Origin of the sequence: Amycolatopsis eburnea, from assembly GCF_003937945.1 — a bacterium.
GTDB classification, from domain to species: domain Bacteria; phylum Actinomycetota; class Actinomycetes; order Mycobacteriales; family Pseudonocardiaceae; genus Amycolatopsis; species Amycolatopsis eburnea.
Genome location: NZ_RSEC01000063.1, coordinates 57,672 through 114,123, shown reverse-complemented (window position 1 = coordinate 114,123; position 56,452 = coordinate 57,672). Strand labels below are relative to the sequence as shown.

47 protein-coding genes and 2 pseudogenes (2 of these 49 only partly in view) are annotated in these 56,452 nt (G+C 73.3%); 18 read left to right on the top strand and 31 right to left on the bottom strand.

Annotation, left to right across the window (positions count from 1 at the left end; genetic code table 11):
• Nucleotides 1-460: the 3' portion of a polysaccharide lyase family 7 protein gene (locus EIY87_RS44310; protein WP_125316086.1), read on the top strand. The gene continues 305 nt to the left of window position 1, outside the view; only the last 460 of its 765 coding nucleotides appear in the window; its start codon lies off the left edge, out of view; it ends in the stop codon at nt 458-460.
• A gap of 37 nt (nt 461-497) precedes the next feature.
• Here EIY87_RS44310 and EIY87_RS44305 read toward each other — a convergent pair whose 3' ends face one another.
• Complete coding sequence (locus tag EIY87_RS44305; RefSeq protein ID WP_125316085.1) at nt 498-1,520, bottom strand: LLM class flavin-dependent oxidoreductase; 1,023 nt, start codon at nt 1,518-1,520, stop codon at nt 498-500.
• Nucleotides 1,521-1,650: 130 nt separating this feature from the next.
• On the opposite strand from EIY87_RS44305, the gene EIY87_RS44300 reads away from it, so the two are divergent.
• Nucleotides 1,651-2,109 carry a hypothetical protein gene (locus EIY87_RS44300; protein WP_125316084.1) on the top strand — a complete coding sequence of 153 codons (459 nt, stop codon included), beginning with the start codon at nt 1,651-1,653 and terminating at the stop codon, nt 2,107-2,109.
• Between the two features lie 94 nt (nt 2,110-2,203).
• Complete coding sequence (locus tag EIY87_RS44295; RefSeq protein ID WP_225440410.1) at nt 2,204-3,892, top strand: alpha/beta fold hydrolase; 1,689 nt, start codon at nt 2,204-2,206, stop codon at nt 3,890-3,892.
• On the opposite strand, the gene EIY87_RS44290 is transcribed toward EIY87_RS44295, so the two are convergent.
• The 3 genes from EIY87_RS44290 to EIY87_RS44280 all read right to left on the bottom strand — a co-directional run bounded on the left by EIY87_RS44290 (nt 3,876) and on the right by EIY87_RS44280 (nt 6,431).
• Nucleotides 3,876-5,222, bottom strand: coding sequence for an alpha/beta hydrolase (locus EIY87_RS44290; RefSeq protein WP_225440409.1), 1,347 nt, complete (start codon nt 5,220-5,222; stop codon nt 3,876-3,878). The genes EIY87_RS44295 and EIY87_RS44290 overlap by 17 nt on opposite strands.
• Nucleotides 5,223-5,273: 51 nt before the next feature.
• On the bottom strand, nt 5,274-5,726 hold the full coding sequence (locus EIY87_RS44285; protein WP_225440408.1) for a MarR family winged helix-turn-helix transcriptional regulator: 453 nt from the start codon (nt 5,724-5,726) through the stop codon (nt 5,274-5,276).
• A 159-nt stretch (nt 5,727-5,885) separates the two neighbouring features.
• The gene (locus tag EIY87_RS44280; protein WP_125316083.1) at nt 5,886-6,431 is read right to left on the bottom strand and encodes a TetR/AcrR family transcriptional regulator; all 546 of its coding nucleotides are present in this window, start codon (nt 6,429-6,431) and stop codon (nt 5,886-5,888) included.
• A gap of 128 nt (nt 6,432-6,559) precedes the next feature.
• Between EIY87_RS44280 and EIY87_RS44275 the strand changes: the two genes are divergently transcribed.
• Nucleotides 6,560-8,125: a cytochrome c biogenesis protein DipZ gene (locus EIY87_RS44275; RefSeq protein WP_125316082.1), complete on the top strand. Its 1,566-nt coding sequence runs from the start codon at nt 6,560-6,562 to the stop codon at nt 8,123-8,125.
• Between the two features lie 4 nt (nt 8,126-8,129).
• On the opposite strand, the gene EIY87_RS44270 is transcribed toward EIY87_RS44275, so the two are convergent.
• On the bottom strand, nt 8,130-8,684 hold the full coding sequence (locus EIY87_RS44270; RefSeq protein WP_125316081.1) for a TetR/AcrR family transcriptional regulator: 555 nt from the start codon (nt 8,682-8,684) through the stop codon (nt 8,130-8,132).
• A gap of 85 nt (nt 8,685-8,769) precedes the next feature.
• Here EIY87_RS44270 and EIY87_RS44265 point away from each other — a divergent pair, with 85 nt between their 5' ends.
• From EIY87_RS44265 to EIY87_RS44255, 3 genes are all read left to right on the top strand, one after another.
• Entirely contained in the window at nt 8,770-9,501 is a 732-nt protein-coding gene (locus EIY87_RS44265) for an SDR family NAD(P)-dependent oxidoreductase (RefSeq protein ID WP_125316080.1), read from the top strand.
• Nucleotides 9,502-9,585: 84 nt separating this feature from the next.
• On the top strand, nt 9,586-11,046 hold the full coding sequence (locus EIY87_RS44260) for an aldehyde dehydrogenase (RefSeq protein ID WP_125316079.1): 1,461 nt from the start codon (nt 9,586-9,588) through the stop codon (nt 11,044-11,046).
• Nucleotides 11,043-12,425, top strand: a complete 1,383-nt coding sequence (locus EIY87_RS44255; RefSeq protein WP_125316078.1) for an MDR family MFS transporter — start codon at nt 11,043-11,045, stop codon at nt 12,423-12,425. The genes EIY87_RS44260 and EIY87_RS44255 overlap by 4 nt, the downstream gene beginning before the upstream one ends.
• Here the strand turns inward: EIY87_RS44255 and EIY87_RS44250 are convergent.
• From EIY87_RS44250 to EIY87_RS44240, 3 genes are all read right to left on the bottom strand, one after another.
• Nucleotides 12,389-12,874 (bottom strand): carboxymuconolactone decarboxylase family protein, encoded by a 486-nt coding sequence (locus EIY87_RS44250; RefSeq protein ID WP_125316077.1) that lies wholly within the window; start codon nt 12,872-12,874, stop codon nt 12,389-12,391. The genes EIY87_RS44255 and EIY87_RS44250 overlap by 37 nt on opposite strands.
• Before the next feature lie 228 nt (nt 12,875-13,102).
• On the bottom strand, nt 13,103-14,755 hold the full coding sequence (locus tag EIY87_RS44245) for a DUF6461 domain-containing protein (protein WP_125316076.1): 1,653 nt from the start codon (nt 14,753-14,755) through the stop codon (nt 13,103-13,105).
• 34 nt (nt 14,756-14,789) lie between these two features.
• Entirely contained in the window at nt 14,790-15,122 is a 333-nt protein-coding gene (locus EIY87_RS44240; RefSeq protein WP_125316075.1) for a cupin domain-containing protein, read from the bottom strand.
• A gap of 72 nt (nt 15,123-15,194) precedes the next feature.
• Here EIY87_RS44240 and EIY87_RS44235 point away from each other — a divergent pair, with 72 nt between their 5' ends.
• Both EIY87_RS44235 and EIY87_RS44230 read left to right on the top strand, forming a co-directional pair.
• A complete protein-coding gene (locus EIY87_RS44235) occupies nt 15,195-16,133 on the top strand; it encodes a GlxA family transcriptional regulator (RefSeq protein ID WP_125316074.1) in 939 nt (312 codons plus the stop codon).
• A 27-nt stretch (nt 16,134-16,160) separates the two neighbouring features.
• A complete protein-coding gene (locus EIY87_RS44230; RefSeq protein ID WP_125316072.1) occupies nt 16,161-16,526 on the top strand; it encodes a hypothetical protein in 366 nt (121 codons plus the stop codon).
• Here the strand turns inward: EIY87_RS44230 and EIY87_RS44225 are convergent.
• The 5 genes from EIY87_RS44225 to EIY87_RS44205 are packed head-to-tail and all read right to left on the bottom strand — an operon-like array spanning nt 16,523 to nt 27,287.
• Nucleotides 16,523-16,951 carry a nuclear transport factor 2 family protein gene (locus tag EIY87_RS44225; RefSeq protein ID WP_125316069.1) on the bottom strand — a complete coding sequence of 143 codons (429 nt, stop codon included), beginning with the start codon at nt 16,949-16,951 and terminating at the stop codon, nt 16,523-16,525. The two genes, EIY87_RS44230 and EIY87_RS44225, sit on opposite strands and share 4 nt — an antisense overlap.
• A complete protein-coding gene (locus tag EIY87_RS44220; protein WP_225440407.1) occupies nt 16,948-17,826 on the bottom strand; it encodes an SDR family NAD(P)-dependent oxidoreductase in 879 nt (292 codons plus the stop codon). The genes EIY87_RS44225 and EIY87_RS44220 overlap by 4 nt, the downstream gene beginning before the upstream one ends.
• A complete protein-coding gene (locus EIY87_RS44215) occupies nt 17,823-19,109 on the bottom strand; it encodes a phthiocerol/phthiodiolone dimycocerosyl transferase family protein (protein WP_125316065.1) in 1,287 nt (428 codons plus the stop codon). Before EIY87_RS44215 ends, EIY87_RS44220 begins: the two co-directional genes overlap by 4 nt.
• Nucleotides 19,106-20,278 carry an FAD-dependent monooxygenase gene (locus EIY87_RS44210; RefSeq protein ID WP_225440406.1) on the bottom strand — a complete coding sequence of 391 codons (1,173 nt, stop codon included), beginning with the start codon at nt 20,276-20,278 and terminating at the stop codon, nt 19,106-19,108. Before EIY87_RS44210 ends, EIY87_RS44215 begins: the two co-directional genes overlap by 4 nt.
• Nucleotides 20,268-27,287 carry an amino acid adenylation domain-containing protein gene (locus EIY87_RS44205; RefSeq protein WP_125316063.1) on the bottom strand — a complete coding sequence of 2,340 codons (7,020 nt, stop codon included), beginning with the start codon at nt 27,285-27,287 and terminating at the stop codon, nt 20,268-20,270. The genes EIY87_RS44210 and EIY87_RS44205 overlap by 11 nt, the downstream gene beginning before the upstream one ends.
• A gap of 248 nt (nt 27,288-27,535) precedes the next feature.
• Between EIY87_RS44205 and EIY87_RS44200 the strand changes: the two genes are divergently transcribed.
• On the top strand, nt 27,536-28,939 hold the full coding sequence (locus tag EIY87_RS44200; protein WP_125316061.1) for a cellulase family glycosylhydrolase: 1,404 nt from the start codon (nt 27,536-27,538) through the stop codon (nt 28,937-28,939).
• A gap of 7 nt (nt 28,940-28,946) precedes the next feature.
• Here the strand turns inward: EIY87_RS44200 and EIY87_RS44195 are convergent, their stop codons facing one another.
• Complete coding sequence (locus tag EIY87_RS44195) at nt 28,947-29,717, bottom strand: inositol monophosphatase family protein (protein WP_125316059.1); 771 nt, start codon at nt 29,715-29,717, stop codon at nt 28,947-28,949.
• 38 nt (nt 29,718-29,755) lie between these two features.
• On the opposite strand from EIY87_RS44195, the gene EIY87_RS44190 reads away from it, so the two are divergent.
• Nucleotides 29,756-30,643, top strand: coding sequence for a LysR substrate-binding domain-containing protein (locus EIY87_RS44190; RefSeq protein WP_225440405.1), 888 nt, complete (start codon nt 29,756-29,758; stop codon nt 30,641-30,643).
• On the opposite strand, the gene EIY87_RS44185 is transcribed toward EIY87_RS44190, so the two are convergent.
• Entirely contained in the window at nt 30,640-31,248 is a 609-nt protein-coding gene (locus tag EIY87_RS44185; protein ID WP_191984502.1) for an NAD(P)-dependent oxidoreductase, read from the bottom strand. The two genes, EIY87_RS44190 and EIY87_RS44185, sit on opposite strands and share 4 nt — an antisense overlap.
• Nucleotides 31,249-31,386: 138 nt before the next feature.
• Here EIY87_RS44185 and EIY87_RS44180 point away from each other — a divergent pair, with 138 nt between their 5' ends.
• Nucleotides 31,387-32,430: a DUF2235 domain-containing protein gene (locus EIY87_RS44180; protein ID WP_125316053.1), complete on the top strand. Its 1,044-nt coding sequence runs from the start codon at nt 31,387-31,389 to the stop codon at nt 32,428-32,430.
• 2 nt (nt 32,431-32,432) lie between these two features.
• Here EIY87_RS44180 and EIY87_RS44175 read toward each other — a convergent pair whose 3' ends face one another.
• The 4 genes from EIY87_RS44175 to EIY87_RS44160 all read right to left on the bottom strand — a co-directional run bounded on the left by EIY87_RS44175 (nt 32,433) and on the right by EIY87_RS44160 (nt 36,381).
• Nucleotides 32,433-33,032 carry a TetR/AcrR family transcriptional regulator gene (locus EIY87_RS44175; RefSeq protein WP_125316051.1) on the bottom strand — a complete coding sequence of 200 codons (600 nt, stop codon included), beginning with the start codon at nt 33,030-33,032 and terminating at the stop codon, nt 32,433-32,435.
• Nucleotides 33,033-33,053: 21 nt separating this feature from the next.
• Nucleotides 33,054-34,061: a hypothetical protein gene (locus tag EIY87_RS44170; protein WP_125316049.1), complete on the bottom strand. Its 1,008-nt coding sequence runs from the start codon at nt 34,059-34,061 to the stop codon at nt 33,054-33,056.
• On the bottom strand, nt 34,058-35,494 hold the full coding sequence (locus tag EIY87_RS44165) for an FAD-dependent oxidoreductase (protein WP_125316047.1): 1,437 nt from the start codon (nt 35,492-35,494) through the stop codon (nt 34,058-34,060). The genes EIY87_RS44170 and EIY87_RS44165 overlap by 4 nt, the downstream gene beginning before the upstream one ends.
• 224 nt (nt 35,495-35,718) lie before the next feature.
• On the bottom strand, nt 35,719-36,381 hold the full coding sequence (locus tag EIY87_RS44160; protein WP_125316045.1) for a TetR/AcrR family transcriptional regulator: 663 nt from the start codon (nt 36,379-36,381) through the stop codon (nt 35,719-35,721).
• A 128-nt stretch (nt 36,382-36,509) separates the two neighbouring features.
• Here EIY87_RS44160 and EIY87_RS44155 point away from each other — a divergent pair, with 128 nt between their 5' ends.
• Nucleotides 36,510-37,418, top strand: coding sequence for an SDR family NAD(P)-dependent oxidoreductase (locus EIY87_RS44155; RefSeq protein WP_125316043.1), 909 nt, complete (start codon nt 36,510-36,512; stop codon nt 37,416-37,418).
• On the opposite strand, the gene EIY87_RS44150 is transcribed toward EIY87_RS44155, so the two are convergent.
• Nucleotides 37,399-37,857: a MarR family winged helix-turn-helix transcriptional regulator gene (locus EIY87_RS44150; protein WP_225440404.1), complete on the bottom strand. Its 459-nt coding sequence runs from the start codon at nt 37,855-37,857 to the stop codon at nt 37,399-37,401. The two genes, EIY87_RS44155 and EIY87_RS44150, sit on opposite strands and share 20 nt — an antisense overlap.
• A gap of 34 nt (nt 37,858-37,891) precedes the next feature.
• Between EIY87_RS44150 and EIY87_RS44145 the strand changes: the two genes are divergently transcribed.
• Entirely contained in the window at nt 37,892-38,584 is a 693-nt protein-coding gene (locus EIY87_RS44145) for an SDR family NAD(P)-dependent oxidoreductase (protein ID WP_125316041.1), read from the top strand.
• Here the strand turns inward: EIY87_RS44145 and EIY87_RS44140 are convergent.
• Nucleotides 38,563-39,456 carry an SAM-dependent methyltransferase gene (locus EIY87_RS44140; RefSeq protein ID WP_125316039.1) on the bottom strand — a complete coding sequence of 298 codons (894 nt, stop codon included), beginning with the start codon at nt 39,454-39,456 and terminating at the stop codon, nt 38,563-38,565. The two genes, EIY87_RS44145 and EIY87_RS44140, sit on opposite strands and share 22 nt — an antisense overlap.
• 50 nt (nt 39,457-39,506) lie before the next feature.
• Between EIY87_RS44140 and EIY87_RS44135 the strand changes: the two genes are divergently transcribed.
• On the top strand, nt 39,507-40,052 hold the full coding sequence (locus EIY87_RS44135; RefSeq protein WP_125316037.1) for a TetR/AcrR family transcriptional regulator: 546 nt from the start codon (nt 39,507-39,509) through the stop codon (nt 40,050-40,052).
• 12 nt (nt 40,053-40,064) lie between these two features.
• Here EIY87_RS44135 and EIY87_RS44130 read toward each other — a convergent pair whose 3' ends face one another.
• The gene (locus tag EIY87_RS44130; RefSeq protein ID WP_125316035.1) at nt 40,065-40,718 is read right to left on the bottom strand and encodes a hypothetical protein; all 654 of its coding nucleotides are present in this window, start codon (nt 40,716-40,718) and stop codon (nt 40,065-40,067) included.
• On the bottom strand, nt 40,719-45,314 hold the full coding sequence (locus tag EIY87_RS44125; RefSeq protein ID WP_158641463.1) for a hypothetical protein: 4,596 nt from the start codon (nt 45,312-45,314) through the stop codon (nt 40,719-40,721).
• Between the two features lie 196 nt (nt 45,315-45,510).
• Between EIY87_RS44125 and EIY87_RS44120 the strand changes: the two genes are divergently transcribed.
• From EIY87_RS44120 to EIY87_RS44110, 3 genes are all read left to right on the top strand, one after another.
• Entirely contained in the window at nt 45,511-48,312 is a 2,802-nt protein-coding gene (locus tag EIY87_RS44120; protein ID WP_125316031.1) for an AfsR/SARP family transcriptional regulator, read from the top strand.
• An 85-nt stretch (nt 48,313-48,397) separates the two neighbouring features.
• On the top strand, nt 48,398-48,892 hold the full coding sequence (locus EIY87_RS44115; protein ID WP_125316030.1) for an SRPBCC family protein: 495 nt from the start codon (nt 48,398-48,400) through the stop codon (nt 48,890-48,892).
• Nucleotides 48,893-49,067: 175 nt separating this feature from the next.
• A complete protein-coding gene (locus tag EIY87_RS44110; protein ID WP_125316027.1) occupies nt 49,068-49,898 on the top strand; it encodes a class I SAM-dependent methyltransferase in 831 nt (276 codons plus the stop codon).
• Nucleotides 49,899-49,943: 45 nt separating this feature from the next.
• Here the strand turns inward: EIY87_RS44110 and EIY87_RS44105 are convergent, their stop codons facing one another.
• From EIY87_RS44105 to EIY87_RS44075, 8 genes and pseudogenes are all read right to left on the bottom strand, one after another.
• Nucleotides 49,944-51,338 carry a hypothetical protein gene (locus EIY87_RS44105; protein ID WP_125316025.1) on the bottom strand — a complete coding sequence of 465 codons (1,395 nt, stop codon included), beginning with the start codon at nt 51,336-51,338 and terminating at the stop codon, nt 49,944-49,946.
• Nucleotides 51,322-52,440, bottom strand: coding sequence for a 2-oxo acid dehydrogenase subunit E2 (locus tag EIY87_RS44100; RefSeq protein ID WP_125316022.1), 1,119 nt, complete (start codon nt 52,438-52,440; stop codon nt 51,322-51,324). Before EIY87_RS44100 ends, EIY87_RS44105 begins: the two co-directional genes overlap by 17 nt.
• On the bottom strand, nt 52,437-53,474 hold the full coding sequence (locus EIY87_RS44095; protein WP_125316020.1) for an alpha-ketoacid dehydrogenase subunit beta: 1,038 nt from the start codon (nt 53,472-53,474) through the stop codon (nt 52,437-52,439). The genes EIY87_RS44100 and EIY87_RS44095 overlap by 4 nt, the downstream gene beginning before the upstream one ends.
• Nucleotides 53,471-54,394: a thiamine pyrophosphate-dependent dehydrogenase E1 component subunit alpha gene (locus EIY87_RS44090; RefSeq protein ID WP_225440403.1), complete on the bottom strand. Its 924-nt coding sequence runs from the start codon at nt 54,392-54,394 to the stop codon at nt 53,471-53,473. Before EIY87_RS44090 ends, EIY87_RS44095 begins: the two co-directional genes overlap by 4 nt.
• Nucleotides 54,391-54,600 (bottom strand): annotated as a pseudogene (locus EIY87_RS48815) (acyl carrier protein); the annotation flags it as partial. The pseudogene EIY87_RS48815 and the gene EIY87_RS44090, both read right to left, overlap by 4 nt.
• A 30-nt stretch (nt 54,601-54,630) precedes the next feature.
• A pseudogene (locus EIY87_RS48810) lies at nt 54,631-54,822 on the bottom strand (MbtH family protein); the annotation flags it as partial.
• Nucleotides 54,823-54,843: 21 nt separating this feature from the next.
• On the bottom strand, nt 54,844-56,211 hold the full coding sequence (locus tag EIY87_RS44080) for an MFS transporter (protein WP_125316017.1): 1,368 nt from the start codon (nt 56,209-56,211) through the stop codon (nt 54,844-54,846).
• On the bottom strand, nt 56,208-56,452 hold the final stretch of the coding sequence (locus tag EIY87_RS44075) for a condensation domain-containing protein (RefSeq protein WP_158641461.1). 4,057 nt of this gene lie beyond the right edge of the window; the window shows 245 of its 4,302 coding nt (coding positions 4,058-4,302); the start codon falls outside the window, past its right edge — the gene reads right to left on this strand; the stop codon is at nt 56,208-56,210. The genes EIY87_RS44080 and EIY87_RS44075 overlap by 4 nt, the downstream gene beginning before the upstream one ends.

Genomic DNA, 56,452 nt, shown 5'->3' with positions numbered 1-56,452 from the left:
GCGCGAGATGAACCGCGACGGGTCGGCCGCGAACTGGTCGCTGAGCGGGTCGCACAAGCTCAGCGCGACGCTGCGCGTGGTGTCGGTGACGTCGAACGTGTGCGTCGGCCAGGTGCACCTCGGCACCGGCGGGTCGTCCACGAAACCGTTGCTGGAGCTGTACTACCGCGCGAGCGGGGACATCGTGCTGGGCACCGAGAACTCCCCCGACGGCGGGCAGACGCCGCACACCGTCGGCCACGTCTCGCTCGGCAAGACGTGGACCTACACGATCGGGATCTCCGGCGGGAACACCATCGACCTCACGGTCAACGGCAGCACCACGCACTACGGCATCCCGTCGTCGTTCAAGGCGTACAAGCAGTACTTCAAGGCGGGCTCGTACAACCAGTCCTCTTCGGACAGCACGACGAAGGGCGCGCGGGTCGCGTTCTACGGCTTGAAGATCACCCACGGCTGAGGAAGAACGGCCCGGCCGCCACCGGGCCGCTCGCGCCTCAGCGCCAGCCGAGCTCCGGCGCCACGTGGGTGAGGATGTCCTCCAGCACATGCGCGTTGTAGTCGACGCCCAGCTGGTTCGGGACCGTCAGCAGCAGGGTGTCCGCGGCCTGGACGGCCTCGTCCTCCTTGAGCAGCCGCACCAGTTCGTCGGGCTCCGCGGCGTACGAGCGGCCGAAGATCGCCCTGGTGTTCTCGTCGATCATGCCGACCTGGTCGCGCGAGTGGCGGTCGCGGCCGAAGTAGGCGCGGTCGAGGTCGGTGGTGAGCGCGAAGATGCTGCGGCTGACCGACACGCGCGGCTCGCGGGTGTGGCCGGCCTCCTGCCACGCGTCGCGGTAGGCCTCGATCTGCTTGCGCTGCTGGACGTGCAGGGGCTCGCCGGTCTCGTCGTCCTTGAGCGTGGAGCTCTGCAGGTTCATGCCCAGCTTCGCGGCCCAGACGGCGGTCGCGTTCGAACTGGATCCCCACCAGATGCGCTCGCGCAGCCCCTCCGAGTACGGCTCGACGCGCAGCAGGCCGGGCGGGTTGGCGAACATCGGGCGCGGGTTCGGCTCCGCGAAGCCCTCGCCGCCGAGCACCTCCAGGAACAGCTCGGTGCGGCGGCGCGCCATGTCGGCGTCGGTCTCGCCCTCGGCCGGGGCGTAGCCGAAGTAGCGCCAGCCGTCGATGACCTGCTCGGGGGATCCCCGGCTGATGCCGAGCTGGAGCCTGCCGCCGGAGATGAGGTCCGCGGCGCCCGCCTCCTCGGCCATGTACAGCGGGTTCTCGTAGCGCATGTCGATCACGCCGGTGCCGATCTCGATCTTCGACGTGCGCGCGCCGATGGCCGACAGCAGCGGGAACGGGCTGCCGGCCTGCCGCGCGAAGTGGTGCACGCGGAAGTAGGCGCCGTCCACGCCGAGCTCCTCGGCGGCAACCGCGAGGTCGATCGACTGGTGCAGGAAGTCCGCGGCCGAGCGGGTCTCGGAGTGCGCGCCGGGCGACCAGTGGCCGAAGGACAGGAAGCCGATTTTCTTCACGCCGCTCCCAGCGCCCGGCGGCCGGGTTTGATTCCCGGGTGTGAGCAGGCCGACCGGTGTCGCTCGTTCCGGTGAACCGCGGCCCGGGACCGGCCCGGCCGGGTACCCCGCCGGAAACGAGGAGGAGCGCATGCCCGACAACGACCTCACCGGGTTCCCGATCATCGGAGCGGTCATCGTGCTGGCCGACGGCCAGGTCCTCTACCGCGGCGCGCGCCGCTACCTGACCGGCCCGGACGGCGGCGAGGAGACCGGCTCGATGGCGTGGCCGGTCGTGACCGTCTTCCACCTGGTCGCGTTCGGCGTGCTGGCGCTGCTGTCCGTGGTCGGCCCGCGGTGGTCGGGTTCGGCGGCCGCGCTGGTCGGCAGGCTCGGCGTCTTCCTGCTGCTGCTGGCCGTGGTCCACGTGCTCACGCTCGCCGTGCTGGCCCGCGGCCGCCAGGGCCGGATCGTCGAGGCCCACTACCAGGAGCGCGAGGCCGGCGGCGAGGTGCTCGCCGAGCCGACCGTCGCCCCGGTGCCCGGCCAGGAGGGCCGGCACCCGGAGGTGAGCCCCGACCTCGGGCACCACGGTCCGTACCGCGCCTGAGCGGGGTTCACCGGTTCGAGCTGAATCTTGATCTTCGTGCTGCTTCGCCCCCGGCCGCCGTGCTTGGCTTTCCCGGGCGACGAAGGGAACTGCGGTGCGAACGTCCCGGGCAGGGTTGGCGGTGGCCGTCTCGGTGCTGGTGGTGACGACGGCGCCCGCCGCCGCGGCCACGCCCGATCCGCTCGCGCCGTACCTGACGCAGCAGGTGTCGTGGGGTGGCTGCCCGTTCGCCAAGCGGATCGAAGCGCAGCCCGCGCGGTGCGCGCGGATCACCGTCCCGCGGGACTGGGCCGCGCCCGGCGCCGGCGCCGACCTCGAGGTGTCGATCAGCCGGGCGGCGGCCACCGGGAGCCGGCGCGGGGCGATCCTGGTCAACCCCGGCGGCCCCGGTGGCCAGGGCACCTCGCTCGCCGGCGCGCTGGCCGGGCTGGAGCCGTCGCTGAACGAGCACTTCGACCTGATCGGCATGGACCCGCGCGGCACCGGCCAGGAAGGCGGCGACGACGCCGGGTTCGTCTGCCGCGTGCCGCTCGGGCGGCTGCCGCAGGAGGACGACCTCGACGCGCGCGACCGTTCGCCGGGCAGCATCTCGCGGCACCAGCGCGCGCCGCGGGCGGTGGCCGAGGCGTGCCAGAGCGACGCGCTCGCGCCCTACGTCACCACCTGGCAGACCGCGCACGACATGGACCTGATCCGCGCGCTGCTGAAGGACGAGGAGCTGAACTACCTCGGCTTCTCCTACGGCACCTGGCTCGGCGCGAAGTACGCGTCGCTGTTCCCGGACCACGCCGGCAAGTTCGTGCTCGACTCCAGCGTCAACTTCGAAGGCAGGCTCCAGGCGGCGTTCGAAGCGTTCCCGAAGATCGACCAGCGCCAGTTCGACGACGTCTACGCGCCTTGGCTCGCCCGCCGCTTCCCCGAGCAGCTCGGCAAGACCCCCGGCCAGGTCCGGGCGAAGTGGGAGCGGCTGCGGGCGTTCTTCAAGCGCGAGGGCCTGTCCCCGGACCTGTTCGACCACGTCTTCGTCGGCAACGGCAGCACCCGCCAGTGGCTGGCCGGCGCGCTGGTCCTCACCAAGGGCGCGGCCGCGCTCGACGGCGCCACCCCCACCCCGCCGGCGGACGACCTCGACGCCGTCTCGCGCGCGGTGTTCGGCGTCCCGGCCGCTCGCCTGACCACCGCGGGCGTGGTGCGGACGCTCGCGGCGCCGGAACCCGACTACGCAGACGTCCCAGGCACCCGGCTGGCGGTGGCGTGCGCCGACCAGCCGTCGCGGAATTCGGGCTGGTACAAGCTGCTCAGCGACCTGCAGGGGCCGTCGTACCCGCTGTTCGGCTGGGCCTACGGCCTCAGCGAGCCGTGCGGCTACTGGTCCGACCTCCCCCGGCACGAGCTGCCGAAGCTGCCGCCGCGCGCCGCGAAGAACGTCCTGGTCGTGCAGGGCGAATTCGATCCGCAGACCGGCTACGAACAGGCCGAGTCGGCGGCGCGGGCGGCCGGTGTCCCGATGGTCTCGGTGGCGGATTCGCCGTTCCACGGCCAGTACGCGGTGAGCGGCAATTCCTGTGTGGACGGTCTGGTGAACGGGTTCTTCCTCGGCGCGGCCCGCCCGGCCGCGACCACCTGCCCCGGCGTCCCGCTGCCCGGGGACAAGGCGGTCTACCCGGTCGACGGCCCGGCGGGCGAGCCGGACGCGGCGCCGCAACCGGCGCCGCGGGACGGTCTCGACGCCGCGCGGCACCGGCTCCAGGACAGGATCAGCGCGGTCAACCGCGGGCGCTGAGCCCACCGGTCAGCCGCGGCGGGTCGAACCGCGCGTACCGCCCGTCCTCCCCGAGCGCGGCGGCGGCTTCGTTGAGGCGCGCCGGCTCCGCGACGTCGTCCCAGCGCCCGGACTCGACGCGGGATTCCAGCGCCCGCAACGCCGTGATGCTCTCCGACGGCCGGAACGCGCAGTGGCCCGTCGTCCCGACGTACGCCTGGCGCAGCAGCGGCCCGCGCCCGGCGCGGTGGACCTGCCCGGCGTACCAGTCCTCCTGCTCGACCGGCACGAGCTGGTCGAACGTGGTGTGGATGTTCAGCACCGGGACGCGCAGCCGGCCGGTCGCCATCGACGTGCGCGCGAGGGTGCCGACCGCCCGCGGGTCCGGCCGGATGTCCGCGTCGCGGGTCAGCGCGGCCAGGTCGGCGTCCAGGTCGAGCCCGGCGGCCCGGTACAGGGCGCGGACCTGGCGGGCGTGGCTGCTGCCCGCCAGCAGCGCACGGTAGTCGACGCCCGCGGTCGCCGCGCTGTTGCCGCCTGCCGCCAGCTCGACCTGGTAGCGGCCGCTCACCACGAAGCCGAGCACGAACTGCGCGAGTTCCTGCTGCTGCTGGACTTCCTGCCCCGGGTAGTCGGACGGTGACGGCGGCGTCGGGCCGGTGAACCAGCCCGCCTCGTTGAAGAAGGCGGCAGCCAGCGCGATCCGCGCGCGGCCCGCGGGGGTGGCCTGGGCGTCCGTCGTGAGCTGCGTCAGGGTCGCGGCCGACGCGCTCGCTTCGGTTGCATCGGCGAAGCGGACCAGCTTGACGTCCTGCCCCGGCGCGAGCAGGCGGGCGAGCGCGTATTCGCCGTTCAGCTGGTAGTTGTTCAAGTTGAGCGCGCCGGCGACGAGGCCACAGGTGCTCAGGACGCCGTCGAGCCGCGGGGTTTCGGCTTCGAGCGCGCTGACGAGCCCGCCCATCGACGTGCCCCAGCCGATCGTGCGCCGCGGGTGGCCGGTCACCCTCTCGAGCGCGGCCAGCGCGCCGAACTGGTCGTCGACGGCCGAGGCGAGCGCCCACCAGGACGGGCCGCTGTAGGACGAGCCGACCAGCGCGTACCCGCGGGCGAGCAGCGCGTCCCTGGTCGCGTCGTCCGGCGCGTCTTGCGCGGCGAGCGGCCCGAACCCGTGGCTGTACAGGATGGTCGTGCCGTTCCACGCGGCCGGCACGTCGGCCACCCAGGTGGCGCCGCTCGGCAACTGTCCGGTGTGGTGCCCCGCCGCGGAGGCGACCCCCGCGGTCAGGCCGAGCGCCGTCACGATCGAAACGGCCAATGCGGTCACGCGGCCGTACCACCTGCGCATGCTCATGCGGGCAGGGTGCCACGCCGGTTCCGGAATGTACAGGTTTCCTGTACTTGTTCAGTGGGACGGCCGGTCCGAAAGCGCCGAATGGCAGGCAACGACGTAGTCGCGGAACCGGGCGGCGTCGCCCGCGTCCAGCTTCGCGAGCATGCGCTGTTCGAGCGCGGCCACGTCGTCGCGGACGCGGTCGAGGACCTCGCCGCCGGGGCCGGTCAGCCGGATGACCCGCCGCCGCCGGTCCCGCGGGTCGCCTTCGCGCGCGATGAAGCCCAGGCGTTCGAGCGCGACCACCATGTCGGCCATCGCCTGGTCGGTGACGAACGAGTTCCGCGCGAGCTCCGCCGTGGTGAGCCCCGACCGCCGCTCCAGCACGGTGAGCGCGGTGTACTGCAAGGGCGTGAGCGCGACCGGGCGGAGCACCTCGTCCAGCCGGGCCCGGACGGCGAGCTCGAGCTGTTTCACCAGGTACAGCAGGCCGGGCCCGGGCCGGCCCGCGGGGATCTCGGACACCGCACCATGGTGACCGACTCGCAGGCCCCGCGCTCAGGCGGGCCGCGCGAGCAGCCACCGCGCCACGACTCCCGCGCGGCGACGCACGCTTGGCGACGGACTGGCCGCCCGCTGCCTGACCCACCGGCGCCGGGCGGCCACCAGTGGCGACCGAGAGGGTTACCGGTCCGTGCCGAACGCCCGCAGGAACGTGTCCACGATGACGTCGGCCGCCTGCGCGTCGCTCAGCCCGGGCATGTCCCGCGTCGCCAGGTGCACCAGCTGGCCGAGCACGTTGCCGGGCCAGCGCTCCGGCACCCCGTCGCGGATCAGGCCCTCGTCGGTGGCTCGCTGCAGGAACCGGTCGACCTCCTCGACCGACCGGCGGCGCCGCTTCCAGATCTCCGGGTCCGTGCGCATCATCGCCAGTTCCGCGGGCCACTTGCGGTTCACGCCGACGATCTCCTCGACGTACCGGTGCAGGGCCACCGGCACCGGCGCCTCGCGGAGGCGGGCCGTCTCGATCGCCGCCTCGATCGCGTCCAGGCGGGCCTGGTACACCGCCGTCAGCAGCTCTTCGCGGCCGGTGAACCGGCGGTACACCGTGCGGCGGTCGACGCCGGCCTCCGCGGCGATCGCGGCGATGCTCGTGGCCGGGTCGTCGGCGAGCATGCGGGCGCCCGTCGTCAGGAGGAGTTCGAGGTTGCGCGCGGCGTCGGCTCTCACCCCTTCAACATACGCTCCGCTGTCGCCCTCAGGACGGCAACCGCCACATCGCTGAGACGATGACGAAACCCTTACCGCCCGTGCGCCACGGCGGCTGACCGGGCTTCGTCGCGGCTAGCTTCGAGCGGGTGCCCACCCTGCTCCTCGCCGGCCTGCTCGCCGGGATCGTCACCAGCGTTTCGCCGTGCGTGCTGCCCGTCCTGCCCGTGGTGCTGACCGCGGGCGCGCGGCGCCCATGGGGTGTCGTCGGCGGGCTGGTGACCAGCTTCAGCCTCACCACGCTGTTCGGTTCGCTCGTGCTCACCGCGCTCAGCCTGCCCGCCGGGCTGGTGCGGGACGCGGGGATCGTGGCGCTGGCGCTGCTGGGGATCGGGCTGCTGGTCCCGCGCGTGGGTGAGCTGCTGGAACGGCCGTTCGCCCGGCTCCGCGGCCGGGCCGCCGCGCCGGGACGCGGCGGGTTCGCCACCGGGCTGGCGCTGGGACTCGTGTACGTGCCGTGCGCGGGGCCGGTGCTGGCCACCATCGCCGTCGTCGGGGCGACGCACCGGATCGGCTTCGACAGCCTGCTGCTGACGGCGGCTTTCGGGGTGGGCACGGGTATCCCGCTGCTCGTGCTCGCCGCTTCGGGTGGCGCGCTCGCCCGCCGCGCCCGGTTCCTGCGGGCGCACGCCCGCGGGCTGCGCGCCGCGACCGGGGCCGCCCTGCTGCTGGTCGCCGCCGTCACCGCGTTCGACCTCGCCGCGCCGCTGCAGCGCGCGGTCCCCGACTACACGGCCGCCGCGCAGCAGGCCGTCGGCGCGGAGCAACTCGACGAGCTGACCCACGCACCCGAATTCACCGGGATCGGCACGTGGCTCAACACCCCCGGCGGACAGCCGGTGTCCCTGCGGGCGTTGCGCGGCAAGGTCGTGGTCGTCAGCTTCTGGACCTACAGCTGCATCAACTGCCAGCGGGCGCTCCCGCACCTCGAACGGTGGCACGAGACCTACCGCGACGCCGGGCTGACGGTCGTCGGCGTGCACACCCCGGAGTTCGCGTTCGAGCACGATCCCGGCAACGTCGCCGACCAGGCGAAGGCGCTCGGCGTGACCTACCCGGTCGCGGTCGACGACGACTACGCCACCTGGACCGCCTACGGCAACCGGTACTGGCCGGCGGCCTACCTCGTCGACGCCACCGGGCAGGTCCGGCGCACCAGCTTCGGCGAAGGCGGGTACGCCGAGTTCGAACAGCAGATCCGCGCCGCGCTCACCGACGCCGGGACTCCCTCGCTCCCCCACGCCACCGACGTCCCCGGCACGACCCCGCCCGGCGGGCTGACCCCGGAGACGTACCTCGGCGCCGAGCACGCGCCCCTGGCCACCAGCGGCAGCCCCGTCGCGGCCGGGCAGACCCGCGGCTACACCTTCCCCGCCGCCGTCGACCCCGGCACCTTCGCGCTGGACGGCACGTGGACGGCGGACCCCGAGCACCTGACCGCCGGCCCCGGTGCCCGGCTGCGGCTGTCCTTCCGCGCCACGTCCGTCCACTTGGTACTCGGCGGGACGGGAACGGTGACCGTGGACGGCACGCGGACCATCGCCGTCGGCGGCCCGCCGACGCTGTACACCGTGCTGGACGGGCACTCCGGGCCCGGCGAGCTGACGCTGTCGCTCAGCACGGGGACCCAGGCCTACGCCTTCACGTTCGGCTGAGAAGTCATCCCGCGCGCAGCCCGGCGAGCGCGACGTCGAAGACCCGTTCCCGCTGCGCTTCATCGACGTACTCGACCGTGCTGATGCCGGAAACCAGGCGCAGGACGTCGTCGATGGACACCTCGTCCCGCACGGCGCCGGCCCGCTGGGCGCGCGCGAGCAGGGGCGCGCCGGCCTCCCGCATCGCCTTGCGGCACGCCTGAAAGCTGTCAGCCGAGCGGTTGAGCAGGTCGGCGAACGCGAGCTTGGTGCCGATGTAGTCCACGAACCGCCGCAGCCAGGTGACCAGCGCGTCCCACGGCTCGAGCCCGTCCAGGCCCGACGCGGCGAGGCAGAGCTGCTCGACCTCGTCGCGGTGGACCTCCTCCACCAGGTCTTCGCGCGTGGGGAAGTTGCGGTACAGCGTGGCGATGCTCACCCCGGAGCGCCGCGCGACGTCCTCCATCGACGCACGGGACCCGTTGTCCGCGAACGCTTCCCGCGCGGCCGCGACCAGCGCGTCGAAGTTCCGCCGGGCGTCGGCCCGCCTCGGCCGCCGGGTGGGCAGTGCGCTGTCCATGACACCTCCGCAGGTTTGACAACCGTAGTGTACCTACGGTTAAAGTGTAGGGGTACTATCACTTCTACCGCAGAGGCGGAAACCCATGTCCTCCCCCAAAATCGTGCTGGTGACCGGTGCCAACAAGGGCCTCGGCCTGGCCACCGCGCGGCAGCTCGCCGAACTCGGCCACACCGTGCTCCTCGGCAGCCGAGACGCCGGTCGCGGCGAGCGCGCGGCGAAGGAGCTGGCCGACGCCGGCGTCACCGTGCACCCGATCCGGATCGACGTCACCGACGACGATTCCGTCCGCGAGGCGGCCGCGGCGATCGACCGCGCCCACGGCCGCCTCGACGTGCTGGTCAACAACGCCGGGCTGCTGAACCGCAAGCACGCCACCGAAGTCACCGGCGCGGACCTGCGGCCCGAGTTCGAGACCAACGTCTTCGGCCTGGTCCGCGTCACACACGCGCTGCTGCCGCTGCTGCGCAAGTCCCCCGCGGCCCGGATCGTCAACGTGGCCAGCGACTCGGCGATGTTCAGCAAGACCACCGAGCGCGGCTCGATGTTCGCCCGCTCGCACGACTCCTTCGCCTACTCCGCGACGAAGGCCGCGGTGAACATGCTGACCGTCAAGTACGCCAACGCTTTCCTCGACGACCCGGCACTGGCGCACATCCAGGTCAACGCCGTCACGCCGGGGTACACGGCCACCGATCTCAACGGCTTCCAGGGCACCCGCGGCGTCGTCGAAGGCGCCCGCGCGTCGGTGCACTGGGCCACCGAGGGCGAGGGCACCGGCGGCTTCTACGACGACGAAGGCCCGCTGCCCTGGTAGCACTGTGCACCGCCTCACACCTGCGTCTCTTCGTCCATCTAAGTGCTACATTGATGTGACAGAAGACGACGCAGGAGGCGCACAGTGATCACCCGGAACCAGCTCTTCGTCGGCGGCTCGTGGACCACCCCGAGCAGCAGCGAGCCGCTCGACATCGTTTCCCCGCACGACAACTCGGTGCTCGGCCGCGCCGTGCAGGCGCTGCCCGCCGACGTCGACCGGGCCGTCGCGGCCGCCCGGACGGCGTTCGACGAAGGTCCGTGGCCGCGGACCGCGCCGGCGGAGCGGATCGCCGTGATCCGTCGGCTGAACGCGTTGCGCGAGGAGCGCGCCGACGAGATCGCGGCGCTCATCTCGGCCGAGAACGGCTCGGCGCTGTGGTTCACCAAGGCCGGCCAGCCCGGGCTGACCCGGCAGGCCAACGCCTACTTGAAGGCGGCCGAGGAGTTCGGCTGGGAACGGACGCTCGAGCCGTCGGACCCCGCCGCACCCTTCCGGTCGGTCGTGCGGCGGGAAGCGGTCGGGGTGGTCGCCGCGATCATCCCGTGGAACTCGCCGTTCTCCTCGGCGCTGGCGAAGATCATCCCCGCGCTGCTCGCCGGCAACACCGTCGTCCTCAAGGTCTCGCCCGAGAACACGCTGAGCATGAGCCTGCTGGCGGACCTGCTGGCCGGAACCGGGCTGCCCGAAGGCGTCGTCAGCGTGCTGCCCGCGGACCGCGAGACCAGCGAGTACCTGGTCAAGCACCCGGACATCGACAAGATCGCGTTCACCGGTTCGACCCGGGCCGGCCGCCGCATCGCGTCGCTGGCCGGGGAGCAGCTCAAGCGGGTCAGCCTCGAACTCGGCGGCAAGTCCGCCGCCGTGTTCCTGCCCGACGCCGACCTGGCGGCCGCGATCCAGGGCGTCAAGTTCGGTTCCCTGCTCAACAACGGGGAATCGTGCATCGCGCAGACGCGGATCCTCGCGCCGCGCAGCCGGTACGAAGAGGTCGTCGCCGGCCTGAAGGACCTGGTCGAGTCGCTGCCGGTGGGCGATCCCGCCGACGAGAAGACGTTCATCGGCCCGATGATCCGCCGCGACCAGCAGCAGCGCGTCCTCGACTACGTCCGCACCGGCGTCGCGGAAGGCGCCCGGCTCGTCACCGGCGGCCCGGACGTCCCGGCCGGGCTGGAAGCGGGCAACTACGTCACGCCCACGCTGTTCGCCGACGTCGACCCGTCGATGCGCATCGCGCAGGAGGAGATCTTCGGCCCGGTCCTGGTCGTCCTCCCCTACGACGACGAGGACGACGCCGTCCGCATCGCCAACGACTCCGAATACGGCCTCTCCGGCGGGGTGTGGTCGGCCGACCCGGCGCACGCGCTGGCCGTCGCGCGCCGCATCCGCACCGGCACCGTCACCGTCAACGGCGCGCCGATCGGCTTCGACGGCCCGTTCGGCGGGTTCAAGGCCAGCGGCCTCGGCCGCGAATACGGCGCCGTCGGGCTCGGCACCTACACCGAATACCAGACCATCACCATTCCGGAAGAGAAAGACCGATGACACTCGACACCCCCGCCAGACCCGCGGTGCGCCCGGCGATGGCGGCTCTGTTCCTCGCCGTCCTGCTGGCCGCACTGGACCAGACCATCGTGGCCACCGCGCTGCCGAAGATCGCCGCCGACCTCGGCGGGTTCCGCGACATCGCCTGGATCACCGCGTCCTACCTGCTCGCCTCGACCGCGGCCACGCCGCTGTGGGGCAAGCTCGGCGACATGCTCGGGCGCAAGCGCCTGTACCTGCTCGCCACCACGGCGTTCCTGCTCGCCTCCGCGCTCTGCGGCCTGGCCCAGGACCTGCCCCAGCTCGTCGCCGCCCGTGCCCTGCAGGGCCTCGCGGGCGGCGGGATGATCGTCCTGACCTTCGCGCTCGTCGGCGACATCGTCGAGCCCGCCGAGCGCGGCCGCTACCAGGGTCGGTTCGGCTCGGTGTACGGCGTCGCCAGCATCGCCGGCCCGCTGCTCGGCGGGCTGTTCACCGACCACCTCTCGTGGCGGTGGGCGTTCCTGGTCAACGTGCCCGTCGGGCTCGTCGCCGTGGTCCTCGCCGCGCGCGCCCTGCCCGCCGCGCCCCGCCGGAAGGCCGTCGCCCGCGTCGACTACCCGGGCGCGCTGCTGCTGGCCGGCGCGGCGACCGCGCTGGTCCTCATCACCTCCTTCGGCCCCCGGTGGGGCTGGACCGCGCCGGGCACCCTGGCGCTCGCGGTCGCGGCGATCGCCTTGGTGGCGCTGGTGATCCCGGTCGAACGCCGTGCCGCCGCCCCGGTGCTGCCGCTGACGATGTTCGCCTCGCGGACCGTCGTCATCGCCGCGCTGGTCGGGTTCATCGCCAACGTCGCGATGTTCAGCGTCCTGGTGTACCTGCCGACGTACCTCCAGGTCGTCGACGGCGTGTCGGCGACGCTCTCCGGCGTGCACCTGCTGCCGCTGGTGCTCGGGCTGGTCGTCAGCCAGTCGTTCGCCGGGCGGTGGGTGGCGAACCCGGCGCGGGTGCGGCCGGTGCTGGTGACCGGCATGGCGCTGAACGTCGCGGGGCTCCTGCTGCTGAGCACGCTGACGCCCGGTCTCCCGCAGCTCGCCGTGATCGGGTATTTCGCCGTCACCGGGATCGGCATCGGCATGGTCCCGATGGTCGCGCTGACGGCCGCGCAGAACGCGGTGCCCGCCGCGGACATCGGGGCCGCGAGCGCCGTGGTGACCTTCGCCCGGTCGATCGGCGCGGCGTTCGGGGTGGCCGTGTTCGGCACCCTGCTGGGCACCGACGTGGCCGGCCACATCGGCGGGGCGTTCCTGGCGATCGTCCCGGTCGTCGTGGCCGGCACCGTCCTGGCCGGGCTGCTGAAGCGTCACTCGGCCAGCGCGGCGAACATCCCCGGCTCGTAGGACCCGCCCTTCTGGTGCACGAGCACGGCCAGCCGGTTGGCCGCGTTGATCAGGGCGACCAACGCGACCAGCGCGGCGGCCTGCTCGTCGTCGTAGTGCTCGCGCATCCGCGCCCAGGTCTCGTCGGACACGCCTTCGCGGCCGTCCGCGAGCCGGGTGCCCTCCTCGGCCACGGCGAGCGCGACCCGCTCGGCTTCGGTGAACACCGTCGACTCCCGCCACGTGGCGACGAGGTTGAGCCGGACGGCCGTCTCCCCGGCGGCTGCCGCGTCCTTCGTGTGCATGTCGACGCACCAGCCGCACCCGTTGATCTGGCTGGCCCGCAGGCTCACCAGCTCGCGGGTGGCCGCGGGCAGCGGCGAGCGTTCGATGACCTGGCCGAGGGCGGCGAACCGCTTCGCCAGCCGGCTGCCGGTTTCGGTGCTGAACAGGTCGAGACGGGTTTCCATGGCTTCGTCCTCACTCGTGTCGCGGGGTGAACGACCTCAAGACACCGGCCGGGCCTGCCTTGTGACACCCCCGCCCCGCCCATCCGCGATGTCATGAAAGAGTCGTTCACCTCGCCAGACGACATGAACGACCCTTTCATACATCCCCGCGACGCCGGGCAGACCACGCGGCCAGGAGGCGGGGCCACAGTCGCCGAACGGCTCTGAACGATTTCGATCCAGCAGGCCCTAGGCGCCGGGGATCCGGTAGCCCACCCCGGCGCGTTCGACGGCTTCCAGGTCCTCCGCCAGCAGCCCGCGGCCGGTGAACCGCTCCACCGCGACGAGGCCCTTCTCGTAGTGGTCCCGGTGGTCCGCCAGGTCGAGCCCGGCGAGCGCCGCCGCCACCTCCGGGTGCGCGCCGGGCTCGTCCAGGCCCGGCTCGAACGACGCCAGCACCTCACCGTCGCGGGCGAGCGACAGCCGCGTGAGCGCGTTGACGTTCCAGAACATGCTCGCCGCCCGGCCGGTCCGCGAGACCGCCGTCAGCACTTCCTCGTGCGAACCCTGGTAGCCGTTCTCCTCGATCACCAGCACGACGCCGCCGAGGTCCAGCACCGCCAGCCACGGGTCGCCGTACGCCTCTCGGAGCGCGGTCAGCGGCTCCGGCCGATCCGGGTCGGCGCCGAAGCCGCGCACCACCTCCGCGGTGGGGAGGCCGGTGACCACCGTGACCGTCGCCGCCACCGCCAGGCCGGACTGCTGGATCCAGCGGTAGCGCACCTCCGGCCGGTCCAGGGGCGCCGGTTCGGGCTCGCCGCGCAGGCGGTGGCCGAGGCGGTCGGCGCGGGCGTGCACGCGGGGCGGTCCGGCGGGCGCCGCCCAGATCCAGAGGTCGTAGCTCTCCACGTCCGGGTCGTCGCGGCCGTAGGCGTGCACGCGGACGCGGTACTCGCCGGGCCACGGCGGCGTCGTCACGCCCGCCCCCGCCGACGGCACCAGGACCGCCGAGCCGTGGTCCGCGTGCCAGCCGAGGTCCACGACCTCTTCCCAGCCGCGCGTCTCCACCTCGGCGGGCGGCTCGGCGAGCACGCGCACGCCGACGCGCACCGGACCGGCCGCCGTGCCGGTGCGGATCACCACGCCCCCGGCGGCGGCTTCCACCAGTCCGTTCTCCGAGAAGTCGCCGTACGCCGGGAAAGCGCCCTCGGTCAGGGCGAACACGTGGTCGCGGACGTCCACCGACGTGCTCCCGGACCGCGGCAGCCGGTACTCGGCCCGCTCCTTCTCCCGCACGGCCCCGGCGTACCCGGCGGGCATCGGCGCCGCGCGGAGCAGTCCCGCCGCCACGCCGAGCGCCGTCCCGACGATGGCCGCGATCCCCGGCTGCCCGGCCTCCCGCGCCGCGATCGCCGTGGTCACCAGCGCGATCGCCAGGTGGGCGCCGCCGTGCGCGGCCGCGATCGCCGCTTCGTCGCCTTCGGCGGTCAGGAAGGGCGTGATCGCTTCGTCGGCCACGACGGCCGCGGTCAGGTCCGCCACGAGGTCGAGCAGGCCGGGCCGCACGTGGGCCAGCAACCGCGTCTCCCGCATCGCTTCCGCTTCGCTGTCGGTGAAAGCGAACCCGAACGCGCCGTCCGGTGGCGGGGTCAGCTCCCCCGTCACCGGCGGGGCCGGGATCACCAGCGCGGCCAGGGTCAGCTCGACCGCGCCGTGCACGCGCTCGACCACCCACGACGGCACGGTCCGCAATGAGCGCACGACCTCGGCTTCGGGCCAGTTCGGGAACCGCGGCGGCGGTTCGAGCGCCAGCCGGCCCAGCGCCGCCGCCGGAGCTGGCGGGAGCACGGCGCGGACGACGGGCACGGCGGCGGACACGGCGGCCGCGAGGCTTTCCCCCATGCGGCCACTGTGCCAGAACCACGCGGGGCGCGGATCAGCCCTCGGGGTAGAACAGGAACAGGGTGCAGCCGGTGGCGCTCGCGGGCACGTGCCAGGACCCGGCCGGCGCGTGCAGGAAGGTGCCCGCCGGGTAGTCGCGGGCACCGTCGTGGAACGTGCCCGCCACGACGAAGACCTCCTCGGGCCCGGGTTCGTGGACGTCGCGGCGCGGCCACGACGTGCCGGCGTCCATCTCCAGGACACCGGCGTGCGCGACGCCACCAGTCCACAGTGGACGGAAGCGGATGCCGGGGAACAGTTCGCGGACCGGGGCTTCCGTGACGGCGGCGGAGGTGTAGCCGTCCTGGTCGAGGATCTCGGGGTGCATGCCCGCCACCCTGCCCGCGCGCGGCGGGGCCGAGCCAGTGTCCGGGAAGACGCCTTGGGGTACTTTCGTGCCATGCATCGCGTGGTGGCACTGGTGCGGCCGGTGCAGTCGACGTTCGAGCTCGGCATCGCCGCCGAGGTCTTCGGCACGCCGCGGGCCGGCGTGCCGCGGCACTACGCGTTCGACGTCTGCACCGAGACCCCCGGCCCGGTCCCGACGACGGCCGGGTACGCGATGTCCGTCCCCCGTGGGCTGGCCGCGCTCGCCACCGCCGACACCGTGCTCATCCCGGGCTGGGCGCCGGTCGACGCCCCGCTGTCCCCGCGCGTCCGGCGCGCACTGCTGCGCGCGCACGCCCGCGGTGCCCGCCTGGTGACCATCTGCTCCGGCGTGTTCGCGCTGGCCCGCACCGGGCTGCTGGACGGCCGGTCCGCGACGACCCACTGGGCCCGCGCCGACCAGCTGCGGCGGGAGTTCCCGGCGGTCCGCGTGGAACCCGACGTGCTGTACGTGGACCACGGCGACGTCGCCACGAGCGCCGGCGCGGGTGCCGGCATCGACCTGTGCCTGCACCTCGTGCGGCAGGACCACGGGGCCGCGCACGCCGCGCTGGTCGCCCGGCACATGGTGATGCCGCCGCACCGCGAAGGCGGCCAGGCGCAGTTCGCACCGCCGCCCGCGGCCCCGGACGCGCTGGACGGCCTGCTGGACTGGGCGGCCGGCCGCCTCGGCACGGCGTTGTCGGTGCGCGAACTCGCCACGCACGCGGGCGTCTCCCCGCGCACGCTGGCCCGCCGGTTCACCGGCCAGCTCGGCACGAGCCCCGGCGCGTGGCTGCTGGCGCGCCGGGTGACGGAGGCCAGAGCGCTGCTGGAGGACACGGACCTCCCGGTGGAGGCGATCGCCACCCGGGTCGGCCTGACCTCGGCGGTCAACCTCCGGCGCCGGTTCCGCGATCAGGTGGGCACGACGCCGGGGGCGTACCGGCGGGCGTTCCGGACCCCGTCCTGAGGTTAGTCACCGGGATAGCCTGAGGGCATGTTCTTCCGGCGCGCACGCCACCGGGCACGTCTCTCCGCCGTCGCGGATCGCATCGGCGCGCGGAACGGCGTCGTCCTGAGCGACCACTTCTCCGGCGGCAGCGGCGCCAACGGACCGCTCGTCTTGGGGGTCATCACCCTTCGGGACGGCGCCCCCGCCGAAGTCCTCCGGACGCTGGTGGACGATGCGGCCGCCGGGGGTTACCCGGTTCCACCGAGGCGCGCCGACGCCCACGGGTGCGGGTTCGTCCGCGTCCCGGGGCTGCCGATGCTGATCATCGAGACCTTCGCCGCGGGCAAGATGATCCCGTGGCACGGCGAGGTTCCGCCGGGGAAGACCGGTGTGGTGGTCAGCTTGACCTAGGCGACGATCCGCAACGCCGCCTCCACGCCACCCAGCGCCGCCAAGTGGGACAGCGGGTTCCAGAAGTCCCGGTAGAGCAGGATTTCCCCACCCCGCACACGCACCACCGAGATGTACCGCTGGTGGAACTCCAACCCGGTCCGCAACGCCCGGCCGTCCCCCCGATACTCCGCGATCACCAATTCCGGATCGCCCGTCGGGTGGAACTCCAGTTCCGAAAACGCGACGTCCAGGTGTTCCGCGAACTTCTCCATCTGCTGCCACAGCGCGTCCCGCCCGGCGAACCGGTCCGGCCACCCGGCCGGGGCGTACGGGAACTCCAGCACCCCGTCCACCGCGAACAGGTCCACCCACCCCCTGGCGTCTCCCGCTCCCAGCAGATCCAGGCTGTGCGCCAGGACTTCCTGCGCCGGCGTACGCGTCATGCGGCACCTCTCACGGTCTCTTCGGTGGGCGTGACGACGCCCGTGAACATGCGGTCGATCAGGCGGTCCGGGAGCAGGCGGGCGATGCGGGCGCCGCGGGTCGCGTCCGGGCCCACCGGGTAGCGGGTCTTCGGGCGGGCCGACGACAGGGCGTGGTGGATCGCCGCGGCGACGTCTTCCGGGCGGGTTTCGCTGGCTCGGGCGCCGGCCTCGTTGCCCGCCAGGAAGCGCAGGAACGTGCCGCGGTAGCGGCGGGCGACCGGCTCCGGGGCGGCCGCCAGCACCGCGTTGCCGCCGCGGGAGACCTTGTCCCAGATCGGGGTCATGATCGCGCCCGGGCGGACGACGGAGACGCCGACGCCGGCCGGGGCCAGTTCGCGGCGGAGGGCGTCGCTCATCGCTTCCTTCGCGAACTGCGCCATCGCGTACGCGCCCAGGTACGGGACCACCAGTGCACCCAGGCCCGACGTGACGTTGACGACCCGGCCGCCCGCCGTGCGCAGCAGCGGGAGGAACGCGCGGGTGACCGCCAGCGTCCCGATCACGTTCGTCTCCAGCTGGCGGCGGAGGTCGGCCGACGACAGGCACTCCACCGGCGCGGAGACGCAGATGCCCGCGTTGTTGACCAGCCCCCACACGCCGTCCGGGCCGTCGAGCGCGCCCGCCGCCGCGGCGATCGTGCGCTCGTCCGTGACGTCGATGATCGCGTAGGTCAGGGCGGCGGACTCGGCCAGCAGCGCCTCGCCGTCCGCGGCCCGGCGCACGCCCGCCACCACCCGGAAGCCGGCCGCCGCGAGCGTCAGCGCGGTCGTCCGGCCGAGACCGGTCGACGCGCCGGTGACCACGACGGTCCGGCCGTTGTCCTTGCTGCTCAACACGATTCACCTCCACACGCTGCCCGCACCGCGTCCAGGCAGCGGTCGGCGAGGGCGGCGGCCCGGGCTTCGGGCACCGCGTCCTCGATGTACGCGCAGTTCCAGAACAACCGGCCGTGGCTGGTGTTCACGGTCGCGACGACGTAGCCGTTGACCGACAGGCCCGCCACGAACTGGCTGCCGCGCACCCGCCACCGGCCGACGACGTCGGGCACGTCGAACCGGCCGAGGTTGGACAGGCACAGGTTGATCGGCCCGCTCTCCTCCATGAACCGCATGATCGGCTCGGCGTCCGCCATCGACTTGAGCCCGCTGCCCGCCACGAACCCGACCAGGTCGAAGTGCTCGCCACGCTCCTTGCGCCGGGCCAGGTCCGCGCTCGCCGCCCGGGCCGCGTCCCACAGCGGCACGTCGCAGTCGACGAACGTCGGGATGGTGGCCACGTACGTCCCGGCCTCGTCCGCGGCGACCGGCGGGACCAGCTCCGCCCGGAAGTCGACCGGCGATCCGATCGCGACGTGGCCGGACTCGCCGGCGGCGCGGGCCAGCGCCGCCGCCAGCAGCCCGTGCACCGTCGTCCCCTCGCGCCGGCACGCCTCGGCGACGGCGCCCAGCTGGGCGCCGTCCAGCTCGCGGTGCAGGAACCGGGTGCGCCGCGAAGCCATCGGCACGGCCGCACTGGGCTCGAACCGGCTCGGCCGCAGGCGCGCGATTTCGTCGGCGTCCCGGCGCTGCTGGTCGGCACGGCGTTGCTCGCCGGCACTGCCGAGGTTGCGGGCCGGCATGACGTCCTCCGGTGACGGGGGCAGCCGCGACGGCAGCGGCAGCGGGTCGCCCCGCTCGATCTTCGCCGCCAGTTCCAGGCATTCCCGGGCCAGCGAAAGCGCGGTGGTGCCGTCCGCGACGCAGTGCGGCAGCGTGAGCAAGAGGTCGTGCTCGCCGTCCCGGTCGAGCAGCGTCGCCCGGATCAGCGGGCCGAGCCGCCACGGCACGGCTTCGGCCAGCTCGGTTTCGTCGACCTCGCGCACCCAGTCGCCGCCGGTGACGTACCGCAGCGGGATCCGCCGGGTGGTCGGCACCCACACCGGGTCGTTCCCGTCGGCGTCGGTCTCGATCCGCAGGCCCAGCAGCGGGTGCCGCCGCTGCAGCGCGTCGAGCGCCGCGCGCACCAGGCGCGGCGGAAGCTCGCCCCGCACCGAAACCCGCGAGACCACGTTCAGCGGCGAGACCTGGTCACACCACCAGTACCAGCGCTCGACGGCGCTGAGCGGACGGCCGTTCATCCGCGGACTCCGGGGAAGGTCAGCAGGTCGCGCTGCGCCGCGACGAGGTCGTCGAACGACGTCCCCCGCAGCTGCTCGTCGCGCGCCCGCCGCAGCTCCGGGTCCTCCAGCTGCTCGCTTTCGCTCAGCGCGCGCGACGCCTCGACGACCATCCGCGTCCGGTCCCGCCGCTGGTCTTCGTAGCTGCGCAACGCCGAGACCGGGTCGTCGCCGAGCCGCGCCAGGGTGCTGGCCAGCACGACGGCGTCTTCGACGGCCATTCCCGCGCCCTGGCCGAGGCTGGTCAGCATCGGGTGCGCCGCGTCGCCCAGCAGCGTCACCCGGCCTTCGCCCCACTTCTCGAGGAAGCCGCGGTCGCGCGCGGGGACGGCGATGACGCGCTCGATCGGGGTCGCGGCGATCGCGGCCGTGACCTCGCCGGCCCAGCCGTCGTAGAGCGCCAGCAGGTCTTCGCGGGTGCCCCGCCAGTCGCGGGCTTCGGCCACCGGCAGGTTCTTGGTGCCCCACCAGTAGACGTCGCCGCCGCCGATGTCGAGCAGCCCGAAGCGCTGGCCGCTCCCCCAGTAGTGCGCGACGGCGCCCTTCGGCAGCGCCGGGTGGCGGAACGGCGTGATGGCGAGCCAGCAGACGTAGCCGGGCTCCAGCACCGGCTCGTCCGGACCGGCGAACTGCCGCCGCACCACCGAGTTGAAGCCGTCCGCGCCCACGACGACGTCGCCGCGGGCGGTGCTGCCGTCGTCGAATTCGACGGTCGCGCCGGCCACCCCGGACTCGACGCGGACCGCCCGCCTGCCCAGGAAGACCGGGACGTCGCCGGCGGCTTCGCGCAGGGCCTCGTGCAGGGCGTTGCGGCCGATGCACACACTCGGCGCGCCCAGCTCGCGGCCGAGCTCGGGCATCGGCAGCCGCACGATCTGCCCGCCTTGCGCGTCCTTGATGTCGAAGGCGGTGACGACTTCGCCGCGGCGCGCCAGGTCGAGGTCGATGCCGAGGGTGGCGAGCGCGGTGATGGCGTTGGTGATCATGCCGAGACCAGAGCCCTCCGCGCGCAACGACGTGGCCCGCTCGTGCACTTCGGCGTCGATGCCGCACCGCCGCAGCGCGGCCGCGAGGGCGAGGCCGCCGATGCCGGCTCCGAGCACGATGACCTTCAGGTGTTCAGCTGGCATGGGACCGCGCCTCCTGGCCGTGGATCAGTTCGCTGACGACGCGGGCGAGCCGCGCGACCCGGGGTTCCTCCATGATCGTCAGGTGGTCGCCCGGGGTGGTGACGACTTCGACGGTGCCGCCGGTGAGCGAGCCCCAGCCGTTGTCGGGCCGGTGGTGCAGGCTGCCCGCCGCGCCGTGCATGGCCTCCAGCACCTTGGGCAACGGCTCTTCGGCGCGGACGAGGACGATGTCCTGCGCGGTCTCCGGCGGCCGGTACGCGAGCGTGGCCTGCCAGTTGGCGCGGTAGAGCCGGAACAGCCGCCGGATCACCGCGGCCGAACTGCCCGCCGGCAGCACGCCGAGTTCAGCGGCCCGCTGCGCGATGTGCTCGAACCGGTCGTCGAGCGACACGACGTGCGCGGGCAGCCCTTCGAGCGGCGAGGCACCGCCGCGCTCGATCCACAGCAGCTCCCAGAAGAACCAGCCGAGCAGCGCCTCGTCGGTGTAGCTCTCCCGCAGCAGCGGGTTGACCGCCACCGTGTCGAGCAGGATCGGCCGGTCCACCGCTTCCCCGGCCGCCCCCAGGCGGCGGGCCAGCTCGAACGCGACGAACCCGCCGAAGGACCACCCGGCGATCGTGTACGGACCGCGGGGCTGCACCGTGCGGATCTCCGCCAGGTAGGCGGCGACCAGATCCTCCACAGTGGACAGCGGGGTGCTGCCCGGCTCCGCGCCGGCCGCTTGCAGGGCGTACACCGGCAGGTCGTCCGGCAGGTGCTTGACGAGTGGCACGTAGCAGAGCACGTTGCCGCCCATCGGGTGCACGATGAACAGCGGCCGCCGGGCGCCGCGCGGGTGCAGCGGGACGAGCGCGGAGAACACCGGCCTCGCCGCCCCCAGCCGCCGGGCGAGCGTCGCGACCGTGGGAGCGCTCAGCAACGCCGACGGCGCCAGCTCGGTGCCGAACCGCTGCTCCAGGGTCACCACCACCCGCATCGCGACGAGCGACGTCATGCCGAGGTCGAACACGTTGGCGTGCACGCCGATCGCGGGCAGCCCGAGCAGGTCGGCGACCAGCTCGGCGAGCACGCGCTCGCGGTCGTCGCGCGGCGGCGTCGTGTCGTGCGTGCCGGCCACTTCCAGCGGCAGCGCGCGCAGGGCCGCGTCGTCGCGTTTCCCGCTCGGCGTGCGCGGCAGGTCCGGCAGCCACTGGAAGTGCGTCGGCACCAGGTGGTCCGGCAGGGTCTCGCGCAACGCGGCACGCAGCCCGCCCGCGTCGGCGGGTGGCCCGGTCAGGAAGGCGACCAGCTCGTTGTCCCCGCCCGGCTGCCGCGGCCGGACGACGACGGCGACCTCGCCGAGCCCGCGGCCGAGTTCACCGAGGGCGAGTTCCGCTTCCGCCGGTTCGACCCGGAAGCCGCGCACCTTGGCCTGGTCGTCCGCGCGGCCGGTGCAGACGATCGAGCCGTCGGGCAGCGCGTAGCCGAGGTCACCGGTGCGGTAGAGCCGGCCGGACCCGGTGTCCCGGAAGCGTTCCGCGGTGAGGTCGGCGCGGCCGAGGTAGCCGTGCGCGAGGCACGTGCCTGCCGCGTACAGCTCGCCCGTGACGCCGGGCGGGACCCGGCGGAGGTCCGCGTCCAGGACGTGCAGCGCGGCGTCGTCGATCGGCGTGCCGATGGGCGGCAGGTCCGGGAAGCGCTCCGGCGGGCCGGTGAGCGCGTGGTGGGTGACGACGTGGGTTTCGGTGGGCCCGTACTGGTTTTCCAGCAGCACCCCCGGCACCGCGGCGCACAGCCGCCGGATCTCGTCGGTGATCCGCAGCTGCTCCCCCGACGAGATGATGACGCGCAGGTCCCCGGGGTACGCGCCCGACGCCACGGCGGCCGAAGCGAGCTGCTGGAGCGCGACGTACGGCAGGAACACCCGCTCGACGCGGTGGGCCCGCATGAGCCGCAGCACCGCCGCCGGGTCGCCCCGGTCCGGGACCAGGCACAGCGTCCCGCCGAAGCACAGCGTCGCGAAGATCTCCTGGAACGACACGTCGAAGCTGAGCGGCGCGTACTGGAGGGTTACGGCGGCCCGGCCGCTCGCGGTCCGGTGTTGCCACGCCACGAGGTTGGCCAGTGCCCGGTGCGGCATGGCGACGCCCTTGGGCTGCCCAGTCGAGCCGGAGGTGAACAGCACGTACGCGGTGGTTTCCGGGGTGACGGTCCCGCTCGGCGGTTCGCCCGCCGGCCGCAGGAGTTCCGCCGCGGCCGCGGTCCGCCGCTCGGGCAGCGCCGGGTGGGACCCGACGACCAGGTCCGGGTCCGCGTGCTCGACGAGGTGCGCGAGCCGCCGCGGCGGGTATCCGGTGTCGAGCGGCAGCACCGCCGCACCCGCCTTGAGCACGCCGAGCAGGACCGCGATCGTCTCCGGGTCCCGCCCGGCCGCGACCCCGACGATCGAGCCCGGCCGCACGCCGCGCCGCCGCAGGTTCGCCGCGACCGCGTCCGCCGCCGCGCCCAGCCTGCCGTAGGTCCACTCCCGCTCACCGGTCAGCGCGAGCGCGGCCGGGTGCGCCGCGGCGGACCGGTCGAACAGTGCGACGACGTCGGCGTGCCGCGCGGCCGGGACGGCTTCGGGCAGCGGGGTGGTGAGGAAGCCCAGGCCTGCGGGGTCGTCCGGCCGGTCGAGCAGTTCGGTCAGCACCCGCACGTAGTGCTCGCCGTACAGGCGGAGCTGGGCGGCGGTGATCGTGGTGCCGTCGCCGTCCACCCGCAGCCACAGGTGCTCGTCGGCCGGATCGGTCACCACGTTGACGAGCAGCTCGAAGCTGGTCTGCTCGTAGGTGTCGAACGCCAGCAGGTCGACGCCGGGGATCCGGACCGCGGCGCCGAGCTGCCGGAAGTGGACGTAGTTGAACGCGGTCACGGCGGGCGGGCGCCCGAGCCGGTCCTGGATGGCGCTGAGCGGGTAACGGCGGTGCGTGTACGCCGCCTGCTCGGCGAGGAACGCTTCGCGGACGACGCCGGACCAGGTGCGGCCGGCCGCGGACACCCGCAGCGGCAGGGTGTTGAGGAAGAGCCCGGCCACGCCGTCGTGCGTGCGGCCGTGCGTGACGACACCGGTCGTGACGTCGGGGTTGCCGGAGAACAGGCCCAGGGTGAGGCAGTGCGCGGCGACGAGGACCGACTTCACCGAAACGGCGCGTTCGCGGGCGAAGTCCCGGACCCGCACGCCGAGTTCCGGTGCCAGGTCGGTGCGGTGCGAGGTGGCGCGCGCGCCCCGCGGTTCGTGCGGGCCGAACCCGCCGATCGAGGACCCTTCGCTCCCGTCGAGCGTGCCGTGCCAGAAGTCGGCGCTCTCCGTCGAAGCCAGCGCGTCGCGTTCTTCGCGCAGGTACGCCGCCGCCGAGGGCAGCGGCAGGTCCGGGACCGGCTCGGCACGCAGGCCAAGGCCGTGCGCGTAGCCGCGCAGCAGCTCGCTCACCAGCGTGGCGACGCTGCCGCCGTCGAGCAGGGCGTGGTGGAAGCTGAGCACCAGGTCCAGGCCGTCGTCGCGGACGTGCGCGCGGAACAGGTACAGCGGCGGGGTCCCGAAGTCGTAGTCGTGGCGACGCCGCCGCTCGATGTGGGCCAGCACTTCGGCTTCGGCCGCCGCGTCGGCGATACCGCGGAGGTCGGCTACCTCCAGCGCGCCGGGCACCCCGTGGTGCACGATCTGCAGCGGCTCCGCGTACTCGCCGGGGTGGAAACTCGTCCGCAGCGCGGGGTGGCGCCGGGCGAGTCGGGCGACCGCCTTCCGGAACTCCGGCTCGTCCCACGGCACGCGCAGGCGGTACCGGAAGACGTCCTTGTAGACGGTCGAGCCCGCTTCCCGGCTGTGGTAGAGCAGGCCCTGCTGGAGCCGCGTCAGCGGAAAGGCGTCCTCGACTTCGCCCAAGCGGACGCGGTCCACCGCCGACACCAGCCCGAGCCGCGGCGGCGGGGTTTCGTCCGCCCCGCTGCTGTCGACGTGCTCGGCGAGCCCGGCGACGGTCGGGTGGCGCACGAGATCGGCCAGCGCGAACCGCAGGCCGCGCTTCTCGGCGAGCGCGCGGATCCGCAGCATCAGCAGGGAATCGCCGCCGAGGGCGTAGTAGTCCTCGTCGGGTGACTCGGGCGTGCGGCCGAGCACTTCGCCCCAGATCCCGGCGAGCACGGCTTCCCGCGCGGTGAACGGCCGGGCTCTCCCGGCGCTGCCCGCCGCCGGTTCGGGCAGCGCGCGGCGGTCGGCTTTCCCGTTGGGGGTGAGGGGAATGCGGTCGAGCGGGACGAGGAAAGCCGGGATCATGTACTCCGGCAGCTCGCGCGCCAGGTGCTCGCGCAGGCCCGTGCCGTCGCCGACGTAGTAGCCGACGAGGTGGGTGCCCCGGGCGGCGGTCGTCCGGTCGACCACCACCGCGCCGGTGACCCCGGGCGCGCTCAGCAGGACGCCGGCCACCTCGCCGGGTTCGACGCGGTTGCCGCGGATCTTGACCTGGTCGTCGAGCCGGCCGAGGTACTCGAGGTCGCCGCCGGGAAGCCAGCGCGCGAGGTCGCCGGTGCGGTAGAGCCTTCCCTCGCCGCGGAACGGGTCCGGGACGAACCGGTCCGCGGTCAGCTCGGGCCGCCCGAGGTACCCGGCGGCGACCCCGGCCCCGCCGATGCACAGCTCGCCCGCGACGCCGAGCGGTTGCGGCTCGCCGTGCGCGCCGACGACGTGGAGGCTCGTGTTGTCGATCGGGCGGCCGATCGGGACCCGCGCGATCGTGGTGTCCGCCGGGCAGTCGTAGTACGTCACGTCGACCGTCGCCTCGGTCGGGCCGTAGAGGTTCACCAGTTCCGGGCCGCCACCGTCCACCCGGAACAGGCGGTTGAACCGTTCGACGCTCGCCGCGGGGAGCGCTTCGCCGCTGCAGAAGACGCGGCGCAGCGACCCGGCGTCGCGCTCGGCGGTTTCGAGGAACGAGGCGAGCATCGAGGGGACGAAGTGCACGACCGTGACCCCGTGCGCGGCGACGGCGGCCCGGATCGTCCGCGGGTCCTTTTCGCCACCGGGCGGCAGCAGCGCGACCGCGGCGCCTTCGAGCGCCCACCAGAACAGCTCCCACACCGAGACGTCGAACGCGATGGGCGTCTTCTGCAGCAGGACGTCGTGCTCGCGCAGCGGGTAGCGGCGCTGCATCCACGCCAGCCGGTTCACGACCGACCGGTGGCGCACCAGGACACCCTTCGGGCGGCCGGTCGAGCCGGAAGTGTAGATGACGTAAGCGATGTCGGTGGCCGTGGCCCGCGGGCCGACCGGCGAGGCGTCGCCTTCGCGCAGGTCCCCGACCCGCCACACGGGCGTCCCGGGCAGCGGCGGCAACGCGGCCGCGCCGGACACCAGTACGACCGCGGGACGGCTGTCCTCGACCAGGAACCGGAGGCGTTCGGCGGGGTGCGCCGGATCGACGGGCACGTACGCGGCGCCCGCCTTGAGGACGCCGAAGAGCGCGGGCAGCAGGTCCGGCCCGCGTTCCAGCGCGACGACGACCCGGTCACCCGGGCCCACGCCCGCGGCGATCAGCTTGCGGCCGACCTGGTTCGCGGCGGCGTCCAGCTCCGCGTAGGTCAGGCGGAAACCCGGGCCGGTGACGGCGACCCGGGCCGCGCGCCGGGCGGCCTGCTCCTCGAAGAGACCGCTCAACGTGGCCTCGTCGCGGAACGGGACCTCCGCGCCCCGGCCGTACGCCGCCAGCAACGCCCGCTCGGCGCCGGGCAGCATCGGCACCTCCGCGACCGGCCCGTCGGCGCCGTCGATCCCGTTTTCCAGCAGGCGCCGGAACAGTGCCGCCACGCGGTCGCCGGGCAGTTCGGCGCCGAAGACGTCCCGCGCGCAGTCGAGGGACACCTCGACGTCGTCCTGTTCCTCGACGGCCGTGACGACGATGGACAGCGCGTCCCGCTCGTGGCACAGCGTCTCCATCACCGTGCGGTGCACCAGGTTCGTGCGCAGGCGGGGCAGCCGCACGTAGCTGAGGGTGACGTCGTAGAGCTGCCGGGGCCGGCCGGGCAGCTCGCGCAGGATGTCTTCCAGCGGCGTGCGGCCGTGCCGCTGCATCCCCCGCGTGGCCGCCTGGACGTCCGAGACCAAGGCGCGCACGGTGGCCTCGCCGGGCACCGCGATCCGCAGCGGCACGGTGTTGGTGAAACTCCCGACGGTGTCGAGGAATTCGTCGTCGCGGTTGAGCAGCGGCACCCCGATGACGCCTTCCGCGGACCGGTGCACGCGCGAAAGGAAAACGCCGGTCATGGTGGCCAGGTACGGGAAGATCGGCAGCCCGGCGGCGCGGACGCGGGCCACCCAGTCCCCCGGCAGCCGGAAGCCGTGCCGCGTACTTCCCGCCGCAGTACCGGATTTCGCGAAGAGCACCGGACCGGCTCCGTCGAGCGCAGTGCGGTGGAACGCGAGATCGTCCTGGAACGCCGGGGAATCCCGGTAAGCCGCGGCCGCCGGCAGGCTCCGCCGGAAGGAGACCGGCGCCCGCCGGATCCGGGTAAGCCCTTTCAGCGCGTCGTCGTAGTCTTCGACGAGCTGGTTCGCCACCACGGTGAACGAGCGCCCGTCGGCGACGAGGTGGTGCGCGACGAGCTGCGCGTGCGCGACACCCGGCGACTCGACGAAGAGCGTCGCGCGCACCATCGCCCCGCCCAGAGGAAAGGGCCGCCGCTGCTCTTCCCGCATCACCGCCACGGGATCCACCACCGCGGGCAGGTGGGCCACCCGCACCGCCGGGCGGTCGACCGCGTGGAACTCCTGGTGCGGAACGCCTTCGACGTCGGAGTAGACCGTGCGGAAGTTCTCGTGCCGCGCCAGCACGCGCGAGAACACCTTGGCCAGCAAGGGAAGGTCCAGCTCGCCCTCGAACCGGACGCGCAGCAGCAGGTTGTACTGCGCGGAGTCGCTGTCGAGCGCGACGGCCGCCCAGATACCGGACTGGTAAGGGGAAAGACCGTGCACGTTCGCGTTCCGGTGGTCGCGCATGGACCGAGGCTAGGTCCGGCGCGCCGGGCACCTCCTCCTGTCGAATGCGAACGGGCCCGGAAGGTGAACATGACACTGGCGGCCGTGTGAGATCGGCCCGTCCCCGCATGAGCGGCGCCTAGTCCGCACCCCGCGCGTTCGACTCGATCGACGCCGCTCTTGACGCCGGGCGGTCCAAGGTGGTCCTATTCTTGGGAGCGCTCCCAGTCGCAGCGGGACAACTTTCAAGACCGATCTGAAGGAGTTCGATGAAGCGCTCCACTGCTGCGCTGGCGGCCGCCTGCGCGACAACCCTCGGTGCCACGGGCGTGCTGCTCATGCCCCAGGCCGAGGCCGCCGTGCAAGGCTGCCGAGTCGACTACACCGTCACCAACCAGTGGCAAGGCGGCTTCCAGGCCGGGGTCAAGATCACCAACCTCGGTGACGCCCTCTCCGGCTGGTCGCTGCGGTTCACCTTCCCCGACGCCGGCCAGAAGGTGGCCCAGGGCTGGAACGCGACCTGGTCGCAGAGCGGCGCGACGGCCACCGCCACCAACACCGACTGGAACCGGGCGCTGGCGTCCGGCGCGTCGGCCGACCTCGGCTTCACCGGGACCACCACCGGCGCCAACCCCGTGCCGTCGTCGTTCACGCTGAACGGCGTCACCTGCACGGGCACCACCGGCCCCGGCCCGACGACGACACCGACCACGCCGACGACCACCACGACCACCCCGCCGTCCGGGCGCACGCCGCTCGCGGCCAACGGGCAGCTGCACGTCTGCGGCGTCCACCTCTGCGGCGAGGCCAACCGCGTCGTGCAGCTGCGCGGCATGAGCACGCACGGCCTCCAGTGGTTCGACGGCTGCTACAACGACGCCTCCCTGGACGCGCTGGCCAACGACTGGCACGCCGACCTGCTGCGCATCGCCATGTACGTGCAGGAGCAGGGCTACGAGACCAACCCGCCCTGGTTCACCGCCCGGGTCAACAGCCTCGTCGACGAAGCCGAGCAACGCGGGATGTACGCGGTGATCGACTTCCACACCCTCACCCCCGGCGACCCGAACTACAACCTCGACCGCGCCAAGACGTTCTTCGCCTCGGTGGCCGCGCGCAACGCGGCCAAGAAGAACGTCATCTACGAGATCGCCAACGAACCCAACGGCGTGAGCTGGGGCGCGATCAAGAGCTACGCCGAGCAGGTCATCCCGGTGATCCGGGCCGCCGACCCGGACGCGGTCGTGATCGTCGGCACCCGCGGCTGGTCGTCGCTCGGCGTCTCCGACGGGTCGAACGAAACCGAGATCGTCAACAACCCGGTCAACGCGCCGAACATCATGTACACGTTCCACTTCTACGCGGCGAGCCACAAGGACAACTACCGGTCCACGGTGAGCCGGGCGGCCACGAAGCTGCCGCTGTTCGTGACGGAGTTCGGCACGGTGAGCGCCACCGGCGGCGGCGCGCTCGACCAGTCCAGCACGACGGCCTGGCTGGACCTGCTCGACCAGCTGAAGATCGGCTACGCGAACTGGACCTACTCCGACGCCAACGAAAGCAGTGCCGCGCTCAAGCCCGGTTCCTGCGCCGGCGGCAACTACGGCAGCGGTGCACTGACGGAGTCGGGATCGCTGGTCAAGAGCCGGGTGAGCACGCCGGACGACTTCTGATCGACGGTCAAGCCGTGAGGACCTCCAGCGCCGCCGCGTGCACGCCGGGCGCGGCGGCGAGGTAGCTCTCGCTCGTGAGGTCCCACGGCTTGCCCTCGAGGTCGGTCACCGTGCCGCCCGCCTCCTGGACGAGCAGCACGCCTGCCGCGTGCGAGCGGACGTTGTCGGGCTGCCAGTGCAGGTCCATCCGGCCCGCCGCGACCTGGGCGAGCTGGTGGCTCACCGGCACGGAGATCCGGACGTACAGCGCGGCCGCCGACATCGCGGCGAACGACCGGCCCATGCGCTCGAAGAAGGCGGCGTCGTGCCCGGGTTGCGCCTGCCCGGTCCCGGCGAGCGCGCCGTCCAGCGACGTCTTGGCGGAGACCCGCAGCGGCGCCCCGTTCAGGAACGCGCCGCCGCCCTCGGTGGCGGTGAACAGCTCGTCCGCGACCGGGGCGTACAGCGCCGCCAGCACCGGGCGCCCGTCGCGGACGAGGCTGACCCCGATGTTCCAGTCGGGCATGCCGTGCACCGCGTTGACGTTCCCGCCGACCGGGTCGACGAGCCACCACTCGCCCGGGGCCAGCGGCCCGGAGCCGTGTTCGTCGTCGAGCCAGCGCGCCTCCGGCCGGATCTCGGCGAGCGCCGGGCGCAGCACATCGGCGACGGCGGCGTCGTTGGCGCGCAGGTCCGCCAGCACCTCCGGCAGCCCGGGCGGCCGGGACGCGGTGGCGTAGCGCGCGAGCACGCGGGCACCGGCCTCGCGGACGGCGGTGGCGAGCGGTTCGTGGGTCATTTTTCCTCCTGTGGTTTTCTGGCGATGTGCACCTGGACTTGAACTTGCTCACCGTGTTCGACGCGCTGCTCGAGGAAGGCAGCGTGATGGGCGCGGCCGAGCGGCTGCACCTGTCGTCGCCGGCGGTGAGCCGCACGCTCGGGCGGCTGCGCAAGGTGACCGGCGACGACATCCTCGTGCGCACCGGCCACACGATGGCGCCGACGCCGTACGCGCTGGCGGTCCGGGAAGACGTGCACCGGCTGGTCCGGCAGGCCCGCGAGGTGCTGACGCCGGCCCGCGAGCTGGACCTGGCCGCGCTGGACCGCACCTTCACGATCCAGTGCCACGACGCGCTCGCCGCGTCGGTGGTCCCGGTGCTGGCCGGCCGGCTCATGGCGCACGCCCCCGGCGTGCGGCTCCGGGTGCTGGCCGAAAACTCGGCCGACACCGACGACCTGCGCCACGGCCGCGTGGACCTCGAACTCGGCGGCGGGCGGCCGGCGCTGCCCGAGTTCCGGTCCGAGGTCATCGGCCACGACTCGCTCGTCGTCGCGATGCGGCGGGGGCACCCGTGCGCCGACGCCCTCGACCTGCGTGCCTTCGCCGCGCACCCGCACGTCGTGGTCTCCCGGCGCGGCCGGCTGACCGCGCCGATCGACGACGTCCTGGCCGCCGAAGGCCTGCGGCGCCAGGTGGTCGCGGCGGTGGCGACCCTCTCGACGGCCCTGCAGACGGCGGCGCGCGGCGACGTGCTGGTCACCTGCACCGCGCTCCTCGGCCGCCCGCTGATCGAGGCGTTCGGGCTGGTCACCCGGCCGCTGCCGGTGGACTCGCCGGCGGCGCCGGTCAGCTGCACCTGGCACCAGCGCTACGACTCCGACCCCGCGCACGCCTGGCTGCGCGAGCAGGTGGCGGCGGCCTTCGAAGAGGTCGTCGCGGGCTAGCCGGCCAGCGGTAGCGCGACCGCGCCGGCGAAGCGTGGGTGCTCGGCTTCGTCGAGCATGGCCGCGGCGACGGTGGCCCGCGTGATCTTCGCCCCGAGGTCGAACGGCGGTGCTTCGGCCAGCCCGGCGGTGCGCCGGTCCGGGCTTTCCGGTCCGTCGGTGAGCATCCCGGCGTGGAAGACCGTGCCCCCGGCGGCTAGGACGGCGGTGTCGGCGGCGACCTTGTCCGCGAGCCGGTCGCCCAGGACTTTCCCGAGCACGCCGGCGGCTTCCCCGGCGGCTTCGGCGGACGGGCCGGTGCCGTACGCGCCCAGCCAGATGATCCGGGCCGGCCCGGCGGCGATCACGGCTTCCGCGCCGGCCAGCAGCGTGCCCGCGCGGTCCGTGCCGAGTCCGGAAAGGACGACGGAACCGGCCCCGATGACGGCGGCGACGCTCGCCGGGTCGGCGACGTCGGCGGTGGCTTTGCGCAGCCCGCCGCCGTCGGGCAGCGGGATGCGGGCGGGGTCGCGGGCGACGGCGGTGACGGTGTGGCCGCGCCGGAGGGCTTCCCGGGTGAGCTCGAGGCCGGTCCGGCCGGACGCCGCGAGGACGGTGAGGTTCATGCCTTTCACGCTAGGGACGTGGGTAATTGACATCAAGTGCAACGATCGCAAGGGATGCGTTACCCGGACGCAATCGGGCGGAGTAACGGGCCACCGTCCGGATGCGACTCACGCATGTCCGGCGCCGGGGAGGCAACGATGGCGAAACGACTGGTCGTCTGCTGTGACGGCACCTGGAACTCACTCACCCAGAAGGCGCCGACGAACGTCGTCAAGGTCAAGGACGCCGTCGCCGCGGTGGATCCGGCCGGCACGAAGCAGCTGGTGCACTACCACGAAGGCGTCGGGACCGGGAAGCGGTTGTGGGACCGGCTGGCCGGCGGCGCGTTCGGCTGGGGGCTGTCCGCCAACGTGCGCGACGCCTACCGGTTCGTCGTCGAGCACTACGAGCCCGGGGACGAGCTGTTCTTCTTCGGCTTCAGCCGCGGCGCCTACACCGCGCGCAGCGCCGTCGGCCTGATCCGCAACTGCGGCGTGCTGCTCCCCCGGCACGCGAGCCGGGTCGACGAGGCCTACCGGCTCTACCGCGACCGGGATCCGGCGACCGGGCCGGCGAGCCCCGCGGCGCGGGAATTCCGGGACCGCTTCGCGCACCAGGACGTGACGCCGGTCCGGTTCGTCGGCGTCTGGGACACCGTGGGCGCGCTGGGCATCCCGCTCAGCGGCGGCCGCCTGCTCAACCTGCTGAACCGGCGCTGGCAGTTCCACGACACGCAGCTGACGTCGACCGTGCAGTCGGCCTTCCAGGCACTGGCCGTGGACGAGCACCGGAAGGCGTTCCGGCCCGCCATCTGGCTGCCCTCGCCCGGCGCCGACGGCCAGGAGCGCGAGCAGGTCTGGTTCTGCGGCGCGCACTCCGACGTCGGCGGCGGCTACCCCGAGCAGGGTCTGTCGGGGCTCGCCCTGCACTGGCTGGTGGCCAGGGCCGAGAAGTGCGGGCTGGTCTTCACCCCGGACGGGTTCGACGGCCTGCCGGCCGCGGACGACCTCGGCGTGCTGCACAACTCGCTGAACCGGCTGTACAAGTGGTTCGGCTCGATCGACCGCGAGATCGGCGTGGTGGACCCGCCGTCGGAGTCGCTCGCGTCGTGCGCGCAGCACCGCCACGAGACCATGCGGCCGCCCTACGCGCCGCCGAACCTGGTGAAGTACCTCGAGTCGCCGCGCATCACGGAGGTATGAGGTCAGCCGCCGAGGGCCGGGCCGAGCCAGCGGCGGACCAGCGCGCGCAGCTCGTCGTCGGCGGGCGGCGGGGTCGTCGGGTGCTGCAGGAACGACATGAACAGGCGCATCAGGACCTCCGCGAGACCGCGGAAGTCCGCCTCGGTGGTGACGCCCGCCGCCGCCCAGTCGACCGGGACGTTGCGGAGGATGCGCGTGCCGAAGGAGAACGCGAGCGGCGAGATCACGCCGTCGGTGAAGAAGTCGGCTTCGCCCGCCTGCAGGAGCAGACCGAGGTGGGGCTCGCCGGGGACCGTGCGGACGGCCCACACCACCGACTCCACCGCGGCTTCGGCGGCGGTGCCGAACGTGGCGAGGTGGCGTTCCATCCGTGCGGCGAACTCCTCGACCCCGGCCAGCCCGACCGCGCGGAGGATGTCCTTCAGGCTCGGGAAGTAGCGGTAGACGGTCTGCCGGGTGACGCCCGCCTCGGCGGCCACATCGGACAGGCTCGTCTTCGCCGGCCCGACGCGGTCGAGGCACGCCGTCGCCGCCTCGACGATGCGGCGGCGTGCCTCGTCTTCCGTAGCGGGCGGGTTGCCCCGCCATCCGTGGTGCCCCATGCCCGCCATCTTCCCCGACGCTCACACCGGCGCGGGCCGGCGGGCCCGGTGCAGCGTGGCGAGCACCAGGCCGGCCGCCGCGAAGCAGGCGAGCGCGTAGAGCCCGCTTTCGATCGGGACTTCGTGAGACGGCAGTGCGGCCACCCAGATCGCGGCCAGGACACCCAGGTAGGCGGCGGGGTAGATCCGGGCGAAGGCGGACACGTCCACAAGGGACCGCTGGGTGGCGACGATCCAGCCGCCGGCCAGCCAGACCACGGCCAGCTCGGCGCCGAGGATCCAGGCCTGCACGGGGAAGTTCCCCTGGAACAGGCTCGCCGGGAGGCCGGCGACCACCATCGCGAACGGCGTGAGCACGCCGGCCAGCAGGAACGCGGCCCGGCCGCGCAGGCGCACGACCAGGTACGTCATCGCCGCCATCGAAACCGAGGCGAACAGCAGCATGCTGGTCATCGGCACGGTCGCGAGCGCGGGGTGGTTGACGATGGCGTTGCCGGGGTTCCAGGCCCACCACTTCAGCGGCGGCCCGATCTGGTCGAAGACCTCGTAGAACACCTGGCACACGAAGGCGACGGCCACCGCGCCGCGCAGCGCGCCGCGGCGGAAGATCCCGAGCGACCGCACGACTTCGTAGGCGAGCTGGCTGAACGCCGGGTAGAACGCCACGATGTAGAGCGGCAGCCGGTCCCCCATGAACTGCACGGTGAACCGGTTGTGGGCGAAGATGAAGCCGTACAGCTCGTCGAGGCCGAACCACTCGGGGAAGTACAACGGCGGTTCGGTGACGAACAGGTAGACCAGCGAAGCGCCCCACAGCGCCAGGTTGACCGGATCACCCGCGCGGTACCGCCGGACGGCGTGCACCAGCGCGAAGACGGCACCGGCGACGACGAGCGCTTCGAGCACCGGCATCGTCCAGTCCGCCAGGTCCCACGGGAAGCGGACCGACACCACCGGGGAGACGTCGTGACAGTCGAAGCCCAGCCCGCGGGTGACGGCCTCGGCGTCCGGCCCGCACCCCGGGCTCATCGCGCGGCCACCGTCGAATAGTCCGTGGCAGGCGGTTCGGCGCGGGGGTCGAACCCGAACGGGACCCGGTGCCGCCCCAGCGCGGCGCGGACGCGGTAGCGCACGAGCCCGGCGAGCACCCGCGGGTTGCCCAGCATGTCCCCCAGCGACTCGTCGAGGTTGAACACCTTGGCGAAGTGCTCGTCGACGACGTCGTCTTCCCGGGCGGCGCCGACGATCAGGCTGAACGCCGGCGCGGACACCGCCGCGAGCACCCGGCGTTTCCACTCGGGCGGTTTTTCCGTGCCCTCGGCGCATTCGTAGCCCTGGTCCCGCGCCATCGCGAGCCGCCACGGCACCTGGAGCGCCTTGCGCTGCGCGGCGAGGAAGCGCTTGCCGAAGCCGTCGTCGAGGCGGCCGGCGCGGGAAAGGTGTTCGCGCAGGAGCAGCGCCGAGCCCGCCGCGGAGCTGATGCCCTGCGCGTAGAAGGGGTTGAAGGCGCAGATCGCGTCCCCGACGAACGCCAGGCCGCGCGGCGGCGTGCGCAGGCGGTCGTAGCGGCGCCACTTGTTGCCGGTCGAGCGGGTCAGGTGCACTTCGGACACCGGCTCGCACCGCTCCATCGCGTCGGCGAACAACGGTGTCCGCACCCGGCGGGCCACCTCGGCGAACGCGTCGGTGGTGCGGGGCATTTCGAGGCCCCACGAGCCCATGCAGGCGATGACCCGGTTGCCTTCCACGGGGAAGAAGTTGACCAGGAAGTCGTGCTCGGCGGGGTGCTCGCCCTTGTCCGGGGTCGGCATGATCACCAGGTGCCGCCACCACCAGGACGCCGGGCGCTCGGCGGGCAGGTCGTACCAGCGCGAGGTGTAGGTGACCTTGGCGTCGAGCGTCTGCGTCTGCGGTTCGGGCCACCCGGCCGCCGCGAGCCAGCCGGCGACGGGTGAGCCGCGGCCCATCGCGTCGACGACGAAGTCCGCGTCGAGGCGCTCGCCCGCCTCGACCCCGGTGACCGCCCCGCCGTCGAAGGTCAGGCCACCGGCGGTGACCCCTTCGCGGATCACGACGTTCGGCAGCTCGCGCACCTTGTCGCGCAGCACCCGCTCGATGAGGATCCGCGAGCCGTAGATCATCGTCATCGCACTGCGCTTGCGCGCCGACCAGCCCGCGCCGTCGAGGTAGGCCGCGTCCATGGACGGCATCAGGTGCAGCCCGCCCGCCGCGATCAGGTCGTCCTCGAAGCCGGGGAACAGCGCGCCGATCGCCCGCCGCCCCGAGTTCAGCAGGAAGTGCGGGTGCTTGCTCTGCGGGACCCCGCGCCGGTGTTCGGCACCGGCCGGCAGCCGGTCGCGTTCCAGCACGAGCACCTGGTCGAAGAAGGGGGCGAGGGCACCGGCGGTGCAGAGACCGGCGGCGCTGCCGCCCAGGACGACGGCGGTCTGGCCGAGCCGCATGCGGATCAACTCCCGTCATTCATACAAAGTGACAACGAATGTATGAATGAGTGAGCAGCCGTGTCAAGACAGCCGTAGCCGGACTCCGGGCCCGGAGGTCATGCCGTGGTGTCTTGAATGAGTCATTCAGGACCTCCGAAGACCTGAATGACTCATTCAAGACGTCACCGAAGCCGCCGCAGAGCGAGCGCCACACTTTTGCCCGACCTCGGCGGCCGTAGCCGTCAGCGGGCCATGGCTCCCGCGATCAGCGTCGCCAGCCCGTGCCGCAACGCCGGCGCCAGCTCCAAGCGCAGTGCCCGCAACGCCGGGTCCGCCTCGTACGCCGCCAGCGCGCTCGGCGACGGGCGGCAGTGCGTCCACAACCCGCCGGTGAGGATCATCGCCATCAGGCAGACCGGCGCCGCCTCCTCGCCCACCTCGGGGACGTAGCTCCGGAGCAGGTCGGCCATCGACTCCAGCCCCGCCAGCGCCGACCGCTTGAACCGCACGACGACGTCCACCGACACGTTGTGCTCCAGGACGCCCGCCTGCGCGCCGATCAGGTCGCACAGCACCGTGCGGCGGGCCAGGGATTCGGCGACCACCGCCGCGAACGCGTCGCCGCGAACGCGCGCCGGCGCGTCCCGGTCGACGCCCGCGGCCAGCTCGTCCGCCACCTCGGCCAGCCAGTCCCGCAGCGCGCCCTGGAGCAGTTCGAGCAGGACGGCTTCGCGGGATTCGAAGTAGCGCAACACGTTCGACTTCGCCAGGCCGACCCGGCGGCTGAGCTCGTTGAGGCTCACGTCGGCCACCGGCATCTCGTCGAGCATGGCCAGCGCCGTGTCGAGGATCGTGCGCCGCCGCTCCTCTCGCTGCTCCGCGCTGCGCGCCCGCTGGAAGGTCATGAGAGCAGCCTAACGCGCCTCGGGCGAAGTTAAAGACCGACAGTCTCTTGACAACAGACCGGCGGTTCCTTAGCGTCGGGGACATAACAGACCGCCGGTCCGCAAGGGCCGCCACCGGAGGGACCGCCATGAGCAGGAACTGGACCGAGCGCGACATCCCGAGCCAGCGGGGCCGCGTCGCCGTGATCACCGGCGCCAACACCGGCCTCGGCTTCGACACCGCCAAGGCGCTGGCCGAGCGCGGCGCGACCGTGGTGCTGGCCGTGCGCGACGCCGAGAAGGGCAAGAAGGCGGCCGCCAAGCTGGGCGCGAACGCCGACGTCACCGTGCAGGAACTGGACCTCGCCGCCCTGGACTCCGTGCGCGCCGCCGCCGCGGACCTGCGCGGCACGCTGCCGAAGATCGACCTGCTGATCAACAACGCCGGCGTCATGTACCCGCCGCGCCAGACCACCCGCGAGGGCTTCGAGCTGCAGTTCGGCACCAACCACCTCGGCCACTTCGCGTTCACCGGCCTGCTGCTCGACCTGCTGCTGCCGGTCGAGGGGTCCCGCGTGGTGACGGTCGCCAGCATCGCCCACCGCATCCGCGCCGCGATCCACTTCGACGACCTGCAGTGGGAGAACTCCTACGACCGCGTCGCCGCCTACGGGCAGGCCAAGCTCGCCAACCTGATGTTCAGCTACGAACTGCAGCGCCGCCTGGCGCCGCGGGGCACCACCGCCGCGGTCGCCGCGCACCCCGGCGTGGCGCGTACCGAGCTGATGCGCAACTCCCCCGCGGTCGTCCGCGCGGTGTTCCCGGCCGTCGCGCCGCTGTTCACCCAAAGCTCGGAGCGGGGCGCGCTCCCGATCCTGCGCGCCGCGACCGACCCCGCCGCCCTCGGCGGCCAGTACTACGGCCCCGACGGCCTCGGCGGCTACCGCGGGCGCCCGCAGGTGGTCGCCTCCAGCCCGCAGTCCTACGACGTCGCCGTGCAGCGTCGCCTGTGGACGGTTTCGGAGGAGCTCACCGGGGTCAAGTTCCCGGTCGGCTGATCCGTCCGTCCCCGGAAGCCTTGAGCAGCAACCGATGCAGGGTGTCCCGCTCGCGCGGGGTCAAGCGGGCCAGCAGCTCACCGGTCACCGCTGCCGAGATCTCCTCGGTCTTCGCCACCACCGCGCGGCCGTCGCCGGTCACCGTCAGCGCGTGCCGCCGCCGGTCTTCGGTGTCCCGTTCGCGCACGACCCAGCCCGCCGATTCCAGGCGGTCGAGCACCTTCACCAGGTCGCTGCGGTCGAGGCCGAGGCGGTCGGCGACGGACTGCTGGGACAGCGGCCCGTACTCGCCGACGCAGACCAGGACGTAGAACTCGCGCAACGACGTGCCGGCCGCCGCCAGCTCTTCGTCGATGCGGGCGACGCCGGCGCGGTGGAGGCGGCCCATCAGGTAGGTCGGCCAGCGCAGCAGGGCGCGGGGGCGGTCGGCGGAGGACATGGCACAATTGTAGGGAATCCCTACAGTAGGTGTCATGAACGAATCCAAGGTCGCCCTCGTCACCGGCGCGAGCCGGGCGCAGGGGCTCGGCTTCGCCGTCGCCCGTGACCTCGCCACCCGCGGCTACCACGCCGTCCTCGCCGGGCGGAACCTCGAGCAGACCCGGGAGCTGGCCGCCCGGCTGACCGCCGAAGGGCTCTCCGCCGACGCCGTGCGCCTCGACGTCACCGACCCGGCGGACGTCGAGGCGTGCGCCGGTCACCTCCGCACCACGGCCGGACGCCTCGACGCGCTGGTCAACAACGCGGCGAACATGCCCGACTTCACCGTGACTTCCCTGCTGGACGCGGACATCGCCGCGGCCCGCGCCGCCTACGACGTCGTCGTGCTCGGCACCTGGGCGCTCACCCTGGCCTGCCTGCCGCTGCTGCGGGCCGCGCCCGCCGCCCGGATCGTCAACGTCTCCAGCGGCGCCGCCGCGCAGATCGGCGCCGACGTCGACGCCGTCCGCGCACCCGGGTACGCGCTGGCCAAGTACGCCCTCGAAGGCCTGACCACGGCCCTGGCCGCCGAACTGCGCGGCACCGGGATCCACGTCGAAGCGGTCGACCCCGGCTCGGTGGCCACCCACCCCGAACGCGGCGACGACGCCGACGACCGCTCCCCCACGGAAGCCGCGCTCGACATCGCCGCGGCCGCCACCGGCTACCGGATCCCGGTGACGTAGCGGACGCCGCCCATCCGCAAGCCGTCGTCGGCCAGCGGCGGGAGTCCGTAGGCGGCGAAGAGGTCTCGAACGCTGTTGCCGGTCACCGTCCAGCCGAGGCCGGCCAGGTAGGGAGCGGCTTCGTTGCGCGGGCCGAAGTACCGCAGCCCGGCGTGGTCGAGGTCGAAGCCGTGCTCGCGCCAGCGCGCGGAGATGCGGTCCAGGCTCGCTTTCGTCCGCTCCTCTTCGCCCGGCCGCGGGTTGGGCCGGCTCTCGGTCGCGACCCGGCTCCCCGGCGCGCTGAGGCGGGTGATGGTGTCCAGCAGCCGGTCCTGCGCCTCCGGCGGCAGGTAGCCGAGCAGGCCTTCGGCACTCCACGCCGTCGGCAGGCCCGAGTCGAACCCGGCGGCGCACAGCGCGCCGGCCCAGTCGTCGCGCAGGTCCACCGCGGCCACCCGCCGCTCGGCCGTGGGCACCGCCCCCAGCCCGGCCATGGTCCGGGTCTTGAACTCCGCGACCCGCGGCTGGTCGACTTCGTACACGACGGTCCCGGCCGGCCAGGGCAGCCGGTAGGCGCGGGAATCCAGCCCCGAAGCCAGGATCACGGCCTGCGTGCGGCCCGCGCCCGCCGCGTCGAGGAAGAAGTCGTCGTAGAACCTGGTCCGCACCTTGGCCCCGTCGATCGCGCCCCGCCCGACCAGCTCACCGGGAGCCGTCTCGCCGGTCGCCAGCCGGGTGAGGAGACCGACGCCGACGGCCCGCACGAGCGGCGCGGCGAACGGGTCGTCGATGACGTCCTCCCGGCTCGCCACCGCCCGCGCGACGGCGGCGAGGGTGGCGGTCGCCCCCACCCCCGATGTCTCGTCCCAGCTGTCTCCGTCGTACCTGCTCATGTCCCGGCACGCTAACGAACCGCCGTCCGCGGTCCCCTAAAGTGAGAGCGATGACCGCCCGCTTGCCTCGCACCGACGCCGGCGACAACCGAGCCCGCATCCTCACCGCGGCCCGCACGGCGATCGGCGCGGCCGGCCTGAACGTCCCGATCCGCGAAATAGCCCGCCGCGCCGAAGTCGGCCCCGCGACGGTGTACCGCCACTTCCCGACGAAGCGGACGCTGGTCACCGAGGCGTTCACGGACCAGTCGCGCGCTTGGCAGTCCACGGTGACTCGGGGGCTCGCCGATCCCGATGCCTGGCGCGGGTTTTGCTTCGTGGTGGACCGGCTGTGCGCGCTGCAGGTGCGCGACCACGGCTTCATCGAGGCAGTGAAGTCGGCGTACCCGCAGGCACTGGACTTCGGGGCGATGCGGGCGTCGTCGCTGGCCGCGGCGGCGGAACTGGTCCGCCGGGCCAGGGACACGGGTCACCTGCGGCCGGACGTCACCGCGAACGACCTGGTCCTGATGCTCATGGCGGGCAGCGGCATCCCGGCCGCGGCGACCCGGCGGTTCGCCGCGCACGTGATCCACGCGTTCCAGGCCCAGACGTAGTTCCGGCTGCCTTCACCGGCCTTCGCGTGCCGCCACCTCGTGCTGGAGCGCCTCGATCCGTTCGACCAGCGCCCGGAACGCGTCCACTTCCTCGTCCGGAACGGCTCCGGCGCCCCAGTTGTCCGGATCATCTTGTTCGCGTTCGATGTCGCGAACATGTTTCGCGTGGTACTCGTGCAGGACGGAAAGCAGGGAGTCACCGAGTCGCCGCACCTTGCCGGGACGAGTCGTCTGCTGGCGCAACCGGTAGACGGTCGACCGGTTCGCCCGGAGTTCGGACAGCCGGTAGCAAAGCACGAACTGGTTGTCCCACGGGACGCTGTCCGAACCGAGCAGGTACATGAGCGGCAGGAGATCGGGGTCGAAGGCGAGCAGCCGCCGCTCCGTCGGCCCCGACGGGTCCGCCGCGGGTTGTGGTCCACCCTCGTCCGGGGGGACGGCCAGGCGCCACGGCTGATCGGTGCACGTGACCAGCAGGCCGAGCTCCCACGGATCGGCCTCCGCGAGCACGAAGAATTCGATCGGGAAGTCGACGCCGTAGCACTCGTGCAGGACTTCCCGCGTGGTCAAACCGTTGTCGTACAACGCCTGGGCCAGCCGAGCCATCGAGGGGTAGTCCGCCCGCGTCGCCTCCGCGCGCAGCCGCCGAAGCGTCCCGTCGTCCACCTACGTCCTCCTCGGTGCCGAAGCCCGCTTCGCCTCGTGCTGCGCCTTCCGCAGTTGCGCACGCAGTTTCACCCAGGTGCGCCTGAGGTCACTGGCCGTCAGCGTGGTGATGATGTCCCGCGTCATGCGTTCCACCACGTCCATGGTGTCATGGAGCCGTTGGTTCGCCGCGGCACTCCGCTCTCCCTGGGGAATGCGGTTCTGGTAGTCCCGCACCGCCTGCGTCATCGCGTTCAGGCGTGCCTGGACCTGGGGGTCGTGCACGCGCAGCCCGGGATTGTCGGCCATGAGCCGGATGACGGCCTCGACGTGGGTGAAGACACGTGTCTGAAGGATGATCCTTTCCCTCGGGCCGATCGACGGGTTGGACAGGAAGAACTCGTTGGCGAGCGTTCGTGCGCTCGCCATCGACTGCGACTGCAGGATGACCGCGTAGATCGCGTGACGCTTGCGCCGGCGGCTCGCCGCTCGCACGGCGAACCCCCGGCTGGACGCCAGTCTCGGATCGGTGCCGACGGAAGCCCGGGGGTCGTAAGCCACCGAGAAGTCCGCGCCGAACAGCCGCCTCAGCCAGTTGCGGAACCGGCGTCCTTCGCCTTCCCCCGCGCCGTAGGGCAGGCGGTCCCGCGCCGCGGCGTCGGCCCGGTCCTGCAGCGCCTGGAACACGCGGTTCCGGCGGTCGGCCGGCCACACCTCGTCCCAGACCTTGACGAGCGTGCTCGGCTCGGTCGGGTACAGGACTTCGGGGGCGTGCCGGGCGATCGCGACCCGGATCGCCCGGTCGATCCGGTTGGCGAGCTTCGTCAGCTGGACCGTGCGTGGTTCCCCGTTCTCACGCCAGTCGAGGTCCTCGAAGTCGTACCCGCCGATGATCATCACGGGATCACCCGAGATGGTGCGGAGAACCTCGTCGTAAGCGGCCAGCACACCACGGCCCTTGGGCGCGCGGACACCGCTGTCCGCGTCCTGGCTCAGGACGTGGACCTGCCGGTTGACCTCCTGGAGGATTTCCACCGCCCGTTTCGTGTACGGCGATTTCAGGATGTGCCCGCGGACAAGGCCGTAGGGTACGGATTTCCGGTCCTTGACGCCCTTCTCCTCGTCTTCCCGCACCGCCTCCTTTTCACCGGCGGATTCCAGCGAGTTGTACGCCGCCCGCACCGTGTCGATCGAAGCGTGCGCCTTGGTCTCCTTGTGCACCCACCCCGGGGCCCAGACGAAGCCGAACACCGCCACGCGCAGCTGGTCCGGTCGCTGGACGGCGTGGACGGCCTTGCCCACCGCGGCGGCACCACGGTCCACGCTCGCCCGCGGGTCGAGCGGCTCGGCGGCGTTGATCCCGATGACGACCGCGGTTCTGCGGTGGGCCACCCGTCGTTCCGTGGAACCCGCCCACGCCTCGTCGCCGTACCGGGCGGCGATCCGGGGGTTCCTCGCCACTTCACCGGGTACCGCCGCGATCGTGACGACGAACGCCGCGGGATGCTTTTGTTCCATCGGGTCGATCGCGTTGTCCAGGTTGCTCACCTGCTGACCGACGGCGGTCAGCCCGACCGAATCGGTCGCCTTGCCCATCCGGTAGGGGAACAGTCCCTTCTTGCTCTTGGCCCGCGGGTTGATCGCCAGTTCGATGACGTGGAGAGCGCCGGACTCGACGAGCCGGATGGACGTCAGCTCGTACCGCCGCTTGAGCCGGGGCAGTTGACGCCGCACGCCGTCGACCGTCGCGGAGGCGGCACCGATGAGCCGGTTCGCCGCGCGCAGGGCGGCGTTCAGCGAGCGCCGCTTGTCCGCCTCCGACCGTTCGCGCGGGCGGCGGCCGGGCCCGCGGTCCGGTCGGCGTTTGCCCGGCCTGCGGGCGTCGGGGCGACGCGGGCGACGTGGCCGGCGCCGCGGGCGGTCCGGTCTGCCGCCGTCCTTCGGGCGCTTCGGCTTGGGGCGCTTCGGCTTCGCGGGTTTGGGTTTGATCTTGTTCCAGAGCTTCTTGAGCAGGCCGGTGATCTTGTCGATGACCCAGTCGATGGCTCGGTTCACCGGGCGGGACAGCGCCTGGAAGATCTGCTTGACCTTGCCCGCGATGCCCCCGATGCCGAGGATGGCGGCCAGCGCGCCGATGAGGACGGGGATCGAGCGGGCGAGCGCGCGTTCGACCATGGCCGGGACCCCGCCGGTGCCACCGCGGGCGATGGCGATCACCGCGTCGAGCACGGTGTTGACGAACTCGATGATCTGCCGGCCCTGGGTCACGATGAACCGGATGATGTCGATGATCATCTTGCACGCGCGGATGAACGCCGATGCGGGGTTGAACAGGGAGACGATCCAGGTGATGCCCGCGATGATGATCGTCGGCAGCAGGTAGGACACCAGCTTGCCGATCAGGTCCCGCTTCAGGTCTCCCACGCGGGACTTCAGGTCCGACCACAGCCCGGCGACGCCGCGTTTCTTCGCTTCCACGACGATCGGGATCGCGTCCGTGCCGGTTTCCGCGGCCGCCATCGCCTTCGGGTTCACCCGCCGGGCCAGGCGGTCGCGGATGTTCGGCCACGACAGCCCGAGCAGGCCGGCGATCAGCACGAGGATGCCGAGGACGTCGAAGCTGGTCGGCAGTTGCAGGCCCGCGGCCACGCCGGTGCCCAGCAGCCAGGCCAGCACGCCCTGCTGGAGGTGGCGGCCGGCGTTGTCCATGAACAGCTTCAGGCCGCCGCCGACGCCGGAGATGAGCCGGCCGAGGAAGCCGATCGGGTCGCGCAGGATCAGGGGAACCGCCGAGGCGGCCTTGCGCAGGACGCCCCCCAGCAGCCGGCCCAGTTCCTTGATGGTGTCGATGACGCCGCCGATCGCGTCGGCGGCCTTGTGGAAGAGGCTCTTGTTCTTCTCCTTCTCCGCCGCGATCTCGGCGTCGACCGCCTTGACCGCGTCGACGTACTTGGTCGCCAGGGTGTCGACCAGCTCGGTGCCCTTGTCGTCGACCGTGTCCGCCAGCTCGTCGAACTTGCCCTCGAAGTCCGCGGCCGCCTCCTTGCCGATCGCGCGGAGGTCCTTCGGCAGGGTGTCGACCGCCTGCTTGAGCTCCTTGCGGCCCGAGGCGATGCGCTCCTTCGCGTGCCGCAGCTCGCTCTCGACGGTGCCGGCGACGTCGGCGATGACCTCGCGCATCGCGGTCAGGTAGTGGTCGCGGGCGCGTTCGTAGATCCGGTTGGCTTCCTCCGGCAGGTCGGCGAACAGGTCCTTCACCCAGCGGGCCTTGCCCGCCCAGCCCGAGTAGCGGCGGTCCTTGTACTCGTCCATACCCCGGGTGTGCTCGTCGGTGAACCGGTCCCGTGCTCGTTTCTCGCCGGTGGTGAACTGGTCGTCGACCTTCTTGTCCAGGTCGGAGAGGATCTTCTCGACGTCCGCCTTGGTGTCGTCGAACACCTTCTGCAGCAAAGCGGCGACCTGCGCGCGCTTGTCCTCGTCGTGGCCTTTGGCGCCCTGCTTGCCGGTGGCGACCTGCCGGCCGGTGGCGACGCGGGTGGTGTGGATGGCCGCCATCGCGCCCGCACCCCGGGTCGCGGCCGTGGCCTTGACCTTCTTCAGCTCGGTGGCCTCGCCGGCCCGCAGCTGTTCCGGCGCGGATTCCGAGTGTGCTTCCAGGGTCTTCTTGTCCCGCACCGCCTTGTCGAACCCCGGCTCGCGTGAGTTCTTCATCGCCAGCTGCTGCTCGGTGACCTGTGCCTCGGCCATCCGGTCGGTGACCTGCCGCGGTCCGTCCGACATGTCCGTGGCCGACTTCGGGAGCGCGTCCGGGGCGGCCTGGGCCGGGTTCGGTGCCTCCGGTTTTCCCGGCACCTGGTCCACCGCCAGCGGCACCACCTGCTTGGTGTCGGGGGCGGGTTGTGGTGCGGCGGCGGTCGTATCGGCGATCTCCTGGGCCGCGGCGTCCTTGCCCGCGCCGACCTTGCCCTGGACCTCGGTCTTGACCTCCTCGGCCTTGCCCGACTCCCCGAACTTGTCCGCTTCGTCCAGGTTCTTCGGAGCGCGGTCCTTGACCGCCTTCTCGACCGCGGCGATGAAGGCCTGCTTGTCGAATTGCTTGGGCTGGGCGGCCGCCATGTCCTCGGCGTGCGCCGCCTTGCCGCGAGCCTCCCGGTCATCGGCCGGCGGCACCGCAGCCCCCTGCGCGGCACCGGCCTCCGCGGCCGGCGGCGGGTGGCTCGACGCGACCCGCCGCTTCTTGGCCGCGACGTCCTTCTTCAACGCCTGGAACTTCGGGTCCGCACCCGGTGTTCGCGGACCTGCCGCGTCCTCCTTCTTCTTCGCACCCTTCTCGGGGCGCTCGTCGGTGCCCTTCGCGTCCTTCCGGTCCGCACCGGGTGCGGGTGGCGCGGTCGCCTTCCGGAGCGGCATCGGCTCCGGTTTCTTCCCCGGGGCCGGTTTCGCGGTCGGCGGGCGCGGGCTGGTCGACAGCGCACCGGCCGCGACCGCCTGGTTCCCGACCAAGTCCTGCCCGGCCAGCAGCTGCCCGGGCCACCCGGACAGCGCGGGCCCGACCCGCGGTGGCGAACCCGACGCACGCGCGGCGGGCGCAAGCAGGTCCGGCACCGGAGCCGCCACCGGTGCCTTCGCACGCGGAGCGCGGACTTTGAAGGATGTGGACATGGTTGGGGGCAGAATCGCACTCGAGGCGTCACGGCCGCGCGGCTCCGACGTCACCCGGGCGTCACCGCTGGACGCCGGACCTGCGCACCGCCGGTGCGGACCTTGTCCCGGCGCCGCCGATCCGCTAGGCCTGAACGCAGGGAGGGCCGTCGTGGTGGAACTGCGGGTGCTGGGCACCGTCGAGGTCGTCGCCGGCGGTACCCGGCTCGACGTCGGGCACGCCCGGCAGCGGGACGTGCTGGCGGTGCTGCTGCTGGACGTCGGCCGGGCGGTGCCGGTCGATCGGCTGATCGACCGCGTCTGGGGCGAACGCGCGCCGCGGCAGCCGCGGAATGCTCTCTACGCCTACGTTTCGCGGCTGCGCGGGCTGCTGGCTCCGCTGGACGGCGTCGCGATCGAACGCGATCGCGGCGGCTACGTCCTGGTCGCCGACCCGCTGACGGTGGACGTGCACCGGTTCGAGGACCTGCTGCGGCGAGCGCGCGCGACGGCGGACGACCCGGCGGCCCTCGCGCTCTACGACGAGGCGCTGGGGCTGTGGCGGGGCGAACCGTTCAGCGGGCTGGACTCGCCGTGGGTCGACGGTGTCCGCGGTGAGCTGGAACGCAAGCGCGAAGCGGCGGAGCTGGATCGCGACGACCTCCGGCTGCGCACCGGCGCCCACGCCGAGGTGCTGACCCGGCCGAACGCCGCGAGCGGGGAACGCGCGGCGGCGCAGCGGATCGAGGCGCTCCACCTCGACGGGCGTCCGGCCGACGCACTGCGCGAGTACGAGCGGGTCCGGGCCCGGCTGGCCGACGAACTCGGCGCCGATCCGGGGCCGCGCCTGCGCGGGGTGCACGAGCGGATCCTGCGCGGCGGGCAGCCGGCGGTCCCCCGGCAGCTCCCGGCCGCGCCGCCGTCGTTCACCGGGCGCGCCGGCGAACTCGCGGCGCTCGACCGGCTGCTCGCCGCGCCGGGCGCGGTGGCGGTGGTCTCCGGCGCCGGCGGTCTCGGGAAGACGTGGCTCGCGGTGCGGTGGGCGGCCGGCAACGCGAGCCGGTTCCCCGACGGGCAGCTCTACGCCGACCTGCGCGGCTTCGACCCGGCCCGCGAACCGGTGCCCGCCGAACGGGCCCTCCGCGGCCTGCTCGGCGCGCTCGGCGTGGCCCCGGCGTCGATCCCGCCGGAGCCGGACGCGCAGGCCGCGCTGTACCGGAGCCTCACCGCGCAGCGCCGGCTGCTCGTGCTGCTGGACAACGCCCGCGACACCGCGCACGTGACCCCGCTGCTGCCCGGCGGGTCCTCCTGCTCGGTGCTGATCACCAGCCGGCACGAGCTGGGCGGCCTGCTCACCACCCACGGCGCGGGCGCGCTGCCGCTGCGCACGCTGGCCGAACCCGAGGCACGGGACCTGCTCGCGCACAAGCTGGGCGCGGCCCGCCTGGCGGCCGAACCCGAGGCCGCAGGCGAAATCCTGCGCCGGTGCGGCGGGCTGTCCCTGGCACTCGCGATCATCGCCGCCCGGGTCACGGCCCAGCCGGACCGCCCGCTGGCCGCGCTGGCCGGCGAACTGCGCGAAAGCCGCCTGGACGCGTTGGACACCGGTGAGCTGTCCGCGAACCTGCGCGCGGTGTTCGAGGTGTCCTACCGCTGCCTCGACGCCGGGGCCGCCACGGCGTTCCGGCTGCTCGGGCCGGCACCCGGCGGCGTCATCGGGCGCGCGGCCGCGACGGCGCTGGTCGGGAACGCCCGGGCGCTGCGGGTGCTGTGCGCCGCGAACCTCCTGGCGGAGGACCCGCCGGGCCGGTTCCGGATGCACGACCTCGTCAAGCTCTACGCCGGCGAACTCGCCGCCGCGACCGACGACCCCGGCGCCCGGCTCGCCGCGTCGACCCGGCTCTTCGACCACTACCTGGGCTGGGCCTCTGCGGCCATGGACCGGTTCTCGCCCCACGAGCCGTACCTGCGCGAGCCCGCCCCGTGCCCGGTGGGGCCGCAGCCGGACTTCGCCGACGCGGGCGCCGCGCGGGCGTGGCTCGACGCCGAGCGGGCGGCCATGCTGGCGGCGGCCACCCGCGCGCCCGCCGAGCTGGCCGGGCACGTGGTCCGCCTGTCGGCGACGCTGTGGCGGTACCTGGAGGTCGCGGCGTTCTACCACGACGCGGTCGCCCTGCACTCGGCCGCGCTCGCCGCGACCCGTCCCGGCACGCCGGAGCGCGGGTTCGCCGCCAGGGCCGTCGGCACCGCCCTGATCCGGCTCGGTCGGTACGACGAAGCCGCCGGCCACCTCGAGCAAGCGCTGTCCGTGGCCGTGGAGCGGGGCGACGATCTGCTCGAAAGCATGGTGCGCAACGCCTTCGCGACGATCGCCGACCTCCGCGGCCACCGCGCGGCGGCCCGCGAGCACCTCGGCCTCGCGCTCGCCGCCGCGCGCCGCACCGGCCACGCCCTGCTCGAAGGCATCGCCCTCTGCAACACCGGCGAGCACCACCGCTGGTGCGGCGACCACGACGCGGCGGTCGGCTACCTGCGCCGGAGCGGCCGGATCGCCCTGGACCTCGGCTCGGCCGGCCTCGGCGGACCGGTACTGGCCGCACTGGGCGGCGCGTACGCCGGCCTGGGCCGCTCGGAGGAGGCCGACGACCACTTCCGCCGCGCCCTGGAGTTCGCGAAGACCGGCGGCGACACGAACCTCGAAGTCTCGGCGCTCAACGAGTTCGCGGCCACCAAGACCGGCGACGAGGCGATCGAGTTGTACCAGCGCGCGCTGGCCCTCGCCGAGCGCACCGGCCACCTCCGCGAACGAGCCGTCGCCCACCACGGCCTGGGCACGGCCCGCCGGGCCGCCGGCAGGCACGCCGAGGCGAAGGCACACCTCGAAGCCGCGCTGGCGGCGTACACCGAACTCGGCATCCCGGAGGCCGACGAAGTCCGCCGTCTGCTGGACCCGGTCACCAGCGTCCGCGGGTGACGCCGGAAAATCCCGGCCGCCGGTGTCGAACCGGGGCAGGGCCGTTCGTGGTCACGGTGAAAGCTCCCCGAGAAAGGACGCCACCATGCCGGAGCACGAGACCGTGACCGCGACCCTGACCTTCCCCGTGCCCGCCGAGCGGGTGTTCGCGGTGCTGGCGGACCCGACGACGCACGCGGCGATCGACGGCACCGGCTGGGTGCGGGAGCCCGTCGACCCGGCGCCGCTGACCCGGACCGGGCAGCTCTTCCGGATGGACATGTTCCACGGCAGCCGTGCGGTCGGGGACTACCAGGTCGTCAACCGGGTCGAGGTGTTCGACGCGCCGCGGGCCATCGGCTGGGTGACAGGGCACCGGAAGGCCGACGGCGAGCTGGAGTTCGGCGGCTGGCTCTGGCGGTACGACCTCACCCCGCTCGGCGCGGCGAGCACCGGCGTCACCCTTTCCTACGACTGGTCGGCGGTGCCGCAGCACATCCGCGACCGGGGGATCGCGTTCCCGCCGTTCGGGCCCGGGCACCTCGAGAACTCGCTGCGCCACCTGGCGGAGCTCGCCGCACCCGCCGCTCGGCGCGGCTGACGCCAGGCTTCGCGGCGACGGCGCCGCGCGTCCACTTCGGACGGCCGGGGGACGCTGTCGTGCCGGACCGTTGAGCCGGTTCGGGGACTTCAGTGCCGAGTCAGCGGGGCGGGACACGATCGGTCGCAGGGGCCAGGCCCCTGACGCCGGCCATCACAGCGAAGAGAGGCCTCCATTGGACACCGCCATCGACGACCGCACCCGCATGCAGAGCAACCAGCAGGGCTGGAACCGGCGGGCGCTCGCCCACCTGGACTCGACCTACTACGACCTCGACGCGTTCCGGGCCGGGAAGAGCAGCCTGCGCTCGCTGGAGAAGGGCGCGCTCGGGGACGTTTCCGGCAAGGACTTCCTGCACCTGCAGTGCCACATCGGGCTGAACGCGATCTCGTGGGCGCGGCTGGGCGCGAACGTCACGGCCGTGGACTTCGCCGACGAGGCGCTGAAGATCGGCCGGGAGCTGGCCGACGGGCTGAACACCGACATCACCTTCGTGCACGCCAACGTCTTCGACCTGCCGCAGGTGCTGGACGGCTCCTTCGACATCGTCTACACCGACTACGGCGTGCTCCACCTCCTGCCCGACCTCAAGGCGTGGGCCAAGGTCGTGGCGCACTTCCTCAGGCCCGGCGGGGTCTTCCACATCGCGGAGATCCACCCGATCCTCGCCGCGGTGGAAGAGGTCGACGGTGTCCTGCGCGTCCGGCCGGAGCGGCTGCCGAGCGGGCCGCTGGAGGACGAGGTCTCCGCGACCTACGGCGACGGGTACGACGACGTCCAGCACATCGAGTCGTACAAGCAGTACAGCTGGCTGTGGACCATCCCGGAGATCATGGGCGCGCTGCTCGAGGCCGGGCTGCAGATCCGGACCTTCACCGAGGTCCCGGTCGACTGCCGGCAGCGCTTCAGCACCATGGTCCGCGACGAGCACGACGAGGGCTTCTGGCGCCTGCCCGGCGACCCGCTCCCCCTGTCGTGGACGCTCTCCGCGAGCAAGCCCGAGTAGTGCGCGAAGCCGGCCCCGCCTGAACGAAGGCGGGGCCGGCTTCCGTCACGCCGTCCGGACCACGACAGCCCCGGTGGTCTCGGCCGCCGACGCCGCGAACTCCAGGGCGACGTCGTTGCGCCCGGTCGCCGCGACGACGAGTTCGACGGTGGCACAGCCGCGGCCCTCGGCCCGGCCGACGATCTCCTTCAGCACCACCGATTCCACGCCCCGGCCCATCACCGGGCACGAGATCGAGAACACCTCGACGCGGCAGACACCCGAGGCGAACTCCAGTGCCGCCACCGCGCCCAGGCCGTGGTCGCCGAAGCGGTCGCGGACGGACGCCGCCAGCAGCAGCCGGTCGCCGGCGGTCGCGAACTCCGCCGGGTCGAATCCGGCCGGCACCGGGCCCAGCACGAAGTCCTTGGCCCGCGCGAGCAGGTCGGTCACCTTCGGGACGTCCGGCTCGCCGAACGTCACCGAAAGCTCCAGGCCCGCCAGGAAGTCCTCCAGCGACAACGTGGCGTTGGCTTCCGGCGGTGCGACCGCGGCGGCACCGGCCCGGCGAGGCAGCGGCCGGTCGAAGACGCCGGCCTCGTGCAGCTCCGCCGGCCAGTCCTCGGTGGCCGGGCCGAGGAGCACCCCCTCCGCGGCCGCGCTCGCCAGCTCGGGATCCGCGGTCAGCAGGAGGCCGGGCTCGTCCTGGGCGCCGATCCGCACGCCGGCCGCCGCCAGCCGGCGCAGCGGGTCGCGCAGGACCTCCGCGTACTCCTCCGCCCGGAGGTCGGCGCCGAGGACCACGACGCGGGGCACCCCACCGAAGTGCGTGCGCAGGAGCCGCGCGATGCCGAGGCCGAGGCGCCAGAACACTTCCTCGGTGTACGGGATCCGGGCGAACGCGTACAGCGCCGGGTGGTGCGCGCGCAGCGCCCCGACCTCGCGCACCGCCGACTCCGCGTCGGCGACCAGCACCTGGGACCGGCCGGCGAGCCGGTCCCGCAGGCGCTGCCGCGCCGCCGAGACGGCGGCCGCGGTCCCGTCCCAGTACCCGGCGCCCTCCTGCGGGAGCGCCGGGAGCACGAACACCAGGCAGCTCTCCCAGCGGTCGGCGGCGGCCACCGCGGCGTCCGCGAGCCGCAGCAGCTCCGGCTCCTCCTCGCCGTCCGGGAGGTCCTCCCAGCGGGGCGCGACGACGAGCGCGTCGGGGGTGAGCCGGGCCAGCTTCCCGTGCTCGCCCAGGCATTCCGGCAGGATCTGGTCGAACGGCCCGACGACGATCTCGGGGGGCAGGTCCGCGTCCGCCAGCGCCACCCGCAGGTACGGCTCGACGGGGTCGATCGTGTAGGTGGCCAGCACTCCGATCGTCAGCACGGGCGGAACCGCGGGCAGGGCGCGGCGGCGGGCCCGCACGGCGGCCGCGGCGTCGGCCAGTGCGTCGCGCTCAGCGGTCGGTGGCATCCGAAACCCCTTCCGGCGCTTCGAGCAGCGCCTTGATCGCCTTGAGGAACTCCACCGCGGTGCTGCCGTTGACGAACCGGTGGTCGTAGGCCAGCCCGACCACGGCCACCGAGCGCGGGGCGACGCTGCCGTCGGCGGCGAACACCGCCTCCTGGCGGACCCCGCCCAGCGCGACCGCGGACGTCTGGCCCGGGAACACGATGGGCTGGGCGAACAGGACGTCGTCGTCGTTGTTCAGCGACAGCAGGATGTTCGCGCCGTCGAGGTCTTCGGCCCGGAAGTCCTCGCGCATGGCCTTGATGCGGAAGTCCATCAGCAGCCCGGCGATTTCGGCCGGCGGCTGCTCACCGGCGTCCTTCACGACCGGGGCGAACAGCCCCTTCCCGACGTCGATTGTGACGCCGACGTGCGCCGCCGTGGGCAGCAGCAGCGTGCCCTTGGCGGTGGGAGTGCCGTAGCAGAGCGGGAACCGCGCGGTGAGCCTGCCGAGGACGGCCACGAGCAGCTCGGGCAGCCCGATGAGCGCGCCCGTCCGCGCCGACAGCTCCCGCGCGGCCGCCAGCGCCGGGCCTGCGGAGACGACGACGGCGGTGAAGGCGGCCGGGATCTCCTGGTGCGACTGGGAAACGGCGGCGGCCACCCCGCGCTGGGCCCGGCTCGGGGTGTGGGTTTCCGGCCCCGCCTCGGCGATCAGCCGCTGGACGTCACCCTCGCGGATCACCCGCAGTCCCAGCCCGGCCAGCGCGTCAGGCGCGACGCCGTGCCGCTCGGCCAGCCGCCGCGCGGGTTCGGTGAGGGTGAAGCGCCCGCCGCCGCCCGCGGCCGCGGCGGGCGCCGGCCGGGCGGCCAGGAACTCCCGCCGGTCCTCGTCCGCGGCGAAGAGGTGGGCGACGACGTCGCCGGGGCCGCAGTCGGCGGGCGCGGCAACCAGCCGGTGCAGGACGCCGTCGTGTTCGCAGTACAGCTCTTCGGTCGCCTTCGACGTCTCGACGACGGCGACCGGGTCGCCCTCCTTCAGCGGCTGCCCGTCCTCGGCCAGCCACTCGACGAGCACGTAGGCGGTGTCGTTGGTGTTGAGCTTCGGCACCTCGATGTCGTTCACACCGGGCTCCTTTCCGCCCGCAGGTCCGCGAGCACGGCGTCCCGGATCGTCCCGGCCTGGACCAGCACCTCGCGTTCCAGGTGGACGGCCGCGGGGATGACGCTGTCGGCCGAGTGGACGAGCCGCACCGGACGGCGCAGGCGGCCCCAGAGCCGCTCGTGCAGGACGTGCGCGACCTCCGCACCCCAGGTCCCGCCCGCCGTGCTCTCCTCGACGACGCAGACGTGCGACGCCCCGCGCGCCGCGGCCAGCAGCGGCTCGGCCTCGACCGGGTACAGCCGCGACGGGACGACGAGCCGGCAGCTGATCTCGTGGTGCAGCAGCAGTTCCCGCATCGCGGCGACGGCCCGGTCCGCGACGCCGCCGGGCGCGACGAGCAGGCAGTCCACTTCGCCCTCGGCGTCGACGTACACGTGCGCGGGCGCGTGGTCGGGCGCGCCGAGGAAGCCGTGGTCGAACAGGTCGTCCACCCGGCCGCCTTCGGCCTGCCGGCGCGTGTAGAGCACCTTGTCCTCGACGAACACGCACGGTTCGCCGAGGTCGAGCATGCGGGCCAGCACCGCCCGGTTGTCGTGGAACGGCGACAGCTCGAACACCGACAGCCCGGGGATCCCGATGAAGTGCTTGAGCAGCGACTGGCTGTGCGTCGGGCCGTAACCGCGGCCGCCGCCCGAGGGGAGGCGCACCACCAGCCGCATCGGGTGCGGGCGCCCGTACATCGACACGGACTTGCTGGCGAAGTTGAGCACCTGGTCGAACGCGAGCCCGGCGAAGTCGCCGAACATGATCTCGACGATCGCCGCGTCCCCGGTCAAGGCGAGCCCGGCGGCGACGCCGGTGATGCCGTTCTCGCTGATCGGCGTGGTGATCACCCGGCCGGGGTGGGCGTCCGACAGCCCGCGCGTCACCTTGAACGCCCCGCCGTACGGATCGGCGATGTCCTCGCCGAGCACGTACAGCCGGGGGTCGGCCCGCAGGCGCTCGTGCAGCGCGCGGTTGAGGTTCTCCACCACCCGTTCCGGCCGCGCGGTCACGCCCGGCTCCAGACCGCCGGCGGGCGCGCGGAGACCTCGGCCACCAGGCCGGCGATCCGCGCCGCCGCGGCCGCGTCGGCCGCCGCGAACCGCTCCCCCGAGCCCCGCGCGTGCCAGTCGGCCGCGCGTACCCGGCTCAGCTCCGCCTCCGGGCGGGTGTCGTCGCCCTTGCTGTGCGGCCCGAGCCGGTTCGTGACGAACTCGAGGACCAGCGGGGTACCCTCCCGCACCCGCTCGACGAGCGGTCCCGCCACCGCGCGGATCCCGGCCGGGTCGGTGTTCTCGACGCGCAGGTGGGCACAGCCGAACGCGGCGGCGCGGCCGCCGATGGTGCCCGCCAGCTCCGCGGCGGTGGGCGTCGACTGCGCGATGCCGTTGTTCTCGACGACGACGAGCAGCGGCAGCCGCCACAGCGCCGCCATGTTGAGCGCTTCGTAGACCGCGCCCTCGCCCCAGGTGCCGTCGCCGATGTAGGCGAGCGCGAGCGCGCCCGGCTCCTCCCGCTTGAGGTGCAGGGCGACGCCGGTGGCCACCGGCAGGCTCTCCCCCTGCACGCCGGTGGACAGGTAGCGGTCGCGGAAGACGTGCTGGCTGCCGCCGACGCCGTGGCAGACGCCGCCCGCGCGGCCCATGATCTCGGCGAGCAGGCCGGCCGGGTCGCCGAAGCGGGCGATGTAGTGGCCGTGGCCGCGGTGGTTGCTGAAGACGTAGTCCCGCGCGGTCAGCAACGGCGCCAGCGCGACCGGGACGTACTCCTGCCCCAGGCACGTGTGCGTCGTGCCGTGCAGCTCGCCCCGCGCGAACAGGTCCAGCAGCGCGAGCTCGAAGTGGCGGATCAGGAGCATCGTCGCGAGGTCGGCGTCCGCCGCCGTCGGGTCCGGCGCCTGCTCGATGGTCGGGGTGACCAGGTAGTCGGTCACGCGTCCGCCCCCTTCGCCCGCAGCGTCTCCCGGATGGCCGCGACCGAGGTCAGTCCCCGGATGTCGGCGGCGGACAGCTTGATGCCGAAGGTGTGCTCCAGGCTCGTGACGAGCTGGACGTGCTTGAGGCTCGTCCACCCCGCGGCCCGGCCCGGGCCGGCGTCGTCGCCGAGCTCGCCGGGGTCGGCCTCGAGCACCTCGGCGATGAGCCGGACGAGCGGCGACGGCTCGGGGTCGCGGGCCGACCGCGGCCGCATGTCGGTCCACACCTCCTCGATCCAGGCGAGGCACTCTTCCTTGCCCGCCGTCTTCCCGGCGTCGTGCCAGCCCGCCGGGTTTTCCTTGTGCGCGGGCCAGATCGAGAACTGTTCCTCGTCGTTCACGACCACCCGGTAGGCCGGGCCGGCCGGGGCTGCGGTGTCGGTCATGGAGCGCTCCTTCGCGTGTGCTCAGCGGGCGGGTGCGGTACCGGGCGCGGCGGGGGCGGGCTCGACGACCTCGCCACCCCCGTCCGGCAGCAGGGATTCCGCGTTCCGGATGGCGGGGGTGAGGAAGCCGACGAGGGCCACGACGGCGGCGCCGACGCCGGAGACGATGAACAGGACCGCGATCCCGGAACCGGGTCCGGTGCCGGTGACCGGGCCGAAGACCGACGCGAGCCAGCCGCCCGAGCGCATGGCGGGCTCGAGGAGGTCGTCGGCGAGCAGCCCGGCGGCGAGGTAGGCGAGCGGGCTCGCGATGTTCTCCACCATCTGGACCACGGCGAAGATCCGGCCCTGCAGCCGGGGCGGGGTCTTCTCCTGCCAGATGGTCTGGTTGTAGCCGTCGATGAAGGGCAGCGCGCCCCAGCCGAAGAACAGCGCGACCGACCAGACCCAGATGCCCTCGAAGCCGAAGAGGACCCGCCCGAGCACACCGAGGACCAGGATCGCGACGAGCATCCGGCCGATCTTCTTGTCCGTCGGCTTGAGCATGGCGAGCAGCACGCCCGCGCCGGTGCCGCCGATCGCGCCGACGACCTGGACGATGCCGACCGCGTTGGCGGAATCGCCGGTGCGGGCGAGGATCAGCGGCGGGAACAGCACCCAGCCCAGTGCGGAGAGGAAGCTGATCGCGATCATGACCGACAGCAGCCCGACCAGCGGCGGCCGGCGCGCGATGTAGGTGAAGCCCACGGCGAAGTCCCGCCGGAACCGGGTCACCGCCGTCCCGTCGGCCGGCGTCACCGGCTCGCGGACCGGGTCGGGCGGCAGCGTGACGGCGTACACCGTCACGATCGCGATCACCGCCGAAACGACGTCGACCGCGAGGACCGCGGCGAGGCCGAACGCCGACACCAGCGGCGCGGCGATCGCGGGCGCGGCCACGTACGGCGCCGCGCGCAGCAGGCCCATCATCGCGTTGGCCCGGGTGTAGCCGCCCTTCTCGATCATCAGCGTGATGGCGGCGCCGTACGCGGGCACCTGGAAGGCGAGGAACGCGCCGGTCAGGAAGTTCACCAGGTACAGCTGCCAGAGCTGGGGATCGCCGAACACGTAGACGCCGAGCAGCGCCAGGGTGACCGCGGCCGAGCCGACGTCGGCGGCGATGATGGTGGTGCGGCGGCTCCAGCGGTCGATCAGCACCCCCGCGATGGGCGAGAAGGCGACGGTCGCCCCGAAGGCGACGAACGTCAGCAGGGTCACGCTCAACGCCGAGTGCGTCTGCTGGAAGACGCTGATGCCGATGGCGAAGTTCGTCATCCGGGTGCCGACGGTCGAGAGCATCTGCCCGGACCACATCACGGTGAATCCGGCGAAACCCGAAGCGCGTTTCATGGGCGAGTCACGTCCTTTTCGCGGGGTAGGGCGACCAGCTCGGCGATCGTGGGGTGCGCCGAAAACTGCCTGGGGGTGACCGCGATCCCCGCCGCACCCGCCAGGTGCGCGGCCTGGATGGCGAGCAGGGAATCGCCGCCGAGGGCGAAGAAGTCGCTGTGCACGCCGATCCCGGCGGGGTCCAGGTCCAGCAAGCCGGCCCAGATCCGCGCCAGCGCGCGTTCCCGGTCGTCGCGAGGTG

Excerpts from the sequence above, each read along its gene's own strand:
- EIY87_RS44200 (WP_125316061.1), top strand. The coding sequence starts at position 27,536 with ATGAAGCGCTCCACTGCTGCGCTGGCGGCCGCCTGCGCGACAACCCTC.
- EIY87_RS44170 (WP_125316049.1), bottom strand. The coding sequence starts at position 34,061 with ATGAGCCCGGGGTGCGGGCCGGACGCCGAGGCCGTCACCCGCGGGCTG.
- EIY87_RS44270 (WP_125316081.1), bottom strand. The coding sequence starts at position 8,684 with ATGGACAGCGCACTGCCCACCCGGCGGCCGAGGCGGGCCGACGCCCGG.
- EIY87_RS44265 (WP_125316080.1), top strand. The coding sequence starts at position 8,770 with ATGTCCTCCCCCAAAATCGTGCTGGTGACCGGTGCCAACAAGGGCCTC.
- EIY87_RS44115 (WP_125316030.1), top strand. The coding sequence starts at position 48,398 with ATGCCGGAGCACGAGACCGTGACCGCGACCCTGACCTTCCCCGTGCCC.
- EIY87_RS44180 (WP_125316053.1), top strand. The coding sequence starts at position 31,387 with ATGGCGAAACGACTGGTCGTCTGCTGTGACGGCACCTGGAACTCACTC.
- EIY87_RS44215 (WP_125316065.1), bottom strand. The coding sequence starts at position 19,109 with ATGAACGGCCGTCCGCTCAGCGCCGTCGAGCGCTGGTACTGGTGGTGT.
- EIY87_RS44255 (WP_125316078.1), top strand. The coding sequence starts at position 11,043 with ATGACACTCGACACCCCCGCCAGACCCGCGGTGCGCCCGGCGATGGCG.
- EIY87_RS44245 (WP_125316076.1), bottom strand. The coding sequence starts at position 14,755 with ATGGGGGAAAGCCTCGCGGCCGCCGTGTCCGCCGCCGTGCCCGTCGTC.
- EIY87_RS44165 (WP_125316047.1), bottom strand. The coding sequence starts at position 35,494 with ATGCGGCTCGGCCAGACCGCCGTCGTCCTGGGCGGCAGCGCCGCCGGT.
- EIY87_RS44185 (WP_191984502.1), bottom strand. The coding sequence starts at position 31,248 with ATGAACCTCACCGTCCTCGCGGCGTCCGGCCGGACCGGCCTCGAGCTC.
- EIY87_RS44225 (WP_125316069.1), bottom strand. The coding sequence starts at position 16,951 with ATGACGCGTACGCCGGCGCAGGAAGTCCTGGCGCACAGCCTGGATCTG.
- EIY87_RS44105 (WP_125316025.1), bottom strand. The coding sequence starts at position 51,338 with ATGCCACCGACCGCTGAGCGCGACGCACTGGCCGACGCCGCGGCCGCC.
- EIY87_RS44155 (WP_125316043.1), top strand. The coding sequence starts at position 36,510 with ATGAGCAGGAACTGGACCGAGCGCGACATCCCGAGCCAGCGGGGCCGC.
- EIY87_RS44290 (WP_225440409.1), bottom strand. The coding sequence starts at position 5,222 with ATGAGCATGCGCAGGTGGTACGGCCGCGTGACCGCATTGGCCGTTTCG.
- EIY87_RS44210 (WP_225440406.1), bottom strand. The coding sequence starts at position 20,278 with ATGCCAGCTGAACACCTGAAGGTCATCGTGCTCGGAGCCGGCATCGGC.
- EIY87_RS44235 (WP_125316074.1), top strand. The coding sequence starts at position 15,195 with ATGCATCGCGTGGTGGCACTGGTGCGGCCGGTGCAGTCGACGTTCGAG.
- EIY87_RS44250 (WP_125316077.1), bottom strand. The coding sequence starts at position 12,874 with ATGGAAACCCGTCTCGACCTGTTCAGCACCGAAACCGGCAGCCGGCTG.
- EIY87_RS44195 (WP_125316059.1), bottom strand. The coding sequence starts at position 29,717 with ATGACCCACGAACCGCTCGCCACCGCCGTCCGCGAGGCCGGTGCCCGC.
- EIY87_RS44080 (WP_125316017.1), bottom strand. The coding sequence starts at position 56,211 with ATGAAACGCGCTTCGGGTTTCGCCGGATTCACCGTGATGTGGTCCGGG.
- EIY87_RS44230 (WP_125316072.1), top strand. The coding sequence starts at position 16,161 with ATGTTCTTCCGGCGCGCACGCCACCGGGCACGTCTCTCCGCCGTCGCG.
- EIY87_RS44160 (WP_125316045.1), bottom strand. The coding sequence starts at position 36,381 with ATGACCTTCCAGCGGGCGCGCAGCGCGGAGCAGCGAGAGGAGCGGCGG.
- EIY87_RS44205 (WP_125316063.1), bottom strand. The coding sequence starts at position 27,287 with ATGCGCGACCACCGGAACGCGAACGTGCACGGTCTTTCCCCTTACCAG.
- EIY87_RS44145 (WP_125316041.1), top strand. The coding sequence starts at position 37,892 with ATGAACGAATCCAAGGTCGCCCTCGTCACCGGCGCGAGCCGGGCGCAG.
- EIY87_RS44300 (WP_125316084.1), top strand. The coding sequence starts at position 1,651 with ATGCCCGACAACGACCTCACCGGGTTCCCGATCATCGGAGCGGTCATC.
- EIY87_RS44175 (WP_125316051.1), bottom strand. The coding sequence starts at position 33,032 with ATGGGGCACCACGGATGGCGGGGCAACCCGCCCGCTACGGAAGACGAG.
- EIY87_RS44240 (WP_125316075.1), bottom strand. The coding sequence starts at position 15,122 with ATGCACCCCGAGATCCTCGACCAGGACGGCTACACCTCCGCCGCCGTC.
- EIY87_RS44135 (WP_125316037.1), top strand. The coding sequence starts at position 39,507 with ATGACCGCCCGCTTGCCTCGCACCGACGCCGGCGACAACCGAGCCCGC.
- EIY87_RS44150 (WP_225440404.1), bottom strand. The coding sequence starts at position 37,857 with ATGTCCTCCGCCGACCGCCCCCGCGCCCTGCTGCGCTGGCCGACCTAC.
- EIY87_RS44140 (WP_125316039.1), bottom strand. The coding sequence starts at position 39,456 with ATGAGCAGGTACGACGGAGACAGCTGGGACGAGACATCGGGGGTGGGG.